Origin of the sequence: Mycobacterium sp. pV006, assembly GCF_041287115.1 — a bacterium.
Lineage (GTDB): Bacteria > Actinomycetota > Actinomycetes > Mycobacteriales > Mycobacteriaceae > Mycobacterium.
In genome coordinates this window covers 1-57,671 of the sequence record NZ_JBGGKT010000004.1, presented here as the reverse complement: position 1 = coordinate 57,671, position 57,671 = coordinate 1, and the positions used below count along the sequence as shown (strand labels likewise).

At 65.3% G+C, this 57,671-nt stretch carries 46 protein-coding genes, 4 pseudogenes and 1 riboswitch (1 of these 51 running past the window's edge); of the genes and pseudogenes, 26 read left to right on the top strand and 24 right to left on the bottom strand.

What is annotated here, in order from left to right; all coding sequences use genetic code 11:
- Window positions 1-589: the 3' portion of a TetR/AcrR family transcriptional regulator gene (locus tag ACAG25_RS07970; RefSeq protein WP_370488083.1), read on the top strand. The gene continues 23 nt to the left of window position 1, outside the view; the window shows 589 of its 612 coding nt (coding positions 24-612); its start codon lies beyond the left edge, outside the window; its stop codon occupies window positions 587-589.
- 1 nt (window position 590) lies between these two features.
- On the opposite strand, the gene ACAG25_RS07965 is transcribed toward ACAG25_RS07970, so the two are convergent.
- The gene (locus tag ACAG25_RS07965) at window positions 591-2,765 is read right to left on the bottom strand and encodes a molybdopterin-dependent oxidoreductase (RefSeq protein ID WP_370487820.1); all 2,175 of its coding nucleotides are present in this window, start codon (window positions 2,763-2,765) and stop codon (window positions 591-593) included.
- 187 nt (window positions 2,766-2,952) lie between these two features.
- Here ACAG25_RS07965 and ACAG25_RS07960 point away from each other — a divergent pair, with 187 nt between their 5' ends.
- The 5 genes from ACAG25_RS07960 to ACAG25_RS07940 all read left to right on the top strand — a co-directional run bounded on the left by ACAG25_RS07960 (window position 2,953) and on the right by ACAG25_RS07940 (window position 8,804).
- Window positions 2,953-3,969, top strand: coding sequence for a TIGR03617 family F420-dependent LLM class oxidoreductase (locus ACAG25_RS07960; RefSeq protein WP_370487819.1), 1,017 nt, complete (start codon window positions 2,953-2,955; stop codon window positions 3,967-3,969).
- A gap of 45 nt (window positions 3,970-4,014) precedes the next feature.
- On the top strand, window positions 4,015-4,980 hold the full coding sequence (locus ACAG25_RS07955; RefSeq protein ID WP_370487818.1) for a hypothetical protein: 966 nt from the start codon (window positions 4,015-4,017) through the stop codon (window positions 4,978-4,980).
- Window positions 4,981-5,150: 170 nt separating this feature from the next.
- Window positions 5,151-6,734 carry a serine/threonine-protein kinase gene (locus ACAG25_RS07950; RefSeq protein ID WP_370487817.1) on the top strand — a complete coding sequence of 528 codons (1,584 nt, stop codon included), beginning with the start codon at window positions 5,151-5,153 and terminating at the stop codon, window positions 6,732-6,734.
- A 49-nt stretch (window positions 6,735-6,783) separates the two neighbouring features.
- A complete protein-coding gene (locus ACAG25_RS07945; protein ID WP_370487816.1) occupies window positions 6,784-8,208 on the top strand; it encodes a peptidase in 1,425 nt (474 codons plus the stop codon).
- 266 nt (window positions 8,209-8,474) lie between these two features.
- Entirely contained in the window at window positions 8,475-8,804 is a 330-nt protein-coding gene (locus ACAG25_RS07940) for a DUF4333 domain-containing protein (protein ID WP_370487815.1), read from the top strand.
- A 3-nt stretch (window positions 8,805-8,807) separates the two neighbouring features.
- Here ACAG25_RS07940 and ACAG25_RS07935 read toward each other — a convergent pair whose 3' ends face one another.
- Window positions 8,808-9,551 carry an MBL fold metallo-hydrolase gene (locus tag ACAG25_RS07935; RefSeq protein WP_370487814.1) on the bottom strand — a complete coding sequence of 248 codons (744 nt, stop codon included), beginning with the start codon at window positions 9,549-9,551 and terminating at the stop codon, window positions 8,808-8,810.
- A 137-nt stretch (window positions 9,552-9,688) separates the two neighbouring features.
- Between ACAG25_RS07935 and ACAG25_RS07930 the strand changes: the two genes are divergently transcribed.
- Entirely contained in the window at window positions 9,689-11,281 is a 1,593-nt protein-coding gene (locus ACAG25_RS07930) for an MFS transporter (RefSeq protein ID WP_370487813.1), read from the top strand.
- Window positions 11,282-11,350: 69 nt separating this feature from the next.
- The gene (locus tag ACAG25_RS07925) at window positions 11,351-11,632 is read left to right on the top strand and encodes a hypothetical protein (protein WP_370487812.1); all 282 of its coding nucleotides are present in this window, start codon (window positions 11,351-11,353) and stop codon (window positions 11,630-11,632) included.
- Between the two features lies 1 nt (window position 11,633).
- Here the strand turns inward: ACAG25_RS07925 and ACAG25_RS07920 are convergent, their stop codons facing one another.
- From ACAG25_RS07920 to ACAG25_RS07885, 8 genes are all read right to left on the bottom strand, one after another.
- The gene (locus ACAG25_RS07920) at window positions 11,634-12,491 is read right to left on the bottom strand and encodes a hypothetical protein (RefSeq protein WP_370487810.1); all 858 of its coding nucleotides are present in this window, start codon (window positions 12,489-12,491) and stop codon (window positions 11,634-11,636) included.
- Between the two features lie 36 nt (window positions 12,492-12,527).
- Window positions 12,528-14,192: an ATP-binding domain-containing protein gene (locus ACAG25_RS07915; protein ID WP_370487809.1), complete on the bottom strand. Its 1,665-nt coding sequence runs from the start codon at window positions 14,190-14,192 to the stop codon at window positions 12,528-12,530.
- A gap of 63 nt (window positions 14,193-14,255) precedes the next feature.
- Window positions 14,256-15,212, bottom strand: a complete 957-nt coding sequence (locus tag ACAG25_RS07910; protein WP_370487808.1) for a mechanosensitive ion channel family protein — start codon at window positions 15,210-15,212, stop codon at window positions 14,256-14,258.
- A gap of 51 nt (window positions 15,213-15,263) precedes the next feature.
- The gene (locus ACAG25_RS07905; RefSeq protein ID WP_370487807.1) at window positions 15,264-17,420 is read right to left on the bottom strand and encodes an EAL domain-containing protein; all 2,157 of its coding nucleotides are present in this window, start codon (window positions 17,418-17,420) and stop codon (window positions 15,264-15,266) included.
- A gap of 444 nt (window positions 17,421-17,864) precedes the next feature.
- Window positions 17,865-19,340 (bottom strand): adenylate/guanylate cyclase domain-containing protein, encoded by a 1,476-nt coding sequence (locus ACAG25_RS07900; RefSeq protein ID WP_370487806.1) that lies wholly within the window; start codon window positions 19,338-19,340, stop codon window positions 17,865-17,867.
- Window positions 19,341-19,422: 82 nt separating this feature from the next.
- Entirely contained in the window at window positions 19,423-20,715 is a 1,293-nt protein-coding gene (locus ACAG25_RS07895; protein ID WP_370487805.1) for a sensor histidine kinase, read from the bottom strand.
- A complete protein-coding gene (locus ACAG25_RS07890; protein ID WP_370487804.1) occupies window positions 20,697-21,071 on the bottom strand; it encodes a response regulator transcription factor in 375 nt (124 codons plus the stop codon). Before ACAG25_RS07890 ends, ACAG25_RS07895 begins: the two co-directional genes overlap by 19 nt.
- Window positions 21,072-21,130: 59 nt before the next feature.
- On the bottom strand, window positions 21,131-21,802 hold the full coding sequence (locus ACAG25_RS07885; RefSeq protein ID WP_370487803.1) for a response regulator: 672 nt from the start codon (window positions 21,800-21,802) through the stop codon (window positions 21,131-21,133).
- A 173-nt stretch (window positions 21,803-21,975) separates the two neighbouring features.
- Between ACAG25_RS07885 and ACAG25_RS07880 the strand changes: the two genes are divergently transcribed.
- Both ACAG25_RS07880 and ACAG25_RS07875 read left to right on the top strand, forming a co-directional pair.
- Window positions 21,976-22,899, top strand: coding sequence for a ribonuclease HI (locus tag ACAG25_RS07880; RefSeq protein WP_370487802.1), 924 nt, complete (start codon window positions 21,976-21,978; stop codon window positions 22,897-22,899).
- Window positions 22,900-23,001: 102 nt separating this feature from the next.
- The gene (locus ACAG25_RS07875) at window positions 23,002-24,297 is read left to right on the top strand and encodes a plasmid pRiA4b ORF-3 family protein (RefSeq protein ID WP_370487801.1); all 1,296 of its coding nucleotides are present in this window, start codon (window positions 23,002-23,004) and stop codon (window positions 24,295-24,297) included.
- 36 nt (window positions 24,298-24,333) lie between these two features.
- On the opposite strand, the gene ACAG25_RS07870 is transcribed toward ACAG25_RS07875, so the two are convergent.
- On the bottom strand, window positions 24,334-25,419 hold the full coding sequence (locus tag ACAG25_RS07870) for a hypothetical protein (protein WP_370487800.1): 1,086 nt from the start codon (window positions 25,417-25,419) through the stop codon (window positions 24,334-24,336).
- A 42-nt stretch (window positions 25,420-25,461) separates the two neighbouring features.
- A complete protein-coding gene (locus ACAG25_RS07865) occupies window positions 25,462-27,030 on the bottom strand; it encodes a VanW family protein (protein WP_370487799.1) in 1,569 nt (522 codons plus the stop codon).
- Between the two features lie 522 nt (window positions 27,031-27,552).
- Here ACAG25_RS07865 and ACAG25_RS07860 point away from each other — a divergent pair.
- From ACAG25_RS07860 to ACAG25_RS07840, 5 genes are all read left to right on the top strand, one after another.
- Complete coding sequence (locus ACAG25_RS07860) at window positions 27,553-27,813, top strand: hypothetical protein (protein WP_370487798.1); 261 nt, start codon at window positions 27,553-27,555, stop codon at window positions 27,811-27,813.
- Complete coding sequence (locus tag ACAG25_RS07855; protein ID WP_370487797.1) at window positions 27,804-28,190, top strand: DUF6188 family protein; 387 nt, start codon at window positions 27,804-27,806, stop codon at window positions 28,188-28,190. The genes ACAG25_RS07860 and ACAG25_RS07855 overlap by 10 nt, the downstream gene beginning before the upstream one ends.
- Window positions 28,190-28,567, top strand: a complete 378-nt coding sequence (locus ACAG25_RS07850) for a hypothetical protein (RefSeq protein ID WP_370487796.1) — start codon at window positions 28,190-28,192, stop codon at window positions 28,565-28,567. The genes ACAG25_RS07855 and ACAG25_RS07850 overlap by 1 nt, the downstream gene beginning before the upstream one ends.
- Window positions 28,568-28,617: 50 nt before the next feature.
- Window positions 28,618-28,935 carry a hypothetical protein gene (locus ACAG25_RS07845; protein ID WP_370488082.1) on the top strand — a complete coding sequence of 106 codons (318 nt, stop codon included), beginning with the start codon at window positions 28,618-28,620 and terminating at the stop codon, window positions 28,933-28,935.
- 84 nt (window positions 28,936-29,019) lie between these two features.
- Window positions 29,020-29,271: a colicin immunity domain-containing protein gene (locus ACAG25_RS07840; RefSeq protein ID WP_370487795.1), complete on the top strand. Its 252-nt coding sequence runs from the start codon at window positions 29,020-29,022 to the stop codon at window positions 29,269-29,271.
- A gap of 13 nt (window positions 29,272-29,284) precedes the next feature.
- On the opposite strand, the gene ACAG25_RS07835 is transcribed toward ACAG25_RS07840, so the two are convergent.
- From ACAG25_RS07835 to ACAG25_RS07820, 4 genes are read right to left on the bottom strand one after another with little or no spacing between them, the layout of a single operon-like run.
- Window positions 29,285-29,587, bottom strand: coding sequence for a hypothetical protein (locus ACAG25_RS07835; RefSeq protein WP_370487794.1), 303 nt, complete (start codon window positions 29,585-29,587; stop codon window positions 29,285-29,287).
- On the bottom strand, window positions 29,584-29,904 hold the full coding sequence (locus ACAG25_RS07830) for a hypothetical protein (protein ID WP_370487793.1): 321 nt from the start codon (window positions 29,902-29,904) through the stop codon (window positions 29,584-29,586). The genes ACAG25_RS07835 and ACAG25_RS07830 overlap by 4 nt, the downstream gene beginning before the upstream one ends.
- A gap of 12 nt (window positions 29,905-29,916) precedes the next feature.
- A complete protein-coding gene (locus ACAG25_RS07825; RefSeq protein WP_370487792.1) occupies window positions 29,917-31,341 on the bottom strand; it encodes an EspA/EspE family type VII secretion system effector in 1,425 nt (474 codons plus the stop codon).
- A 35-nt stretch (window positions 31,342-31,376) separates the two neighbouring features.
- On the bottom strand, window positions 31,377-32,399 hold the full coding sequence (locus tag ACAG25_RS07820) for a metallophosphoesterase (protein ID WP_370487791.1): 1,023 nt from the start codon (window positions 32,397-32,399) through the stop codon (window positions 31,377-31,379).
- A gap of 155 nt (window positions 32,400-32,554) precedes the next feature.
- Window positions 32,555-32,667: riboswitch (SAM riboswitch) on the top strand.
- Window positions 32,668-32,699: 32 nt separating this feature from the next.
- Here ACAG25_RS07820 and ACAG25_RS07815 point away from each other — a divergent pair.
- A complete protein-coding gene (locus ACAG25_RS07815; protein WP_370487790.1) occupies window positions 32,700-33,287 on the top strand; it encodes a hypothetical protein in 588 nt (195 codons plus the stop codon).
- Between the two features lie 4 nt (window positions 33,288-33,291).
- On the opposite strand, the gene ACAG25_RS07810 is transcribed toward ACAG25_RS07815, so the two are convergent.
- Entirely contained in the window at window positions 33,292-33,945 is a 654-nt protein-coding gene (locus tag ACAG25_RS07810) for an NUDIX domain-containing protein (protein ID WP_370487789.1), read from the bottom strand.
- A gap of 68 nt (window positions 33,946-34,013) precedes the next feature.
- On the opposite strand from ACAG25_RS07810, the gene ACAG25_RS07805 reads away from it, so the two are divergent.
- Together ACAG25_RS07805 and ACAG25_RS07800 are read left to right on the top strand one after the other, a co-directional pair.
- Complete coding sequence (locus ACAG25_RS07805) at window positions 34,014-35,462, top strand: ADP-ribosylglycohydrolase family protein (protein ID WP_370487788.1); 1,449 nt, start codon at window positions 34,014-34,016, stop codon at window positions 35,460-35,462.
- A gap of 125 nt (window positions 35,463-35,587) precedes the next feature.
- The gene (locus ACAG25_RS07800) at window positions 35,588-36,070 is read left to right on the top strand and encodes a hypothetical protein (protein WP_370487787.1); all 483 of its coding nucleotides are present in this window, start codon (window positions 35,588-35,590) and stop codon (window positions 36,068-36,070) included.
- Between the two features lie 188 nt (window positions 36,071-36,258).
- Here the strand turns inward: ACAG25_RS07800 and ACAG25_RS07795 are convergent, their stop codons facing one another.
- The 3 genes from ACAG25_RS07795 to ACAG25_RS07785 form a co-directional block, all read right to left on the bottom strand.
- Window positions 36,259-39,342 (bottom strand): DUF3427 domain-containing protein, encoded by a 3,084-nt coding sequence (locus tag ACAG25_RS07795; protein WP_370488081.1) that lies wholly within the window; start codon window positions 39,340-39,342, stop codon window positions 36,259-36,261.
- A gap of 426 nt (window positions 39,343-39,768) precedes the next feature.
- Entirely contained in the window at window positions 39,769-40,296 is a 528-nt protein-coding gene (locus ACAG25_RS07790) for a hypothetical protein (RefSeq protein ID WP_370487786.1), read from the bottom strand.
- 365 nt (window positions 40,297-40,661) lie between these two features.
- Window positions 40,662-41,932, bottom strand: a protein-coding gene (locus ACAG25_RS07785; RefSeq protein ID WP_370487785.1) for an IS3 family transposase whose coding sequence is annotated in 2 segments (ribosomal slippage) — window positions 40,662-41,659 and window positions 41,659-41,932 — 1,272 coding nt in all. Because the reading frame shifts where the segments join, the coding sequence is not laid out codon by codon here.
- A gap of 110 nt (window positions 41,933-42,042) precedes the next feature.
- Here ACAG25_RS07785 and ACAG25_RS07780 point away from each other — a divergent pair.
- Window positions 42,043-43,209, top strand: a complete 1,167-nt coding sequence (locus tag ACAG25_RS07780; RefSeq protein WP_370487784.1) for a hypothetical protein — start codon at window positions 42,043-42,045, stop codon at window positions 43,207-43,209.
- 79 nt (window positions 43,210-43,288) lie between these two features.
- On the opposite strand, the pseudogene istB reads toward ACAG25_RS07780, so the two are convergent.
- Together istB and istA are read right to left on the bottom strand one after the other, a co-directional pair.
- Window positions 43,289-43,986 (bottom strand): annotated as a pseudogene (gene istB / locus ACAG25_RS07775) (IS21-like element helper ATPase IstB).
- Window positions 43,987-44,106: 120 nt separating this feature from the next.
- Entirely contained in the window at window positions 44,107-45,645 is a 1,539-nt protein-coding gene (gene istA, locus ACAG25_RS07770) for an IS21 family transposase (RefSeq protein WP_370487783.1), read from the bottom strand.
- 495 nt (window positions 45,646-46,140) lie between these two features.
- On the opposite strand from istA, the pseudogene ACAG25_RS07765 reads away from it, so the two are divergent.
- From ACAG25_RS07765 to ACAG25_RS07740, 6 genes and pseudogenes are all read left to right on the top strand, one after another.
- Window positions 46,141-46,676 (top strand): annotated as a pseudogene (locus tag ACAG25_RS07765) (transposase); the annotation flags it as partial.
- 230 nt (window positions 46,677-46,906) lie between these two features.
- A complete protein-coding gene (locus tag ACAG25_RS07760; protein ID WP_099962891.1) occupies window positions 46,907-47,497 on the top strand; it encodes a hypothetical protein in 591 nt (196 codons plus the stop codon).
- Window positions 47,498-47,615: 118 nt separating this feature from the next.
- A complete protein-coding gene (locus ACAG25_RS07755; protein ID WP_370487782.1) occupies window positions 47,616-49,079 on the top strand; it encodes a DDE-type integrase/transposase/recombinase in 1,464 nt (487 codons plus the stop codon).
- Window positions 49,080-49,117: 38 nt separating this feature from the next.
- Window positions 49,118-49,891: an ExeA family protein gene (locus ACAG25_RS07750; protein WP_226522213.1), complete on the top strand. Its 774-nt coding sequence runs from the start codon at window positions 49,118-49,120 to the stop codon at window positions 49,889-49,891.
- Window positions 49,892-50,040: 149 nt separating this feature from the next.
- Window positions 50,041-50,778: pseudogene (locus tag ACAG25_RS07745) on the top strand (IS3 family transposase); the annotation flags it as partial.
- Between the two features lie 41 nt (window positions 50,779-50,819).
- The gene (locus ACAG25_RS07740) at window positions 50,820-51,089 is read left to right on the top strand and encodes a hypothetical protein (RefSeq protein ID WP_370487781.1); all 270 of its coding nucleotides are present in this window, start codon (window positions 50,820-50,822) and stop codon (window positions 51,087-51,089) included.
- Window positions 51,090-51,284: 195 nt separating this feature from the next.
- On the opposite strand, the gene ACAG25_RS07735 is transcribed toward ACAG25_RS07740, so the two are convergent.
- Window positions 51,285-52,919 carry a hypothetical protein gene (locus ACAG25_RS07735; protein WP_370487780.1) on the bottom strand — a complete coding sequence of 545 codons (1,635 nt, stop codon included), beginning with the start codon at window positions 52,917-52,919 and terminating at the stop codon, window positions 51,285-51,287.
- 73 nt (window positions 52,920-52,992) lie between these two features.
- Window positions 52,993-56,253, bottom strand: a complete 3,261-nt coding sequence (locus ACAG25_RS07730) for a TM0106 family RecB-like putative nuclease (RefSeq protein WP_370487779.1) — start codon at window positions 56,251-56,253, stop codon at window positions 52,993-52,995.
- 219 nt (window positions 56,254-56,472) lie between these two features.
- On the opposite strand from ACAG25_RS07730, the pseudogene ACAG25_RS07725 reads away from it, so the two are divergent.
- A pseudogene (locus tag ACAG25_RS07725) lies at window positions 56,473-57,582 on the top strand (IS3 family transposase).
- Window positions 57,583-57,671: the final 89 nt, after the last annotated feature.

The window sequence follows — 57,671 nt, the reverse complement described above, 5'->3', positions numbered from 1 at the left end:
GGATGTGATCGTGCCCGAGGGTCACCCCGGCGGCCTGCGCGCGCGCAAGAAGGCGCAGACGCGCTTGGCGATCCGCCGGGAGGCGTTCCGCCTGTTCGAGGACCAGGGTTACGCGACCACCACGATCGAGCAGATCGCCGAAGCGGCGCAGGTCTCGCCACGCACCTTCTACCGGTATTTCGGGAACAAGGAAGCTCTGCTGATCTCCGACGACCACAGCTCTCCGATCGTGGAGGCGTTCGTCGACGCTCCCGCCGACCTGCCGATCGCTGCGGCCTACCGGCACGCAGTCCAGACGGTGTTCGGCAGCCTCTCCCCCGAGGAACGCGAGAACGCCATCGTCGGACAGCGGATCCTGTACCAGGTGCCCGAGGCGCGCGGGTTGATCTACGCCGAGTACGTCCGGTTGATCGATCTGCTCACCGACGCGCTGCGACACCGTTTGCCCGACGACACCGACGAGTCCTCCCAGCGGCGGGTCATCGCCGGCGCGATCGTCGGTGTCCTGATCGCCACGTCGCACGACAACCCGCTTCCGCAGGATGATCTGACCGTGGCGTTGACGTACCTGGATGAGCTTCTGTCGTAGGTCAGCTCGCCACCGCCTCGTCGGCCATCTTCTCGACCTCGACAAGGTTGTCCCCGTAGACACCGGCGTTGCCGAGTCCGCAGTGCCGGTCGGCGGTGATCGCGTTGACGGTGGTCGCCGACGTCTTTCCTTGCCAGTGACCGACATTGGCCATCACCAGCCCGGGCATCAGCCCGTCGTCGTAGGCGGCCGGACCCTCGAACGAGCCGCGGTCGTTGAACACCCGAACCGGATCGCCTTCGGCGATCCCGCGTTCGGCGGCGTCGACCGGGTGGATGAACACCCGTTGTCCGCCCTGAACCTTCTGCTTGTCCGCGGCGTTGCCGTACTGACTGTTGAGGAACGCGTGGGGCTTGGGTGAGATGATCGACAGCGGATACCGCTGCGCCAGTTCCGGATTGGAATGCGGGGATTCGAACGGCGGGACGTAGTCGGGTACCGGGTCGACGTGTCCGCCGGGCTGCATGGCCTCGTACATCGAGCGCCAGACAGGGACGACGAAGTTACCTCCTTCCGCGAGACTGGATTTGAACTCGCACTTACCCGACGGGGTCGGGAAGTTGCCTTCCGCGTGCGGCGCTCGGGTGTCGGGGGTGCCGACGTTCAGCCGCATCCAGCCGACCTCCTCGAGCTTCTCGTAGGTGATACCCGCCAGCGCGGGAGCGTCCCAGTCGTGGAAGTCGATGAGCATCTCGCGGTCGGTACGGTTCCAGTAGGCCATCGACTCATCGTCGAACTCCATGGTTGCGGCCAACCGGCGGAACAGTTCGACGTTGGGGACACACTCACCGGGCGGCTCGATCGCGGGCTGATTCAGCGTGATGTACAGGTGCCCCCAGGTCACCATGATGTCGAGCTGCTCGGCCTGCATCGTCGCGGGCAGCAACAGATCGGCGAATTTCGCTGTGTCGGTGATGAAGTGCTCGCTGACGACGGTGAACAGGTCCTCGCGCAGCAGACCCCGCATCGTCTTCTGCTGCGCGGGACCCTGCGACACCGGGTTGGAGTTGTACACGAACAGCGACATGATCGGCGGGTCCAGGTCGAGTTCACCGGTCAAGGCCATCCCGAGGTCGAGTTCGTTGACCACGCGGGTGCCCTCGGGGATCCACTCGGGTTTGCAGATCGCGTCGAACTTCGTGGGGAACTCCCAGATCGGCATCTCCATGGTGCCGCCGCCGACGTGGCGCCAGGCGCCGACGAGTGCCGGCAGGCAGGTGATGGCGCGGATGGCCTGGCCGCCGCCGCGGCTGCGTTCCAGCGCGACGCCTTGCCGGATCGCGGCGGGCTGGCTGGTGGCGTACTCGTAAGCCAGGGTGCGCACGTCTTCGGCGGGGATCCCGGTGATCTCCTCGACACGTTCGGGTGGGTATGCCGCTGCGCGACCGGCGAGTTCGTCGTAGCCGACGGTGTAGCGCCCCACGTAGTCGGTGTCGACCAGGCCCTGTTCGATGATCTGCTGGATCATGCCCATCGCCAGAGCGCCGTCGGTACCGGGACGGATCGGAATGTGCCAATCCGCCTGTCGCGCGGTGCGATTGCGCACCGGGTCGATGACGACGATCTTGGCGCCGTTGTTCTTGCGCGCTTCGAGCAGGAACGGCCAGCCGTGCAGGTTCGTGCTGGTCATGTTCATGCCCCAGACGATGATGTATTTCGAGTGCGCCATCGATTCGACGTCGAGGCCGCCGGATCCGCCGACGGTCATGTGCCAGGCCGTTGAGGACCCCGATTCGCAGTAGGTCTTCTCGGCCACCGTCGAGCCCAGCCGGTTGAAGAACGCGTCGCCGGAGGTCAGCCCGTTAAGCACGCCCTGGTGGCCGAGGTAGGCGTGCGGCATGATCGCCTGGCTGCCGTAGGTGTCGATGATCGCCGTCCAGCGGGCTTTAATCTCGGCGAGCGCCTCGTCCCAGGTGATGCGCTCGAACTCCCCACTGCCCTTCACCCCGGTCCGGCGCATCGGGTACAGCAGCCGGTCGGGCTGGTAGTGGTGTTCGTGGAAGTTCTTGACCTTCACGCACAACGCCCCGCGCGTCATCGGGTGGTCCGGATCTCCCTTGACATCAACGAGTTTGCCGTCGTCGACGTGGTAGAGCATGGCGCAGGTATCGGGACAGTCGTGCGGGCAGGCACCCCGGACGATGGTCAGCTGTTTGGATGTGGCGTCGATGGTCATGGGGCGGTCCTTGAGACGGCGACGAAGATGCGCCCAGTCAACGACGCACGTGTGGCAGGGCAATTTCACCGCGATTAACAGGCTGTGACGTTCCGGCCGGCCGAGGCTGCCGCTACAAAGAGGAACTGCGAGAAGAGACCTGCCGGAATGCGATTCCGGTAGGACTCGAGGGGCTAGGGTGCGACTCGTGCACGTCGATGTGATGACCCTCCCCCAGCCCCTGCAGACCATCGGCGAACTGGCGCGCCGCACCCAGCACGCCGGCTTCGACGGGGTGTTGTTCACCGAGGCCGGCCGCACGCCGTACATGAACGCCGCGCTGGCCGCCCAGGCCGCGCCGGGCCTGCAGCTCTCGACCGGCGTGGCCGTCGCGTTTCCGCGCAGCCCGTTCGTCACCGCTGCCACGGCGTGGGAGCTGCAGGAGGCGACCGGCGGTAATTTCCGGTTGGGCCTGGGCACGCAGGTGCGCACCCACGTGGTGCGCCGCTACGGCGTGGAGTTCGAGCGCCCGGGCCCGCGGTTGCGTGACTACGTGCTGGCGGTGAAGGCGTGTTTCGCGGCGTTCCGCTCGGGCAGGCTCGACCACCACGGCGATTTCTACAGCCTGGACTTCATCACGCCGCAGTGGAGCGCAGGGCCCATCGACGCGCCGGACCCCAAGGTCGACATCGCCGCGGTGAACCCGTGGATGCTGCGCATGGCCGGTGAGGTCGCCGACGGTGTCCATGTCCATCCGCTCGGTGAACCCGGCTACATCGCGCGTCATGTGCTGCCCAATGTCGCTGCCGGAGTCCAGAAGTCGGGACGTTCCATGGACGACGTCTCACTCATCGTTCCGGTGATGACCGTCGTCGGTGACTCCGACGAGGAACGCCACCGGGAACGCGAACTGGTCCGCGCCAGCTTGAGTTTCTACGGCAGCACCCCGAACTACGCGTTCATCTGGGACGAAGCCGGGTTCGAGGGCACCACCGCACGCATCCGGGAGAAGCAGAAAGCCGGTGACATCGCCGGCATGGCCGCGCAGATCAGCGACGACCATCTCGCGACGTTCGTCACCGAGGCGACGTGGGACGGGCTGGCCGACGCGCTGTCTGCCCGGTACGGCCAGACCGCGGCCCGGCTGGTGCTCTACAACGCGTTGTCGGACCCGGACCGGTTCGAGCGCTACGGTGCTGTGGCACAGCAGCTCTCTGCCGGCTGATCCGCCCGGCGACCACATGTCGGTGGCCGTGGCTATCGTGCGCCCATGGGGGGACGTTCGAGCTCGGGCGGTGGCATGGCCGCCGCGTTCGGGTTGGTGTTGTTGCTCGGTTTCGTGATCGAGTACTTCTGGTGGATCCTGGGCGCCATCGCTGTGACCGCTGCGCTCTATGGGCTCGCCCAATGGTTGCAGCGGCTGGAACGCGAGCGCGACGAGGCGCAGCAGCTGGCCCGCCAGCGGGAGAAGGATCTGCGGATCCGGGCGGATCGGCAGCTGCGCTGGGAACTCATCGGGGACGATCGCGGGGTCTATGGCGCCGACGGTGCGGCCCCCATGCGTCGGGTCGCCGCAGACTCCCGCCTCGAAGGCGGCGACGACCGCCCGATCGCGACGCTGGCCCGGACTCCGGAGGAGATCGTCGCGCTGCGCACCGAGAAGCCTCGGGAGTGGCATTGGGCGTTGTTCGCCTCGATCCTGGTGCAGCGCAGGCAGTCGGTAGCCTCGCGGTTGCGGGACAGCGCGTTGGGCTACGTTCCGCCGGATGCGATTCGGGTGCGTAACGGCGACCTTCTGGTCGATCGGCTCTACAGCGTGGTGGACCGGATGCTCGAGACGCTGCGCCAGATCGACGCGTTCCTCTCCGCACCCGAGTTCATGGGCGCGTTCGGCGACACCACCACCGACGCCGACGCCGACGCGGTCGAGCACGTCGCGAATCGCCTGATGGATTACCACCTGCGGCTGCTCGAACTGTCCGAGGAATGCCGCAGCCTGTCCACGCTGTCGGCGTACTCCGTTGCGGTGCGCGACTGCGCCCGGCTGGTGCATCAACCGTTGGACGGCTTCAAAACCTTCATCGACGAGTTCGTGGCCTTGGTCGAGGCGTTCCCCCGGATCCTGGAGCACGCCACGGGCAACGTCGATCTCGGCGGCATCGCACTGGAACTCGATGTCGACTACCAGTTGCTCTCCCGGTTGACCGACCGAATGCTCGAGATCAGCCCGCGGTGACGAGCAACCATCGATTCCCGGTTCAGCAGCCCAATCAGCGGGTATCTTCGACACGATCAGGCAAATTCCGGGGGACCTGTCATGCGCCACAGAAAGCGATCTAGCTGCAGCGACTGCACGAACATCAACAGGCAGCAACTTGGCGCTGCGGCTCAACCGGGGTGGTTGCGGTGAGCGCGTCGGCCACCGAACCAGGCTCCGGCTTCGGCCACTACGAGCTTCGCGAGCTCCTCGGTCGCGGCGGGATGGGAGAGGTGTACCGCGCCTTCGACACCGTCAAGGGCCGGATGGTCGCCTTGAAGATTCTCCGGGAGGAGTTCGCGCAAGACGAACGGTTTCGGATGCGCTTCCTTCGGGAGTCGCACGCTGCCGCGATGCTGCAGGAGCCTCACGTCATCCCGATCCACGACTGGGGCGAGATCGACGGCAACCTGTACATCGACATGCGACTGGTGCAGGGACAGACGCTCCATGACCTCGCGAAGAACTCGCCACTGGAACCTGCCCGCGCGGTAGGCATCGTCCAGCAGGTCGCAGCGGCACTGGACGCCGCCCATGCTCAGGGCCTCATCCACCGCGATGTGAAGCCGCAGAACATCATCGTCACCGACGCCGACTTCGCTTACCTCGTCGACTTCGGTATCGCCGAGGCCGAAGGCGACGCACGGTTGACGATGGCCGGAACTCAGATCGGTTCGTTTGCGTATATGGCACCTGAGCGCTTCAGCGACGACCCGTGCTCACCGGCGACGGACACCTACGCGTTGGCCTGTGTCCTCTACGAGGCACTGACCGGAAGTAGCCCGTTCCCGGGCAACAGCTATGAAAGCCAGATCGCCGGGCACATCTCGTCCCCGCCTCCGAGCGCAACCGCGAAGAATCCGAGGGTGCCGGCCGCGCTGGATGCCGTGATCGCACGCGGAATGGCGAAGGAACCGGATGACCGATACGGCAGCGCAGGAGCGCTGGCGCGGGCAGCCGTTCGAGCTATCTCCACCGACGGGCACGTCGACCAGTCCGCCAGCACACAGGCCGCGCCGATCCACGTCCCCGTCAGGTCTCCGTCGGTGACCCATGAGGGCGTGGCCCACACCACCGGTCCCACGGTGGTTCTGGACTCCACCGAGGGACGCGGTCGCAATTGGATGATCGTGACCACGCTCATCGGCATTGCGCTGCTCTTGGGCGCGATCGGAGTGGTGATCGGGCTACTGATCTCGCAGAGCGACCGTTCCACGGAGCCCACGCCGACCGCCGCACCCCCGGTACCGACCCACACCGTCTCCGGACCCACGGTGATCCAGACCGTTCCCGCGCCATCGTCTTCCCCAACCTCCGCGTCGCCGTCTCCGACCCAGATGCGCCCCGATCCTGAGGCGGTCAGCTTGGAGAGGTTGCGGGCCATCGCCGCCGACGACCGCGCATTCGTCGCTTACCGGCTCACCGACGTGTGGGTGCCGCAGCTGAGTTCGAAACGGCCCGGGGTGGTAGATGACGGGGTGGAGTGGGACAACGCGCTGACCCTTCAAGAGCACCTGGCGTTGCGTGAGCGTTACAACGCCAAGCTGCTGTGGTCGGGTGACTGGTCGACGTTCGACGCCTCCAACTTCTGGGTCACCGTCGCGCCGGTCACCTTCACGACCGCCGACGGTGCGCTGGCCTGGTGTACGTATGAGGGATTCGACCGTAATCATTGTTTCGCCAAGCTGGTGAGCACAACCCACCCCGTCCGTGGCAGTACGAAGCTCAATTGAGCCAGGAGCACCCTTGAGGCACCGCCGGTTCGCATCATGCACCGGGCTGGTGGCGTTCGTCGTCCTGATGTTCGTTTCCGCGTGCGCGCAGCCGACGTCGGCACCGTTGCCGATTGCCGGCAACGCAATATCGATGCGCTATGACCCCTTCCGCGTTGCGGGCTTACCGACATCGGACTTTCCGAGCGGCCCCAAGGTCGCGCTGCCGACAGACCTCCAACGCGTCGACGGCAGTGACGCAGGTGAAATCGATCGTCTCGCGCTATTGGCGATCGAGGACATCGAGGATTACTGGTCGCAGCATCATCGAGGACCGTTGTCCGGGCGCTTCTCTCCGGTCTCCGGACTGGTGTCGATCGACCCCACGAATCCCCTAGGCCCGAGCATTTGCGGCGCCGAGCCGAGTGTCTTCGAACTGAACGCCGCCTACTGCCGAACGCGTGACACCATTGCGTGGGATCGAGTACGGCTGTTGCCGATTGCGCGAGGTTACTTCGGTGATATGTCAGTCACCGCCATCATGGCCCACGAGTACGGCCACGCCGTGCAGTGGCAGGCGCAGCTGGTGGACGACGACACGCCGACGCTGGTGCAAGAACAACAGGCTGATTGCCTGACCGGTGTGTACCTGCGCTGGGTAGCAGAGGGACAGTCTCCCCGGTTTTCCCTCAACACCACTGATGCACTCGACCGGGTCATCGCCGGCGCGATCGCGATGCGTGATCCGCTCTCCACATTCTCATTGTTCAGTGACGCTGAGGATGGTCACGGCACCGCGTTGGACAGAGTCAGCGCGTTCCAGCAAGGTTTCGATGTGGGTGCAGAAGCATGCGCGGCGATGACCATGGGCGAGATCGAGTCTCGACGCGGGGAACTTCCCGCCGAACTGTTCGACCCGGCCAGCCCTCAGAGCGACATGGTCGTCACCGAAGCCACGCTCGGGACCGTCTTCGACGAACTGCAACAGATTCTCGAACCGGATGATCCCCCGGCGTTTTCCACGCGAGCAGCGGAATGCCAGACGACCGAAGCCCAACCTGTCGTGTACTGCGCCGAGACGAACACCGTGGTCGTAGATGTCGCGACCTTGGCGCGCATCGGCACCCCGGCTGATGAGAATCAGCAGGTGCTGTTGCAGGGCGACAACACCGCGATATCGATGGTTACTTCTCGCTATGTTCTTGCAGTGCAACGCGAAAAGGGTGTCTCGCTGAACTCACCCACAGCGGCCATGCGCACCGCGTGCCTCACCGGCGCCGTGCAGCGTGAGATGGCACTGGCCGACGGGACTGCGGGGCGTTTGGTCTTGGGCGCGGGAGATCTCGATGAAGCCATCTCCGGTTTACTCACCAGTGGGCTTGCCGCCAGTGATATCGACGGGTCCGTGGTCCCCTCGGGGTTCACGCGGATCACCGCTTTCCGTGCAGGTCTGCTCGGCGACCCGGACAGCTGCTTCCGGAAGTTTCCGTCATGACTGACGGGCCGTCGGATCCGCGTCCCTACCGTCGGCCTCGTCGGCCGGATTCGACTGAACCGGTCCGCAGAAGCGCTCCGCTTCCTCCGGGGACGCCACGAGGCGGGCCAGAACCATGGTGGCGCAACGTCAATCGCCAACCCGCACCATTACCGCGCATCACACGTCAACCACCTCCGCCTCCACCGACGCGGCTCATTCCACAGCCCCCGGCCCCAGCCGCCAAACGCACACCCTCTCCGAGCCCACGCCCACCGAGAAGACGGATGGCACCGCTCCTGATCGGGTTGTCGATACCGATAGTTCTTGCGCTGGGTGTTGCTGTCGGGCTGGTTATTTCAGACGTCGAACCGGTACCGACGCGGGTCCTGGATCTCGACCACGTGGAACGGGAAGTCACCCGGATACTGATCGACCCGGTGGATGGCTATGGCGTCAACGAGGTGGCAGACATTGTCTGCAACGGGGACGAGCCGCCCGTCGTCCAGCCGGGGACCGAACTGACGTGCCAGACAAACGTCGACGGCACCCGGAAGACCGTATTGGTCGTGATCCTGGATGACGCCGGCACGTATTCGGTCGACAGGCCGCGGTGACGATCAGCGCGTCCCCGCCCACACGTCAGCAGCATGCACCGGCAGGCCGTGGCCGGGCAGAAGGTGCTCGACCGGCAGGGCGCGCAGACGCCGTTCGCTGCGTGCGGCGGCCTCGTCATCGACGGTCTCAGGGGTGAACCATGCCTGCCCGCCCGCGCTGAGCACTGCGTCCCCGGAGATCAGGGTCTTGCTGCCGGCATGCCAGAACGCGGTCGAGTCGTCGGTGTGGCCGGGTACGTGCAGCACCTCCCAGCCGGCCAGGCCGGGCAGCGGCGCGCCGTCGGCGAGGGGCCGGGCGGTGCCGAGCTTGTCGCCGACCATGCCGCGGCGCCCGCCGTAGCCGGCGATGCGGGCGCCGTCGCCGAAGCCCCGCACACCCGTCAGGTCGAGCGGCTGGCTGAGCAGCGTCGGCCAGATCCGGGCGACCTTGCTCAGCGCCGGCGTGCGGGGCCGGCGCGTCCCGTCGAGGTAGCCCAGCGTGACTTCCGGGAGGTGCAACGGCGCGCGGTGCTCGGCGGCCAGGCGGGGCGCGCCGGCGACATGGTCGTGGTGGCCGTGGGTCGCGACCACCGCGTCGACGGCGCCGCCGAAGACCGCCAGCACACCGGCGACGTCGTCGGCGCTGCCGGGCATACCGGCGTCCACGGCGACATAGGAGCCGGCGCCGCGGATCAGGTAGCAGTTGAAGATCCACCGCGAGACACGGATGACTCCGATGTCGTCGAGACGTTCCACGACCAACGCCATCGCGCTCTCCCCTCCCGGCGGAACTCTGGCAGCAGTGTGCGGCCGGGAGCTCGGGTTCGGCAACCTTTGCACCTTCAAGCGTCAGGCGGGGTACCCACGCCTACTGTGACGACAGGCACCGAGCCCGGGAGCAGCGGATGACAGCGACAGACATCACGCAATCGACATCCACGTGGGCTCCGCTGCGCTCTCCGGTCTACCGGGCGCTGTGGATCGCGCAGCTGGTGTCCAACCTGGGCACCTGGATGCAGACGGTCGGCGCGCAGTGGATGCTCGTCGAGGACCCCGGCGCCGCGGTGCTGGTTCCGCTGGTGCAGACGGCGACCACGCTGCCGGTGATGCTCCTGGCGCTGCCGTCGGGCGTGCTGGCCGATCTGATCGACCGGCGCCGGCTGCTGATCGCCACCCAGGGCGCGATGGCCGCCGGCGTCGGGTTGCTGGCGACGCTGACCGGATTCGGGTTGACCACCCCGGCGCTGTTGCTGATGTTGTTGTTCCTGATCGGTTGCGGCCAGGCCCTCACCGCACCGGCGTGGCAGGCGATTCAACCCGAACTGGTTCCGGCACATCAGATTCCGGCCGCCGCCGCGCTGGGCAGCATGAGTATGAACGGCGCGCGGGCGATCGGTCCCGCGATCGCCGGGGTGCTGGTCGCGCTGGCCGGCCCGACCCTGGTGTTCGGGCTGAATGCGATCTCCTTCATCGGCATCGTGTTCGTGCTGATCTGGTGGCGCCGCCCGGTGGTGGAGAACAACGCCCCGCCCGAGCGCGCGCTGGCGGCGCTGACCGCGGGTGGCCGCTACATCCGCAGTTCGCCGGTGGTGCGGCGCATCCTGCTGCGCACCGCGTTGTTCATCGCGCCCGCGAGCGCGCTGTGGGGGTTGCTGCCGGTGATCGCGGCCAACCAGCTCGGTCTGTCGTCGGCGGGATACGGGGTGCTGCTCGGCTCACTCGGCGCCGGCGCCGTCACCGGAGCCTTCCTGTTGGGGCGGCTGAGAATGTGGTTCGACCAGAACACCCTGCTGCTCGTCGGGGCGGCGGGGTTCGCGGCCGCCACCGCGGTACTGGCGCTGGTGCCCGTGGTCGGGGCGGTGATCGCGGGTCTGGTGCTGGGCGGCGCGTCCTGGCTGTTGTCGCTCTCGACGCTCAACGCATCGATGCAGCTGAGCCGGCCCGCCTGGGTGCGAGCGCGCGGGTTGTCGATGTACATGCTGATCTTCATGGGCGGCCAGGCGCTCGGATCTCTGGCGTGGGGTCTACTCGCGGGCGCCACCAGCGCTGTGGTGAGCCTGCTGACGAGTGTGGCGCTGCTGCTGGCGTGTGCGTTGTCGGCGCTGTGGTGGCCGCTGCACGCCAAGACCGGCAACCTGGACCTGACACCGTCGGCGCATTGGCCCGAGCCGACGCTGGTGTTCGAACCCGAGCCGCTCGACGGGCCGGTGATGGTGCTGATCTCCTACCGGGTGTCGCCCGACAACGAGCCGGGTTTCCTGGCCGCGATGCAGGTCCAGGGCCGCTCCCGGCAGCGGACGGGGGCGTCCCAGTGGCAGCTCTACCGCGACGTTGAGCGCGACGGCATGTTCGTCGAGACGTTCGTGGTGCGGTCGTGGGGTGAGCACATGCATCAGCACTACACGCGGTTGACCGGACAAGATCTACTGACCGAGCAGGCGGTCCGTCGATACGTCGACGGGGAACCCGAATCGCATCACTATCTGGCGGTGCGGTAAACCTTATGCAGCTCCCACTCACTGCGACGTAGGCGAGCGCAGTCGCACCAAGTGATCGAGAATGGGGACATGGACCGTACCGAGTTGGGCGATGTGGCGTGGGAGTTGGTCGAACACTGCCGCGATGCGCTCCCCGAAGCCGAGCGGAACAGGGTGTTCATCCTGCTCGGTATCGGAGACTACGGCGACGCGATGGTCGTCGCGCTCAGAGCGGTTGCGCGCGAACCGAACCCGGCCCTTCCGGACAAACTGCTGCGACGACTGACGCTGCTGCCGAACACGCACTTCGTCGACGCCGAGTTCGTCGCGCTGCTGTCGCAACTGAGCGGAGACTATTCGCAAGCGGGGTGACTCAGACCCATTCGTGGTCGCACACCCCGCAGTGCCATTGCTGTTCACGCACACAGCACCCCGCCGCATACACGAAAGGCGGAATCGATTCGGGATCGTTCGGCATGCCGTACATGATGCGATGACTGCGCCGACTGCCACACCGCGGACACACGGGGTGTTCGCGGAAGCGAAAGTCCATGAACGAGGCGAACTCTCCGAGCCGGATCCGGTCCCGACAGTCCCGACAGACCACGGCGGGCCAGTCACCCGTCGTGGAGCGCACCGCCGCCCACCCCCGTGACACAGCGGCCTCGCGGGTGGTGACCGGCGACGGCGGCGCCGGCCGCGGGAGCGGGTCGACGGTGTGGACGAAGATGTTGTCGCGGGCATCGCTGCCCCGAAGATCGATGAGGTCGTCACAGCCGTCACACCGACCGGAGAACCGCAGCAGGTTCCGGGCGGCCACCATCGTCGAGTGGCCGAACCGGCCGAACGGTTCACCGGGTAGCCGACAATCGGTCAGCCGCAACACGATCGACTCGGCGTCCTCCCCGTCGATGCGCCAATCGGTGAACACGTCGTCGCCGAGGTCGAGCAGCCCGGCCAGCGTCGCGAGGTCCACGACGTCGGCGCCGCGCCAGCCCATGCTGAACTTCGCGCCGTGCGGCCGGACGTCGTCACCGATGTCGGCCAACCGCGTCACCACCGACACCGGGTCGGTGCCGAGCACCAGCAGCACCCGGTCACGCTCGTGGGCTTCGCCGAAGCCGTAGCGCCACGGCTGGTACGGCGACTCCGGTTCGAGCAGCGTGATGATCGCGTCTTTCCAGTCAGGTGCTTCGACGATGTGGAGACGGTGCTGAACAGGTTGCTGCATGGGTCCATTGTCCCAGCAGGGTATGACAATTCCTGCTTACGAGCTGTTGCTGTCGATGTTGAGACGACGCGCCAGATCCGGGCCGCCGACCGCGCGGATGAAGTCCGGGTCCCCGCACACGACGAGTTGGTCGCGCGCCCGGGACAGCCCGACGTAGAGGCGTTCACGGGAGCGCTCGAACGCCGAGGCCTCGTTGACGACGAGCACCACCGCGCGCCGTTCGAGGCCTTTGAAACCCAGGACGTGGCCGTAGAACACCTGCTCGGCGTCCCAAAAGCTGTCCCAGTAGGCCGCGTTGCCGGCCTCCTGGCGTTCACGTTGCTCGGGGTGGCGGGTGCCGGTGGTCAACAGGGCGACGTCTTCGGGGCGCCAGCCCTGTTCCAGCAGCGCCTCGACTTCGTCGTCGCCGGCTTCCATCGCCTCGGCGGCCGAGCAGGCCACGTACTTCACGGCCGGACCCTCGCCGCCGAGGAACCGCATCGGATGGTCGACCAGCGGCTGGAACGCGTTGGCGATCTGGCGGGTGTTGCGCAGGTTGTGGTCGAGTACCAGCGGGACCAGCGGCACCGGCGGGGAGCCGAATCGGTTGAACACCCGCTGGCCTTCGTCGGTGAACACGTAGAGCCCGCCGGTCTCCTCGTCTTTGAGGGCGGCCAGCAGCGGGTCCCACCACGCGTCGGCGAAGTCCTGTGCCTCGTCGACGACGATCGCGTCGAACCGCTGCCCGGGGTCCAGTTGTGCTGCCAGGTCGGTCATCTGGGCGGGTAGGTCGTGTTCCCAGAACTGCACGGTCTGCTCGGTGCGAAGCGCCTCGTCGGGGCCCTCGGGGGCGCCCCACTTCTTGCCGAGGTCGTGAAATTCGCCGACGTAGGCCGGACGTTGACGCCGGTTCCACGCCTCGGTGATCCGTTCCAGGTAGGACGCCAGGCCGTGCGAGTAGCACACCAGCGCAACGCGTTTCCCATCGCGGGCCAGGCGGCGGGCCTGCTCCATGGCGAGGAAGGTCTTGCCGCTGCCGGCCCCGCCGCGCACCTCCACGCGGTGCAGCAGCCGGATCGCGTCGAGGATCACCGACTGGTGTTCGGTAAGGATGTCGGCGGCGTCCTCGTTCTCCAGGGCGCGGGCGACGACGCTGCGTTGCGGCAGGCCGCGACCGGACAGCGCCTCACCGAGTTCGGCGAGACCGTCTTTGGTCAGGAAGGGCCGCTCGAGTTCCTGGCTGTGCAGGATGTGGCGCAACTTCGCGGCGATGTCGGGCAGGTCGGTGCGGTCGATGACCTTCCAGCGCGGACAGTCGGGCAGGGCGAAGCCCTCAGGCAGGTCGGTGTTGGGCAGCACCACCACGTGGTCCCAGCGCAGCCGGCCCTGGGTCCAGGCCGGGTCGGTCTCGATGAAGTTGCGGATCGCGTAGCAGGCTTCGCGGGCCTGCCGGACCGGTTCGATCCGGCGTTCGGTCCCGCGCCCGCGTTGCCACCAGGAGTCGCCGTCGTGCCAGACCTCACCACCCTTGACCTCGACGCAGACGATGCCCGCGCCCTCGATGGCCACGAAGAAGTCGATCTCGTGGTCTTTGAGGTGATCGGTGACCCGCTTGCCGGGGATCACCAGGTCTCCCGGTTCGAGTTGGTCGATCAAGGCCTGCCACACCCGGCGTTCGGCGCCGTTGGCCAGCCGTGGTGTCTCGGCGACGGTGATGGTCACTGCTGTTCTCCCCCTCTGTCAGGGGGATGGTAACCAGGGGCACCGACGCGGCGCGGGACCTCGCTACACGTCGATTCCGCCGACGAGCGTCGGAATCCGGTTGGGCGGGTAGGGCAGCTCGATGCCGTTCTGGTCGTAGGCCTTGAGGATCTCGCGGCGCAGTCGGCGCTGCACCGACCATTGCGCGCTGGGCTTGGTCTTGACCAGCATGCGCAGCGTGACCTGATCAGCCAGGAGTTCCTGCACGCCCAGCATTTCGGGTTCGCCGATGACCTTCGCGGCCAGGGTGGCGTCGGCGGCGATGGCCTGTTCGGCGGCTTCGACGGCGACTTCCTCGGCCTGGGCGACGTCGGCGCTCAAGGCGACGGGCACCTCGATGCGGGCGACGGCGTAGTCCTGGCTCATGTTGCCGACGCGGGCGATCTCGCCGTTGCGGACATACCAGAGGGTGCCGTCGATGTCGCGCACGGTGGTGACGCGCAGCCCGACGGTTTCAACCTCGCCGATCGCTTCGCCGAGGTCGACGATGTCGCCGACGCCGTACTGGTCTTCGAGCAACATGAACACTCCGGTGACGAAGTCGCGCACCAGGTTCTGCGCGCCGAAGCCGATGGCCAGGCCGACCACACCCGCGGACGCGATGAACGGGGCGATGTTCACGCCGAGCACGTTGAGGATGGCCAGCACCACCCAGACCAGCAGCACGATCGACACCGTGGATTTGAGCACCGAGGCGATGGTCTGTGCGCGCTGCTGGCGCCGTTCGGCGGTCTTGACGCCGCCGGCACCCGACGGGGTGCGGTCGCGCAGGTGCCGCAGGAGCGGCGGTCGTTTCGCGGGCTGATCGCCGTCCTTGCGACGTTTACGGGTCCTGCCGGTGGCGGCCCGGTCGATCATCCGGTGCAGCACATACCGCGCCAGGAGCACGACGAGGATGTACGCAACGATCCGGATGGGAACTTCGATCAGCCAGTGGCGGTTTGTCGCTGTCCATTCGAAAGCCAAGTTGTAAACATCCATGATCGCCCGTTTATGTACCCACTTCGCTGAGGGGCAATCGGCGCGGAACGTCTACTGCCGGGTCGTGGGCACGTCGGTCTCGGGGTCGGAATCCCAGGCGGCGCTGCCGTGTTTGCGTCGTTGCTCGTACATCGACTGGTCAGCGTGGTCGAGGACGGCGTCGATGCCGCGTCCGTCGCCGGGTCGATGGGCGCCACATCCGATGGTCAGTGTGACGGAGATCGTCGTCTCGTCCGGCAGCGTCACCGGCGAGTGGTCGAACCGGCCGACGATCCGCTCGGCCAGCTGCGCCAGGTCGTCGTCGTCGACGGTGTCGGTGATCACCAGGAATTCGTCGCCTCCCCACCGCACGACGAGGTCATCGTCGTCGACCGCGGAGCGCAACCGGGAGGCGACCTCGACGAGAAGTTGGTCACCGGCGTGGTGTCCGGACCGGTCGTTGATCGACTTGAATCGTTCGATGTCGCAGAACAACACGCCGTAGCCGGCGTTGTCGGCGTCGAGTTGTTCGAGACGGCTCCAGCCGGCCGATCGGTTGGCCAGCCCGGTGAGCGGATCGGTGGCGGCCTGGCGGGCCAGTTCGGCTTCCCGGATCCGTTCGGTGGTGACGTCGACGATCTGCGCGACGAAGCACAGCGGCCGCTCCCGCGGGGCGTGGACGAGGACCACGGTCAGGGCGCACCAGACCACGCGCCCGTCGGAGGCGACGTAGCGCTTGTCCATCCGGTACGAGCGACGCCGCCCCTCCAGGCATTCGGCGACCAGGTTCAGGTCGGCGTCGAGGTCGTCGGGGTGGGTGATCTCCTGGAACGTCATGCCCGACAGCACGCGCTGGTTGTAGCCGAGCATCGCGCGCAGGGCGCGGTTGGTGCGCAGGAACCGGCCGTCCAGCCCGACCACGGCCATGCCGATGGGCGAGTGCGCCAGCGCCAGCTCGAAGGGGCGTTCGCCGAGCAGGTCGACGGCCGGCGGCGCTTCCTCGGTCGACCGGGCGACCGGTGCGACCGGGAAGCCGTGGCCGTAGGGCCGCGGGCGGCCCAGGTGGTAGCCCTGTGCGATGGCGATCCCGACGGCGGCGACGGTGTCGAGTTCGCCCTGACTCTCGATGCCTTCGGCGATCACGGTGGCGCCGATCTGGCCGGCGAATTCCGCGATGGCCTGCGCGAGGCGGCGGCGGGCGTCGTCGGCGTCGATGTGCCGGGTGATGGACTGGTCGATCTTGACGAAGTCCGGACCCAGTTCCAGGACGTGGGAGAACGAGGCGAAACCGGCGCCGACGTCGTCGATGGCCAGCCGCATGCCCCGGGTCCGGCAGGGCTCGAGCACCTCGTCGAGCGCGGCGTAGTCGGGAACGGCGTCGTGCTCGGTGATCTCCAGCACGATGCGCGACGGGTCGATGTCGGCGAACATCTCCTCCCACGGCACCTCCAGCGCCGCGGCCGGGGAGATGTTCATCGTGACGAAGACGTCCTCGGGCAGGAACGGGATCAGCGACAGCACCCGCCGCACGATCGCGGTTTCCAGTTCGATGTCCAGTCCGAGCAGCGCGGCCTGTTCGAAGAACGCGTCGGGGCGGAACGGCTCACACGGGAACCGCGACAGCGCCTCGACGCCGACCACCTTGCCGGTGGCGACCTCGTGGATTCCTTGGAAGACCACCTCGAAGTTGCGTTCGGCGACGACGCGCCGAATCGCCTTGCGTTGGGCCAGAGTCGGGTCGGTGCCGGAGAGCGGGGAGTCGATCAGCGTGCCGATCAGGTCGGCGACCTGTTCGACGATGCGCAGGTCGTCGTCGTTCATGTTCGGCTTCGGGTCCTGGCTGACCACGCAAACCATGCCGAACATCGCGCCGTTCCGGCCCCGGACCGGGACGCCGACGTAGGCGCCGATGCCCGACTCCTCGGTGATCGGCAGCGCGGTGGCGATCTGGTTGGCCGAGATATTGGGGATGACGGCCGGCAGTCGGCCGTCGATCACCCGCACGCAGTAGGACTCCGAGAGCTGGGAACGTTGGCCGGAGGCGAGGCCGAAGGCCTCGCCGTCGCCGTCGAGGACCTCGATGATCTGCATGCCGTCGCGGAACGACGACAGCCACGCGGTCTCCAGCCCCAGGCGCTGCCGTAATACACCCAGCAGGGTGCGAGCCAGGTCCACGGGGAACTCCGGCTGGTCGGCGATTCGGTGCGCGAGCACCAGATCGGACGGCATGGCAAAAAATGATAAGCGCGACAAATAGCCGACATCGGGATTCCCTGAATTTCGGTACGGCCGCACCGTTGTGCGCAGATCCCCCAGCTAAACCGGCATATCGAGAACACCTTTGTTTGTGGAGTAAGCACTTGGGGCGGGTCCCGACTTCTACACCCGCAGCGTATGGAGGCAAACATAACTCGTCCTGGGCGGCAAAAATCGCTTCACGGGGTAGCGATACGGGTGGCTCCGGCGAACACATGGCAGAAACTGCGAGTTCCACAGGGCCCTGTCCGCAGGGGGCATCGCAAGGCCGCTCCGCCGAGGCCGAACGCACCCGTTTCCGCTGCGTGCAGCGGTGAAATGGGCTCTGAACCGGCCGGGCGAACACGACCTCCCCGCGCACGTCGCTGCAGTGCGTCGCGCTCGCCCGGCAATCGGCACGCGCCCGTCGGCGCGTTCTCACACCCCCGCGCTCTCCAACGCGTATTGGCGCACGGTTTCGCTGAGCCGGTACCGCGGCCGGCCGCTTCGGTGCTCGCAGATCACCAGAGATTTGTCGACCAGCGCGGCAACATCGTCGTCGGTCGCCGAAGCTCCGAGATCGAATTCGGCGTGTCGGGCCAGTCTGGCCAGTCTGGCTAGCAGAGCTTTCTCCGTGTCGTCGAGCAGCAGATAGGACCAGTCCATGCAGGCCCGCAGGGTCCGGTGCCGTGGCGCGACCGTCCGTCGCCCCGGGTTGGGCAGGTGCAGACGCGCGTGCAGGCTGTCGCGGATGTCGGCCAGTGACTGGGTCTGCGTGCGCGCGGCGGTGATCTCGATGGCCAGCGGCAGACCGTCGAGCCGTCGGCAGATCTCGTTCACCGCCGCGCCGTCCTGCGCGGTGAAGGTTGCGTTCGCGCGCGCGGCACATTCGGCGAACAGGGCGCTCGCGTCGTGCGGTGACAACGGCGGCACGCGGTAGATCTGCTCGCCGGCGACCGCGAGCGGTTCGCGGCTGGTGGCCAGCACGGTGACGTTCGGGCAGGCGGCGAGCACCGCGTCGATCAGGTGGGCGGCAGCGTCGAGCAGGTGTTCGCAGTTGTCGACGACCAGCAGTGCGCGGCGGTCGCTCAACTGCTGGGACAGCGCGACCGCATCCGGTAGCTGCGCCGGGTCGGTCAGCGGGGCCAGATCCAGGAACCGGGCACCGTCGTCGAACCGGGAGTGGACGCGGTCAGCGGTGGCCACGGCCAGTCGGGTCTTGCCGGCGCCGCCCGGTCCGCACAGGGTGATCACGCGGCGGTGATCGAGCAGCCGGCTCAGGTGGTCGAGTTCTTCGGCGCGCCCGATGAACTCGGTGCGGTAGGCGGGTCGCTGGTGGAACCGGCTCTCGGGTTGGGCGCGCAGGGGCGGGAACTCGTTGATCAGGTCCGGATGGCACAGCTGAGCGACGTGTTCGGGCCGGGCCAGTCCGCGAAGACGGTAGGTGCCGGCGTCTTGCAGCCAGCTCTGCGGGGGTAGCGCGTCGGCGACGAGCAGCGCGGTCGCCGAGGACAGCAGGGTCTGCCCGCCGTGGCCGAGGTCGCGCACCCGCGCGGTGCGGTTGATCAGCGGGCCCACATAGTTGTCCGGGTCCCGCAGACAGGCATCACCGGAGTGAATGCCGATACGTAACCGGATGGGCCACAGGTTGATTCGCTGCAGATCCAGGGCGCAGGCCACGGCGTCGGCGACGCGGGTGAACGCGACGACGAAGCTGTCGCCCTCGCCCTGCTGGACGGGGCAGAGCCCATGGTGGCGGTCGACGAGTTCGGCCACCACGCGGTCCAGATCGGTCAGCGCGAGCGCGATGGCGTCTGGTTGGGTGTCCCAGAGCCGGGTGGAGCCTTCGATGTCGGCCAGAAGCAGGGTCACCGTCCCGGTGGGGACGTGGGCGGAGGTAGCGGTGGCGGACATGGCATTCATCGTGTCGCAGAGGATGTTCGGCGGCGACCGTGTGGGCCACCCGATGTGCGGTGGTGTACGCACCACTGCAGTGTCAGGTCGGAACGGTGGCGGTGACGCGGGTGCCCCGTCCCGGTGCGCTGTCGACGACGAGATGCCCGCCGACCGCCGACAGACGGTCGGTCATGTTGGTCAGCCCGGCGCCGACCGTTCCCGGCCGGAAGCCGCGGCCGGTGTCGGCGATCGTGAGAGTCAGCGTGCCGCTGTCGAGGCGCGCGATGATGTGCACGGTGGTGTCGGGACCGCCGTGTTTGGTCGCGTTCTGGAGGGCTTCGCTGCAGCAGTAATACAGCGCCGCTTCGGTTGTCGGCGGGAAGCGGCCGACAGCGTCCAGGTCGAGGTGCACCGGCACTACCGAGCGGGCAGCCAGCGCGGGGAGTGCCTGGGCCAGGCCTCCGCTGACCAGCAGTGGCGGGTAGATGCCGTGGGCGAGGTTGCGGATTTCGGTGATGGCGCTGTCGACCAGTGTCGAGGCCTCGGCGAGGAGTTCGGCGCGTTTGTCGCCGTCGGTGTTGCGGGCCAGGCCGATCAGCACCGACAGCGCGACGAGGTGTTGTTGGGCGCCGTCGTGCAGGTCGCGTTCGAGCCGTCGCCGTTCTTCGTCGGCGGCGGTGATCAGGCGGGTGCGGGAGGCGGCGAGTTCGGCGGCGTGGTCGGCGAGTTGGGCTTCGGAGATACGCAGCGCTGCGGCGTTGTTCCACACGATGACCATCAGGTGCAGCGCGTTGAGCGGTAACGCGATCAGGACGAAAGCGGTCGCCATCCACGGCGGTGCCTGTTCGACGTGGGCGGTGAACGGGGTGAATTCTGCGATGGCCGCTGCGGCAAGCACGCAGACGGCGGTGACCACGGTGAAGATCAGGCCGCGCCGCAGGCTGATGTAGGGCTCAGCGAACACGACGGGCACCAGCGCCAGCAAGGCCATCACCGGAAGCAGCGGTGGGGACACGAAGGTGACGCCGAGCACCGCGACCCAGTTGCCGATGCACACGAGCGTGACCGACTGTTCGAACATGTTGTGACGGGCCAGGTTCAGCGCGATGGCCAGGACGACGCATTGCACGCCGGCGACCGCGACGAAACCGAGCATCCAGGGTGACCGGAAGACGAAGAGGTACTCCCAGAGCGGCAACACGATGCCGGCAGCGAGCCACAGACCGAAGTGTCCGGAGAGGAAGACCTCGAAGCGTTCGGAGCGGAAGCGGTGGATCAGGTTGTGGCCGAACCACGCCGACGAGCGGAAGGCCGATGTGAGAAGAACTTTCGGGATCCGCCAGTCGGGGACGGATCCGGGTGGGGCCAGCAGTTTCAGCTTGCCACTGCCCATATGCGGCTCAGCACTTCCGGGCACAGGCGTTGCTTGTGGATGTAGGTGGCGGCACCACAGGCGGTGGCGTCGCCGGGCAGTTCGTCGGCGTCGTAGGTGGACATCAGCACGATGACGAGGTGCGGGTGGCGGGCGTGGATGCGGCGTGCGGCTTCGATGCCGCCGATGCCGGGCATGTGGATGTCCATGAGGACGAGGTCGACGTCGGCCTGGTCGAGACTGTGCAGTGCGGCTTCTCCGCTGGCGCTCTGCCCGGCGAGGACGAATCCGGCGGTGGCGTCCAGGGTCGCGGCGCTGGCCATCCGGAAGCTGGCCTGGTCGTCGACGACCCATACCCGGACCTGCTTGCTCGCCACCGTCACAGCGTGGTCGGTTCGGGGTGGGCGCACGAGGGTGTACACACCACTGTTTGCGGTCACGAGGGCCCGCCGCCGTCGAGGAACATCAGCACGGCTTTGACCCGCCGGTCTACGGAGTCGTCGACGGTGAGGTCGAGCTTGGCGAAGATCGAGTTGATGTGCTTCTCCACCGCGCGCTGCGTCAGCACCAGGCGCTGGGCGACGGTGCGGTTGCTGAAGCCGGTGGCCAGCTCGCTGAGTACCTCGCGTTCGCGGGGTGTCAGGCGGCTCAGCGCCGCGGCTTGCCGAGGCTGGGCCAGCAGGGCCTCGACGACGAGCGGATCGAGCACGGTGCCGCCCGCGGCGACCTGGCGGACGGCGTCGCCGAGCTCGTCGAAGTGCGCGACCCGTTCCTTGAGCAAGTATCCGCGGCCGGCCGATCCGCCCTCCAGCAACGCCGAAGCGTAGGACTGGTCAACGTACTGCGAGAGCACGATCACGCCCACCTCCGGGTGCGCGGTGCGCAGCCAGTTGGCCAGCCGGATGCCCTCGTCGGTGGACGTCGGGGGCATCCGCACATCGGTGACCAGCATGGTCGGCCGGTGGGCGGCGACGAGCTCAGCGGCGGAGTCGTAGTCCTCGGCGACCCCGACGACGGTGGTGTCCGGCGCGGTCGACAGTGCGCGAGCAACGCTGTCGCGCACCAGCAGGCAATCCTCGGCGACGACGATCGAGATCTGCTCGGCCATCCGGACGGCACCCCCTCTCGCGTACCGGTCGATTATCCGCTCACGGAAGGGTTTTGGGAGGTAAAGGTGGGTTTGGTGCGGTATTCGCTGCCGGGACGCCTCGCGCGCAGCCGGAGATGTCAGACCCTCGCCATACAGTGCCGTCATCGCTATCCACCTGGGGAGGAGACGGAATGGCACCGAAGCCCGCGGCCGTGAAGCGGCCCGTCGATATTGTTCCGGCGCGGCCGCGTCCGATGCTGTCGATCGCGATCGCGCTGGCCCAGCGCGGATCGCTGTTCCGGTATTCGGCGCAATCCGACCAGAACCGCTGGACGGGATCAGTGGAGGCCGATTGCGCCGACACCGCGGCCCTCGATGTCATTCGTCGTATCCGCGACGAGGCCGACGTGGAGCGGATCCGGTTCCTGGTGAAGATGCCGCCGCGCAGCATGCTGTGGGCGCTGCGTGACGAGGTTGCCCTGCTCATGCCGGGTGTGTGGATCGAGCGGCCGAGATTGTCCGATGAGCAGCTGGTGCGTCAGGCGTTCGCGGGTCTGCGGGAGGCGACGCCGGCGCCGACGGGCCCGGTGTGGGTGGCCACGGACGGCTCGGTGCGCGGCAAGATCACCGGCTACGGATGGCTGGCATCGACCGGTGAGTATGGGCTGCAGGGCTTTCGGCATTCGACGAAGCTGATCGGCCCGCAGGTTGTGCTGGTCGCCGAGCTGCGCGCGATCGGGATGGCGGTGCAGAAGCTGCGGGGCCGCGACATCACGGTGCTCAGCGACAGCCGGCTCGCGGTGGCGATGGTGCAGCGCTGGATGGCCGGTGAGGACGTGCTGCCCGACGGCTACGCGGTCTACCGCGAGAGCGGTAAGACTCCGGGACTCGTTCGTGCACAACGGATGATCCACGAAGAACGGGATCGCATCAAAGCCGTCTGGGTCAAGGGTCATCGCGGTGAGCCGTTGAATGAGGGCGCCGATGCGCTGGCCCGCCTCGCGTCGCGCTATGCGGTGGGCGACAGCGGCCTCACTGGCGCCGAGTACCACCATCGGGCAGAGGACCTGGCGCGGACGTTCTCGCGGGAATTTGAACAGGCACGAACGGCGTAAGCGGGACCGCTGGCCAAGCGGTGCCCCACCTGGTAACGATGAAACCTCGACCGAAATGACGAGCGGGGGGCACGTGTGAAGACTCGGGGACACCTGCGGCTGGTGACCGACTTGGAACCGCGCCCCGACCTCCGCCACCCGCAACGCACCGAGCCCGTGGTGTATCGCATTCGGGTCGACCTCGATGATGCGCAACCCGCGATCTGGCGGCTGATCGATCTACGTTCTGATCTGACGCTCGACGTCGTTCATCAGGCATTGCAGGCCGCGTTCGACTGGACCGACTCGCATCTGCACTGTTTCTCGTTGGGCGGCAGCCCTTTTGATGCCGGGAGTCAGTCGTTTCTATGCTCTTTCGACCTCGAAGAGGAAGAAGGTGTGGCCGCCGAAGTGACGCGGCTGGACGAAACCCTGACCGAGCCGGGGGACGTCCTGCATTACGTCTACGACTACGGCGACAACTGGAAGCTGACGCTGCGCCTGGAGGAGGTGCTGCCGGCCGACGGCGGTGGCCGATCTGCGGTCGTCGTCGACGGAGAACGCGCCGCGCCCCCGGAAGACTGCGGCCACCGGGTCGACGCGGAGAGCCTCGCCGAGGTCCTGCCGAACCCTGCATTGTTCGAACTCGAACGGATCAACACCGCGCTGCGCGGCCCGTACTTCGTTCTGTGGGAAGCAGGTATCGATGCCCGTCTGATCGACCTGGTGTATCGGCTCACCTACAGTCCGCTCGGCGACGAGCTGTCCCAGACGGCGCTGTCACTCGCCTCGGAATCTGAACCGCCGGATACCGCAACCATGGCGTCCAATCTGCGCGCGTTCCAGTGGTATCTCGACCGGGCAGCCGACGGTGGCATCGCGCTGACGTCGGCCGGCTACCTCAAGCCCGCCGATGTGGAGGAGGCAGCCAAAGTCGTCCCCACGATGCGTGATTGGCTCAGCTATGGCAAGAACAACCGGGAGGCAAGCAGCCTGCCGCTTCTGGAGTTCCGCCAGCAGCTGCAGAGCCTCGGGCTCCTCCGCAAGTCCAAGGGCACCCTGCTGCTCACCAAAGCCGGTCAGGCCGCCCGGCGCGACATCACTGTGCTGTGGCGGCACCTGGCCAGTCGGCTCGTTCCCCAGTCCGGTGACGACTTCAACGTGCAGGCGATCCTGCTGACGCTGGCTTACGCAGCGGCGAACCCGAACGCGAACCTACCGTGGGACAAGGTGACGGGACTGCTGTACGAACTCGGCTGGCGCCATCCGGATGGCCGGTCCGTCGCCGCAGCAGAACTGCGTCACCTCCCGCTGTTCACCATTCTGGTCAATGTCACCGACCAGCCGGTCACGTGGCGCCGACGCGACGTGGTCAGCCCGGTCGCAGCCGCGCTGGCGCGTGCGGCGCTGCGCGGTTGAAGACGAACAGAGAACCATGTGAAGAACCGGCACCAGTCAGGCGAATTTACCAAGGCCGTCTCGCCAGTCGAGCGCGCTCAGTGTCTGTGCGGTCAATTCCTCGCGGATGCCGCTCCGCGCGTGGGCGAACGAGATGAATGCCCGTAACAGGTCGGGCACATTGAGAAGGACTATCAGCGGGTAGTCGCCCTCCTCCAGCCGTGAGTCGAGGATCCGTTCAACGCGCGCCGCACTCCACCGCGTGGGATCTCCGGTTCCCGATTCCATGAGTTCCCGCAGTAGGCAGCGGTGGTCGCGATCACCGAAGGCTGCGCCGGCCTTGGTCGCGAAGAACTCTTCGAGCAGCTCTTCGGTCCTCTCGTCACCCCAGGCGGCGGGCGCAGAGCTGTCACCGCCGCTGGGCAGCCGACGAATCAGCCACTGCATCAGCGGCCGACAACCTGGCCACGACGCGGTATCCCGAATGATGAAATTCTGCCGCAACCTGGGTTCCACCCACGCGCGCGTCTCCGCGAGACTCATCTCGACGACAGTGACATCGGGACCGGACAGGGTGTCCACGGCCTCGTCGAGTGAACCGACAAAGACTGCACCATCAGTGATCTCGGAGTCGTCGAGGTGGTCGATCAGCACGGCACACGTCGCCTCGTGCCCGTCGTGCGACCGGACGCCGATCAGGAGTTGATCGGAGTCCCCGAGTACATGCGGAATGCGTACAGCTCGATACACCTCGACGTCGGGTAACGCGGCGATCCACCGCGGCAGCGGTCCGTTGTATGCGGTGAGCGCGTCGCGATAACGCAGCTGCAAGTCGCCCTCCAACAGTTCGCCGAACAGGGCGACTATCGCAGCCCCTCCCGGGGAGGGGTCATCGACGAATCTGTCGAGGAAGTAATCGAGATCCATCGGATCGTGCTGGTGTGAACGGTATTTCGCCAGCGGATCATCCTTCACGGCTTCGACTTGCGCGCTGACGAACATCAGAAGGCTCCAAGGGTCCAGGAGGTTCTGCACATCCTCAGCTACCGGTTCGACGGCGCCGGCACCGGCGCTGCGCTTCCTTGCTCGCCGTTGGTTTCGCCGCGCCTGCTTGGCCTTACGTCGTTGTCGCCCGTGGGTCATAGCGCGGACGCTACTCGCGAGCGGGGACATTTCAGATGCGCGTCAGCCGCCGCACACCACTTTCGGAATCGGGTCGTAGCGCACGGTGTGCGACTCGGTGCGCGTCTCCCCGGTGGTGATGTCGCGCAGGGTGCGGGTGTCGGTGATGGTGAATCCCGGTGCGCCACCGCTGGCACTGCATGACTCCCCGGCGGGGATGGTGATGGTGCGTGGGCTGGTCGGTTTCGAGCGCGGGCTCTGGGCCGACGTCACCTCGTAACGCTTGATCCCGACCAACCGCACGGAGATCGTCGATGACGTCCAGGTCGTCTGGACCTGCACCGGTGTCGGGCCGTCGTTGCGGAACTTGACGTCGATCTGGTCGCCGAACACGGTGGCCTCGCGGCCCGCCGGGTATCGGCTGATGTAGTAGCTGTGCTCCTGGTGCTCGACGAGCTCCACACCGGCGAAATAGGCGGCGTTGAACAACGTCGTGGCCACCTGGGAGACGCCGCCGCCCACCCCGCTGTCGGGGCGGCCGTTGAGAATGATGCCCGCTTCGACATAGCCGTTGGCGGCGTTGCGCGGGTTGGTGGCGCCGTTGAGGCTGAAAACCTCGCCGGGTGCCACCACGATGCCGTCGATCGCCTGGGCGGCACGCCGAATGTTCCGGCCGGAGTCACTGGAGAAGCCGGACGTCTGGAATTCACCAATCACTTCGACCGGACCCAGCGCATCGATGTCTGCGGTGGTGAACGTCGCCGGATCGTCGACGTAGATCGCCGAGATCTCGCGGTCAGAGCTCGTGAGTACGTCGAGCAGGTCGGTCAGGGTTTCGTCGTAGTCGATGCGGCGACCGTCCTGCGACGGCACCTTGGCAGGCGGGGACGCCGCGAAGTCGATGGTCGCATCGCGGCGGGGCGTCTCGGATTCGGCGAGCTGGGGCCGGGCCGCCTCGGCGATGACGTTCTCGTCGACGCTCGCCACCAGGTCGCCGTCTTCGACATCGAAACTCAGTGCGGCGGCGATGATGTCCTCGTCGATGCGGGCGCGCGCAGTGTCGTCACCGGTGATCACCAATGGCGCGGAGACCGCCGGTGCGGCGATGTCGTCGATGGCTGCCTGGACGTCGGAAGCGGTTGTGCTGGGCTGGAGTTCGATGACTGGAAGGTCGATGACCGCGCCGTCGGCCCAGTTGCGTTTGACCAGATTGGCGGACGCGTCGACGTCGAGTCGGCGGCCGTTCTCCGGATCGACAGCGACGGGTTCGGCACCCTCGAAGCGGACGGCGCCCTCGACGGGCTCCTGGGCGACGGCTGCGTCGAGTTGTTCGAGGGCTGCGGTGAGGGCGTCGTCGTCGGCGGTGGAGACCACGCCGATCTCGCGGGCGGTGAACAGCGACGCGATGCGGGTGACCGGGTTCAGCGGCTGGGCGCCGGCCTGCGCCACCGTGGCAGGCCAGTCGACGGCGAGCCCCGCCGCCGTCGGGTCGATCTCCCTGCGTTCGGGTCCGGCGGCGACGGGGATCGGCCGAGTTGCGCGCGGGGTGATCTCGGCGCGCAGCCGGGCCTCGGCATCGGTCAGGGTCAGTCCGCCGATCGGGACGCCGGCAGCCGTGACGCCTCGCGGCACCCTGTCCGAGCTGAGGATCAGATCACCGAGGTAGATCGCCAGAAGTGCGAGCGGGGCCGCGAGGAGGACCCATAGGCCTACGCGACGCGAAGGTCTTGCGGGTGGCGCTCCGGGGATGGCTCGCGGTTGGGCCCTGCCGCCCGGCATCCCGGGGGTGCGGCTTTCGACCGGCATTGACTTCGTTCCTCGCACATCACGGGCTCATTGCCCAGAATTTTCTCGCGCGTCAGCAAACACGCCGCGATCCAGCGTATCGATTGGTCGGCAGTGTCGCGCGTCACGGTTTGCCAGTCCACCGTGAATACGCCCACCGTAGCATTTCAGTCGAGTGTCTGGCCGGCCGTCTAATTAGCGGAGCGGCTCGTGACCCCTGGGACCGCGCCCGGTCATCAACACTGGTGGCTCAGAGCACAGCCTCCATGAACAACGGCAGATTACTGACACTCGGGTGCCCGATCCACAAATATGCTCGGCCTACTGCGGCCAGGACACCCTTGGGGGCGCCGAGGAGAGGGGGAACGCGTGGATCCGAACTTCGGGTTTCTCGGCGACAGCCAGTTACCCCTCCTCCTCGACATACTGTCGCGGCGCAATCCTCGTCTATACGAGCACCTACGGCATGGGGGCACGGTGTCGCGGTCGGACGCGGACGAACTCGTCAATGCGCTCGGCGACGAATTGGCCACCAACATGGATGATGACTGGGAGCCCACCGAGGGCGGCCAGACGGTGAGCGCGCTTCCCGCGCATCTGAACGCGGTCAAGGTTGCCGAATGGCCGTGACGGAGCTGGGAATCAACGGCCGGCAGGTGGAGTCGGTGCTCGTCGAGTACACGGTGAGGTTCAAGCTGTCGGACGGCTACGTCCTCCTGATCGAGTCACCGTTCACCTTCAGCAGCCATGACCGGACTACGACATTGTCACCTGATGAAGATCCCGAGCAGTCCTTCCTGCCGCTGCGGCGACTGGCAGGGTTGACCATCGACGAGGCCTCCGTGGCCAGTACGGGATCGCTGCTCGTTCGGTTTCGTGACGGCACGCGGATTGAGATGCCGCCCGACGAGGCGTACGAGGCGTGGAACGTGTCGGGCCCGGATGGAGCGCTCGTGGTGTGCACGCCGGGAGGCGAATTGGCGATCTGGAGCGCAGGTTCCAGGTAATGATCGACTACGCGAAGTTCCCCGGTCTCGCCGGCGTCTACCTCGAAGACAGCTATGTTCTCGAGATCTCCGAGGCTCCCGGGCGGGTTGTCTTCTCTCTCGACGCAGTTCTGACACCTGAGAGTCCGGCGTACCGGGCGCCACGGCTGGGCGAGCAGTACTGCTATGCGGGTGCTCGTCTGGTCTTTCCGGACGTCGATCGGGTCGAATGGATCGACAGAACCGAGAACCATCTCAGCGACGCCGCAGGCGACAAGGATCTCGGCAATATCGATGTGCTGAACTTCGCCGGCGATTCGATTGTTGTGGAGGGTGATTGGGGTCGTGTCCGCATCCACGGGTCGACGCCGTACGTTGAACTGGAGGGTGGACGGTGACGTCCCGGCAGTGGCGACTGATACGCGCAGACGAGGCTGACCTGGTGCGAATGATCGTCGGTGCGTCCAACGTTCCCGACGGACATGCGCTACTCGAAGATATCGACGGTGCGCTCGTCTCTTCGTCGACGCCTTGGGTTCTCGACGTGAAGCGCTCACACGGCACCCCTGCTGCAACTCTCCCCGACGGCCCGTTTCCCGCGCGCGCCTTTGTATCGGTTGGTGCCGACTACCGGGGCGAAGTCCTCCTCTGGGTCACCGAAGGTCGAATCTCCGGCCTGGAATTCGCGTGGGTCAGTGACGATCCGCCAACCAGATGGCCGCGACGCGACGGGGTGGATGTGGTGCCGCATGAGGGCGAGAAGTGACTGCGGTCCAACGAGAATCGACAGGGAAGCACTCCGATTGGATCCGAAGATCAACGTCTACCCGACATCGCGGTGTACCTCGACTTGATCGACCGCTTCATCGGGCAAGCGATATCCGCTGAGACTTTCGCTGAGCGCTATCTCAAGGCCTTCAAGGCCGAACGACGAATACTCGGCGAACCCGTGTATCCCATCCTGCAGGAGTTGTTCGAGGATGCTGATGCGTATGTCGCTGACCCGAGCCTTCGGACCGACCCCGAAGATATCGACGACGAGCGGCTACTTGAATGCGCACAACGCACCAGAAGTACGCTGAGCGACTTGGGCTTTGGCTGAGTACACGCTGCCATCAAATGAGACCGAAGGCCTGCGCGAGCCACAGGCCGGGAACGAACACCACAAGAGTCAACGGGGCGGCGATCAGGCCGATCAGCATGCCGCGTCCGATTTGTCCCGGTGCGCCAGGTCGCGAATTCAATAGGGCGGCTATGGCGAGATCGATCACGAGCAGTGGCAGGACATAGATCGTCAGCAGAAACCACGGCAGAGTCAGCCAGACGGCGAACTCGACGACAAGGATGTTGATGAGCGCGGCCAGGAACGTGACGGCGCCGTATCTGGGCTTGAGCGTCGGTGCCGCAGGGTTATTCATCGCAGGACCCAAACTGCGTAGACGGCAACACCGACCACAACAATCGCGAATGCCCCAACGATGCTCACCGCTGCTCCCTGCGTGCGGGCCGTCGCTGATTGAGCGAGGATGAAGGCGGTAATGGCGCAGACGGAGAAGGTGGCGGCGAGGCCGACGAGCAGCAGAGGCACCGCACCTGTGCCAGGGAACCACCTGCCAAGCAACCAGGCAATGACGATGACGAACGCCAGGATCAGTTGCGTGATCAAGGGTGCCAGCCAGGTCGCGGTGGACCAGGCGCGAGAGTCCAAGCCGCACAGCCGCTCGATGATTGTCATGATGTCTGACTTTCAAATGTACGTGACGCCCGAAGGGAGCGGTGTCGGCGGGACACTCGGTGGACTCGTCGTGGGACCGAAGGCCGTCCACGGCAGCGGAGTTCGTACGTCGTACTCCGGGTTCCATCTCCCAGTATCAAAGGGAGCGAACGCATCACCTCCGACACCGACGTCGTGGTGCTGCGGAAGGTTGACCATAGGTCCCGTCGAGTTCCCCGCGACGGCGGGGTCGATAAGGGCGGTACGTGAGGAGCCGTCGGCGAAGTCCTGGTACACCTCCAGGGAGGGATAGTTGGTGCGCGTCCCGTCCACGCGGACCCCGTCATCGGTCGGGGTGAAGACGAGGTCACCGTTGACAGTCCACGGGTTGTTCTCCAGCGGCCAGGGCGGGTCTTTCGCGATACCCGGAGCGAACGGATTGGCTGCCTCGTACTGGATGCGGACGGCGCCGTCGTCGTTCTGCTGCACCACGGCATCGGGGACACTCACTTTGACCTGCCCCGGCCCACCGTCAGCAGTGAGTTCGACAGACGGATTCTGTCGCATCACCACTAGACCGTTCTCGTAATCGATGTAGGTGGTCACCTTGGTGTCAGCCGGATTGAAATGACGGTCGGACACGCGTCCATTGCCGAAATCTCGCTTCCATGGGCCGCTGATCACGTCGCGCTGCTCTATCCATTGCCCCGCACGGACCAGCCCCTGACCGGGCACCGGTTCGATTCGAACCACACGAATCTCAGCTGCGACATCATCGGTCTCCGGGTCATAACTGTGCGGATCGAGCACGGCTGCTGTCTGCCAGTCGATGGTCGACGACGGTTCCCGGCCAAAGACTTCCCGGAATGCGGCGGCTTCGTTAGCTCGGCGATCAGCGAAGTCCTCGGTTGTCCCGGGAGGCGACTGCACGAAGTCGACAGCTTGGATGTGGTGCCACGTCGCGTCCTCCTCGAGGTGGGCGTACTCAGCGCTGAGTGCGCGCACCCTGGCGCCGACAAACTCGAACCGGGTCCGGAACTCCTCGACGGTCTCGTTGACCGATTCCACGCCGGTCCTGGCAATCGCCACCAGCATCCGCTCCCGACTGGGTCCCGTCGGCACAGCCTCCGCGGCCGCCAGCGTCCACCACTTGATGTTGTCGAGCGCGCGGCGCCCTTCCGCGACCAATTGCGCTGCATGGGTAACACACGCGCCCACTTGCCGGTCGAGTTCGGCGAAGCGACCAATCGCGCGAGCGTGTCTATCGCTTGACTGGTCATACGCCGCTGCGGCGGGCCCCGACCACTGATCGCCGGCGCGGGCCGCCAGTACCGCGACCTGCACCTCCCGCAGCTGCGTGCTGCTCCGTTCGAACTGCTGTCCAGATTCGGGGTCGCCAGACCCGAAAGCGTCGCGTGCCGCGGACCACGCCGCCAGGAAACCGTCGAGCGCACTCACCGACCCAGTTTATGGTCGGAATCGGGGACCACTCTTCACCAATTCGGGCGGCTACGCCGGACTGCGCTGACGTAGTTCTCCGGATCGATCTGCTTCTCCCCCGACCAGCGGTAGGCAGTCAAGGCGCCACCCTTCACCGCGCTGAAGTCGACGCAGGCGGTGTAGTCGGTCCAGTCGTGCAGATACTTCGGTTCACCGGAGCGCCAGTAGTGGCCGTAGAACACCGGGACGGTATCGACGTACACGTGCGAACGGTGCGTCCCGGACACCTCGGTCTCAGGCAGCGGTGGGTAGGCGTTGCCGTCCGCGGTGGTGAACTTGCCGCCCATCTCGGCCAGGTCGCGCAGAGTGGCGGCCTCGGCGTTCCACCAGCGCACCCGCGCCGCGCCGCGAGGGTGGCCGTCCTTGTCGTGATAGGGATCCTGGCCGTGGTCGACGAGGCTGATCTCCGGCCCCTTCAGCAGCGTCTCGATTGCGACGTAGACGGGGTCGTCGGGAGTTGAGGCGCGCACCAGATGCTCGGTGGAGACGATCCGGTCACCGCCGAGCTCGCGTTGCAGCAGCGTGATGGACTCCTCGTGCCAGCAGGCGTGCACGACGCGGATGTCCCCCAGGTCGAGCCACAACGGCTGGGTCATGAACCAGGCCAGATAGTAGGCGCGCTGCTCGTCGGTCAGTTGCTCGAGGAAGGCTGCGTGCTGCTTCTCGTTCTTCGCGGCCCGCTCGTCGGTCGGGTCATCATGCGGTCGCAGGAACTTCCCCGGCTTGTCCGGCCACTCGACGGCGTACGCCATGGCGTTGAACTCGTGGTTCCCCAACACCATTCGCGCACTACCGCTGTCGACCATCGCCTTGACCGTCTGCAGCACCTGCAGCTGCTGCGGCCCCCGGTCGATCAGGTCACCGACGAAGATCGCTGAGCGCGTTGCGTGCCGGTAGGCACCGCCGGGCCCGGTCGGCGTGTAGCCGAGCGCATCGAGCAGGGCGATGAGTTCGGTACCGCAGCCGTGGACGTCACCGATGACGTCGTAGCCGGCAGTCTCGAGATATGCGGACATGGGGTCCCCCTTTCTGTCGCCTTTGGGCGCGTCGAAGCTTTGGGTCGGCGGGGCGTCCGCCGGAAGTCGAAGAGGGTGATTCCCGTCGCGCGGGAGACATCTTCAAGATAGCAACGCCCACCGACATGTCGCCGCGTCGGGTTATGCTGGCAGCAGCTCACGAGCGGACGGCTGTTCGGGTACCTGGCCCGCCGTCCCGGCAACCGCGCGACCACCGCACGGTGCCCCAGGAGAAGAGCGGGCACGCATCGGCGTGCAAGCGGTGGACACCCGAGGGTGGTGTCGCCAGAACGGCGAACAATGATCGAGACCCCATACAGCGCAACGGATGCTGCACTTCGTCAACGCATCACCGAGCTGTCGGTGCACATCCCGTGCGGCGGGATCCGTGGCCCGGTGCGCCGGGCGACCTCAGTGACCCCGATGCTGTGGCAGTCATGCGGCTGCGAGGACTTCCCGGTGAGGTGGGATCGGGAGTGGGCCGATGTGTCCCGCGACCACGACCTGTGCATCATCTGCTTCCGAGCGACGGCGGGCGGACCGTCCCGGTGGTCCTGGCTCGCCTGCGAGGACTGCCGGGCGGTCCACACCGCGGCCGCCAGGAGATGGGGGTTCGCGCCGTTCAAGCTGGGCCGCCACAGCATCATGAACGGCGTGAGCGTCCGGCTGAACGCCAGCCCGGACGTCCAGGCGCAGCAACTCGATCGACTCAAGGAGTTCGCACGCGGCGATGAGCATCTCCGCGAATGGCCGCAGCTCGAATATCGCAGACTGGCTGCGAGTTTCGACCCGCTGGCGGATGTTCCGTTACGTGTGTGGCAGGAGGTGCACCCGCCGGGACGAGACGCGTCCTTAGATGCGTTCGCTCGTCTGATCGGTCGTCAGTGACCGGTCAGGCCGGTCGCCGAAACACCTCGGCGGGTCGCCCGCGTCCCTTGCTGGCGAGGGTGCCGGTCGCGACGAGCTGGGGTTCCATGATGCGGCGGAACCAGTCCCGTTGCAGAGGATGCCCGGCGACTTGTTCGTGCGCGTAGCGCAGTTCGCGGATCGTGAAGTGGTCGCCGAGAAGGCCGTACGGGTCGGGTTTGTCGGCGTACTGGGCGCGGAGGTGGTCGAGGGCCCGGGCGATGATGTCGGCGTGGTCGTAGATGAGCCGGCCCGGCGAGTGCACCGGTACCAGACGCGTAACCTCCGGGAAGCGGGACTGCAGTCGGTCAGGGCGGACGACGTCGAGATGGGCGACCGACAAGACCCAGCCGCGGTCGTCACGGGTGGGGTCATCGAAGACGTGGAGCTGCCGCGGATGTAGGCCGCCGACATTGGCTTTCACGCGCAGCGACCGGTCGACCGCGTCGGCCAGAGTCTCGCCCTCGTGCAGGAACGTGCCGGGAAGTGCCCATCCCCTACCCGCCGCGCGGCGGACCTGCAGGACGAGGAGTCCGTCGTCCTCGTCGAGGGTGAACACGGCGGTGTCCACCGCGACCGACGGCCGCGGATAGTCGCCGAGCGACCGCCCCCTGCTGTCCCGGTATCCTGCCTCGTCCATGGTGCCAGCAGCCTACCTTGACACATTTAGCGCATTTCTGCTCTTATTGTTGTTCGGGAGGAGGCGGGATGACGGCACAAGAAGATCGGATCGAAGGGGTGCTGCTGGCGACGGCAGCGGGGGACGCGCTCGGGGCGCCCTACGAGTTCCAGCCGCCGCGCGCGCCGGAGCTCGAGGTGGCGATGGTCGGTGGCGGGGTGTGGGAGCCCGGTGAGTGGACCGATGACACCGCGATGGCGATCGCCATCGCGGAGGTGGCAGCGACGGGGGCCGATCTGCGAGACGAAGCCGCGCAGGACGCGATCGTCGAACGCTGGTTGGAGTGGTCGCACGACACCAAGGACATCGGTATTCAGACGCGGTCGGTACTTCGGGCTGCGGCGATCGGTGGGACAATTACCGCGCGGCGCGCGCGAACAGCGTCGAAAGACTTGCACAAGCAGTCCGGCCGCACCGCGGGGAATGGGTCGTTGATGCGCACCGCCCCCGTTGCGTTGGCCTACCTCGACGACGAGGACGCCATGGCGGAGGCCGCGCGGTCCATCAGCCAGTTGACGCACTTCGATCCGGATGCCGGCGACGCATGCGTGTTGTGGTGCAGCGCGATTCGTCATGCAGTTCTGACCGGTGAGCTCGACGTTCGGGTCGGGTTCCGCAATCTGGATTCTGAGCGGCGTGTGTTGTGGTCCGAGCGGATCGACGTGGCCGAGCGTTCGCGGCCGGCAGACTTCCCGAAGAACGGTTGGGTGGTGGCGGCTCTGCAGGCGGCCTGGTCAGCGATCGCGACCACACCTATCCCGGACGACGATCCCACAGCCGGCGTGTTCCGCGCCGACCACCTGCGCCTGGCGCTGGATGCCGCGGTGCGGGCCGGCTTCGACACTGACACCGTCGCCGCGATTGCGGGCGGTCTGCTCGGCGCGGCGTATGGTGCGTCAGCGGTTCCGCTGGAGTGGCGCACGATGTTGCATGGCTGGCCCGGGATCAGTGGACGCGGATTGGTGAAACTGGCCGGCGCGACTCCTCGTGCGGGTGTGCCGGATCGCTTCGACCCCAGCTACCACGGCTACCGCACCGATGCGCTCGTCCGACATCCCTACGACGACGGGGTGCTCCTGGGCGGGATCGGTGCGCTGCGCGCACTTCCCGACGATGTCGACGCGGTCGTTTCGCTGTGCCGCGTGGGCGACGACGTCGTGCCCCACGAGATCCCGCACGCCGAGGTTCGGTTGATCGATCGCGACGGCGTTGATGCGAACCCGCATCTCGACTACGTGTTGGTTGAGTCAGTGCGGGCGGTCGAGCGCTTCCGCTCCGAGGGGAAGACGGTGCTGCTGCACTGTGTCGAGGCTCAAAGCCGGACACCATCGGTCGCAGCGTTGTACGGGGCGCGCCTACGGGGAGTAAGCGCGGACGAAGCACTGGGCGCGGTCATGGGGGTACTTCCATGCGCTCGGCCGAATCGGGTCTTCCGCGAGGCATTGGCGCGGTTGGCTCCACCAGGTGCTCGGGTATAGACGTCGGCGTGGAAATGAGCACAACGGCGACAATTGCTTCTGGGTCGGAGACTCGCGGGCACTTGTCGACGAAGCTAAGGGGACCCGCTGGCACGTGGCGCGCCAGAAGAAGATAGGTGGATAGGGTGGCAGATTTCTCACGCCTATCAAATGACTGGACTAAATGGTCGCGCAGAATCGGACTGGCGAACATCTCGGTTTCCCCAACCGAAGACGGCAGCGCAATCGGATTCACCTCGGAGGACCAATCCTTTTATCTCAGAAATGACGGCGACTGGTGGACCATCGACGTCGTGAACGACCGGGGTCAGAGATATGAGGACACCGCGAAACTCTCCACATTCGACCTCGCCAAAAAATTTCTGATTTGGCGGTGGGGGTCCACCATGCGTGATGTACTCGGCGCCAGCGTATTTGGTCCTGAGATGTATAAGTTGGGCCGCAGTGCAGACGATGTGGTCGTGCCCACCGAAAACGAGTGGCTATTCGAACTACAGTCAGAGGCTGGCAGGGCTCGTCTCTCGGAGCCGCATGCGACGATTTTTAGTCATGTGATGTCGAAATCGCTTGATGAAATTGAGAAGATGATCGAGGTAGGCATCCAATAGTTCTCTCGGCTGAGTGTTTGGGCGGATTGCGGGCTAGTTGGTGGGGTTCCTGAAACCCGAGGGCTTTGCGACGTAGCGCCTCGAGCAGCAACGCACGCAGTCGGCTGGCAGCCAACGAGTTCGAGCAACGACGCCTGCGCGGGATCGTGGACAGCGGAACTACCATCCCAGACAGCGAGCGGGGACTCCTACGCCACTGCGGCGGCAAATGACTGGTACAGATCACCCGAGAGCGGCGTATCCAGCTCCCAGGTGATGGCCATGGGTTTCTCGCCGACGTGGCCGCGGTAGGTGGCGGGTCCGAGGAACCAGAAGGCGCGGTCATCGGCGCGTAGTCGGCAGAACAGCATGATCGACCGGCCGTCGCGTTCGTGCTGTCGGTAGCGCAGACCGGTGTCGCTGTCGGCGCGCGTGATCGACTGGCTTTCCCAATGGATCAACGTGGGGCTGATGGCGTAATCGCGGTAGCGGGTCGTCGGCGAAAACGCGCCGCTGCTCTTGTCGAGGGTGAAGGCCAACAGTTCAGCGATGGAGTCTCTGGCCTCGTACACGCCGGTCTGCCAGGGAGCGACCTTGGCGCCATCACCGATACCGAAGGCCGCCAGGATCTCGAGCCGGGAGTAGCGGGCATGCACCTGCAGCGGCACCTCGGGGTGATTATCGAGTGCACCGTGCAGATGGTCGATCCGATTATCGAGTTCCCGCAGCAGTTGGGATAGCTCAACACGTACCTGCGGATGGGCCCAAAGAAGGTTGACCGCGTCCTGTAGCGACATCTCCCTCGTCAGAACCTGGTCACCCAGACTTGCAACGAGCATCCGGATCAGGCGCCGTTGGCGCTCTGGGAGTCCGGAAACATCGACCGGAGTGGGCGATTCGAGGAGTGCCCGGTAGGTAGCGATCCGTTCGTCGTCGTCGATATGCAGGAGCCGGCCGAGCGCCTTGCGCAGCGGCTTCTCATGCTCCCCCGCCCGTTCCGTCGGTACACCGGCCGCCTCACACAAGTCCGACCATCCGCGCGAACCGTCATAGACATCGGGCAGGTCGAGGCCGGATTCGACGAGATACGTCGAGAGGGTGACGTCGGGATACTCTGCGTGAATCACCCGAAGTTCCTCGACGCGGGCGGGCCATCGCGTCGGAATCGCTTCCCTCAGACTGCGGAGCACGATCTCGGAGGCCTTGGCGTCAAGCTGCATGTAGCACCCTGCCGGCAGGAAGGGGAATCCTTGCTGGACTGCGCGTTCGATGTCGCGACGGGTGCCCCCGAGCAGTGCGCGGTAGCGCCGGTCGAAGCGGAACTCGCGGCGATGGGTGCCGACGAAGTCCAAGACCGTGCAGAAGGCCTTGCCCGTCGAACGCCGCAACCCGCGCCCGAGCTGCTGCAGAAACAGCGTGGGGCTCTCGGTGGGTCGCATCATGAGCACGGTGTCCACGGCGGGAACATCGACGCCTTCGTTGAAGAGGTCCACCGAAAAGACGACGCGAACATCGCCGGCGGCAAGGCTTTGCAGCGCCGCCTTGCGCTCTGTCGTCGGACTATCACCCCATACCGCTATGGCGGGCACCCCTGCCTTGTTGAAGTGCTTGGCCATGAATTTCGCGTGGTCGATGCTGACGCAGAAACCCAAAGCACGCATGGCGTTGTGATCGTCGGCGAGGCGGACCACCTCCTGGAGGACGGTGCGGGCCCAGGCGTCGGTGCTGGTGTAGAGACTGCTCAGGGCGTCGAGGTCATAGCCTTGACCGCGACGCCACGGAATCTCGGTGAGGTCCAGGCCGTCGTGGATGCCGAAGTACATGAACGGCGAAAGGCGCTGCTGGTCAATCGCATCCCACAATCGCAGCTCTGCGGCAATGCGGTCGTCGAACCAGTGCAGGATCGAAAGGTCGTCGCTGCGTTCGGGCGTGGCGGTAAGACCGAGCAGCTCGACGGGCTCGAGGTGGTCGAGGAGTTTGCGGTACGAGGGCGCTGCCGCGTGATGGAACTCGTCGACGATTACCACGTCGAAATGATCGGGTGCCAGGTCCTTGAGGTCGGCAGCGTTGAGGCTCTGCACCGAGGCAAAGACATGGTCGAAAAGTTGGGGGCGCGATCCGCCAATCCACTTCTCGCCGAATGAGGCGTCGCGCAGCGCATAACGGAACGTGGCTAGGCTCTGATCGAGGATTTCGTTCCGATGGGCGACGAACAACAGGCGTGCGCGTGGCAGCCTTTCCCGTAACCGCGCATAGTCAACGGCGGCCATGACGGTCTTGCCGGTGCCCGTGGCCGCGACGAGCAAGTTGCGGTGGTGGCCGCGCTCGCGTGAAAGTTCGATCTGCTCGAGGAGGCGTTCCTGGAATGGTTCGGGACGCAGCTCGATGGGGCTGAGGATGACGGTGGGGCCGGTATCGGTGCGCCCGGCGCGCTTCAGCGCTTCGTCGAACTGGGTTGGATCGTAGGGGACGAAGTCAACGCTCTGCCAGTAACTTTCGAATACTGCCTCAAACTTGGAGAGGATGTCAGGGTTACGGGCCGACGAGGCACGAACGTTCCATTCCAGGCCGGTCACCTGGGCGGAGTGGGTCAGGTTCGATGAGCCGACGTAGGCCGTGGAGAAACCGGATCGGCGATGAAAAATCCAGGACTTGGCGTGCAACCGAGTGGTGCTGAGGTCGTAGGAGATTTGAACGTCGGCGCCGAGGCCGACGAGTTGGTCGAGGGCAGCGCGTTCGGTGGAGCCGGTATAGGTCGTGGTGAGGACGCGAAACGGTCTACCGCGCTCACAGTGCCGGCGCAGTGACCCAAGGAGCGGGTTGATGCCGCTGCGGCGGATAAAGGCCATAACCACGTCGATCGCGTCAGCGGAGTCGATCTCCGCATCAAGCTGATTCAGCAGTCCCGGCTCACCGGGGGCATTGGTCAGCAGCGTGGTGTCCAGCAGTGGGATCAGCGGTTCCGCGATGGGTCGCGCCGTTCCATCCGGTCGCCGCTCGAGGATCGCGTGCAGGACTTCACCCGGGTCGATGGGCGTCTCCGCTGTGTCGACGGTGATGGTCTCGGCGAGCCGTGCGATGAGGGCCCTCGCGACTTCGATGCCGACCTCCACACGGCTGTCGTCACTGACCGCGGCCAGGGATTGCTCGATCTGCCGACTCAGATGCAGGGCGATCCGGTCCGCCGCTTCGGCTTTACGTAGTGGGCGCGTATTGCGAGCTGAGTTTTCGAGCGGAACGAGTTGTGTGCGCAGCGCCTCGGTGAGGAGCACCTCGTAGATTCCCGGGGCCATTTCTGTCACAGCTTCACCTTAGGAGGCGGTGGCGCCATCAGGAGCGCATCGGCGAGGAGCTACTAAGGAACTCAAACAAAAAGAACGTCCGCTGCCTCTTGCGAGAGGATAGCTGCAGGTGCAAGTCCACCAAGGAGAGCACGGGTGGCCACGGTGGCTCCCACTTCGCGGACGTGCGATAGCCTATTCGTCACCGTCGTCGCCGACCATGTCCTAAGTCAGGTCCGAATTGACCACCGCGAAACCGTGGCAAGCTCGGGCTGCTCGTAAACCATGTCCCGATGACGAACGGTCAAGCATGTCCTGAACCGATACGAATCAGCACCCGCCCGAAAGAGCCGAATGCGGTGTCTCATACTTCTGCAACCCATGCTTGACGCGTTGATACGGAAACTTGATAAACCTGCAATCGTGCGGGACTCCGCGCTATGGCCTATTCAATTCGAACCGGACGCGATACAGGAACCAATCGGTTCTCACACCCGTCTTCTCGGCTTGTATCTGGACAGCGTCCTCGAGTTCCTCGTCTGGTTGCCCGGTTACGATTATCAGTCTGGCTGCCCTGCCCTCCGATTCTGCCCGCGTTTTCAGTGCCCTCATGTACTTCGCGGCTTGTGCCACGATCCCCTGGTCGGGCTCTTCCGCTTTCAGCTCGATACCGACCAACTCTCGCGACTTCGTGTCGACAGCCAGCAGGTCGATTTTCGACCCCGGCGCGATCTGTTCCTCGTGCCCAATGATTCGAAGATTTTTCGTCGCTTGATTGAGAAAATTGTGGTTGAGCCACAAGAATCTGGACAGCTGACTTTCGATCTTGAACAGCTGCCGGGTGGGCTGCAAACCCTTGATCGAACGCTTAGCGTCAAAGAAATGGATGAGCGTTTCGGGTGTGTTAGCCGGGTCTAGCAGTTCGGGGCTGAAGTCAACACCCTCCTCTCGAAGTCGTTCGCTCAACTTCTCAAGAAAGTTTGTTGACGTTCGTGCGTACCCCGCTTCACGAACAAGCACACGAAGTTAGCTCTTCGGCATGTGCCTCAGTAACCGCGTCGTGGGCGGTACGGCCTCGACGCGTTGACAGGTTTTTCTCACGAGGCGTTCGAGCCGATCCTCCCGAGTCAGTCGCTTTGCCAACGCTCGCCTCCATCAACGACATATTCAACCGCCGTACCTTCGTTCACCACGCGGCCGCTGAGCCGAGTTCTATCACGAGCTCGCTGCGCAGAATCAGATAAGCGCAGATATACCTCTACTGGAAAACTCAACTAGTACGGTAAGTCCTCAGTGTCGAATTGAATCGCCCCGGGTTTGATGCACACCGGTTATTGGTGCGCAGCCTCTGAGTGGGCTGCGTTCGTAGCGTAATGGACGGTCTCGTAGTCGATGGGTGGGATGCGGCCCAGGCGGTGCATGAGCCGGTCGGTGTTGTACCAGTGCACCCACTCGGCGGTGAGCAGTTCGACGTCGGTCAGGCGGTGCAGAGGGCCTCGCCGAAACGGTGAGTCCTCCCGGACGGCTTCGGTCTTGTACAGCCCTATCGTCGTCTCCGCCAAGGCGTTGTCGAAAGCATCCCCGACCGTGCCGATCGAGGCCACCAGGCCGGACAGGGCCAGGGTTTCCCCGAACCGCACAGACGTGTACTGGGACCCGGCATCGCTATGGTGAATGGTATTTCCCAACAGCGGATTACCTTCATTGACGCGGAGTTGTGCGGCGTGGCGGATCGCTTGGCGGACAAACCTGTCCTCTTTGCTGGCCGAGCAGGTCCACCCGACGATCCGGCCCGCGTAGGCATCGACGGCGAACGCGGTGTAGACGAACGCTCCGCTGGACAGTCGGACGTAGGTGAAGTCCGCCACCAGCAGCACGTTGGGCGCCGGCACCCGGAACTGGCGTTTCACCAGATCAGCGGCCCGCGCCGCCGCCGGATCAACAATGGTGGTGCGGACCTTCTTGCGCCGGCGCACACCTTGCCAACCCTGGGACCGCATCAACCGCTCCACGGTGCAGCGAGCCACCGTGATGCCCCGGCGCTGCAGGTGAGCCCACATCTTCGTGGCGCCGTAGAGCGACTCGGGCTTGCGTCGTCCGTGCTCGCCGGGCTCGTAGTAGCCGGCCAGCACCTCGGTGATGACCGTGTCCCACAGTGCCCGCGCTGACGGGGGACGAGCCAGCCACGCATAGAAGGTTCTCGGGGCAATCTGGCAGCCGTGCTCGGTGAGCACCCGGCAGATCGAAGCGACCCCGAACCGAGCACGATGCTCGGCAATGAACGCACAGATCAGCGGTGTCGCGGGTCGCTCTCCCGCACGAAGAAACTTGTTGCTGCCTTGAGGATTTCGATGGTTTCTTCAAGCTCGCGGTTCTTGCGCTTGAGTTCACGTAACTCACGGGCGGCGTCGGTCGGCAACCCGTCACGGACCCCGGTGTCGACCTCGGACTGGTTGACCCACCGGCGCATCGTTTCGTAGGACACTCCCAGCCGCTTGGCGACTGCGGTGATGCACGCCGTGCGGGTGTCGTACTCCTCGGCATGGTCGATGACCAACCGCACCGCTCGGGCCTTGAACTCGTCGTCGTACTTCTTCGGCATGATGCGGACAACCTTCCCTCGAAAGAAGGTGTGCATCAAACCCGGGGTGGTTCAAATGGCGGTGAGCATCGGTCAATCACGCGGCGGGCGCAGCCAACGGGAGGGAATCCATGAAGATCGTCTTCTTGCACGGAATTGGTGACGGTGATCCCAAGTACTCATGGCTGGACGGACTGAACCGGGGACTTGCCCAAGCCGGCCATGACCCGATCGAGCGCGAACAAGTCATCGCACCGCGCTACTCCTCGTACCTCAGGACGGAAGGCCGCTCTGGCAAGCTTCCGCCTGTAACCTACAGAGCGAAGGACGACCATTCTTCGCGCCAGGAATTCGAGCGTAGGCAAGCTCATGTGCAGCGACTGCTCCGGATTCAGCACGGGGTCAGGACGTTCGGGTTCAATCTGATACCCACCCCTGTTTGGGAATTCGCGCCTGAGTTCATCTTTGGTCACGCGCCATTCATGGATCTCGACCAGGTACGGCGATACGTCCGCGATGACAAGGTTCGGGCGGACGTTATGAACCACATCATCGACCACCTGCCGTCCTACGGCGACGTCATCCTCATCGCCCACAGCCTCGGGTCCGTCATCGCAATTGACCTACTCGACCACCTTCCAGAGAACCTCCATGTACGTCGATTCATCACGATCGGAAGCCCAGCGAATATTCGCGCTCTCCACGAAGGCGGTGAGCGGCTGCTAAAGAAATTCCCCTACTCGCGCGTTGATGACTGGTCGAACTTCCTCAATGTCCGTGACATCGTCACCGGCGGGCGCGGTCTCGCTAGTACATTCCCTGGAGCACAGGACTTCCTACTCACGACGATCAGCGGCCACGATGCCGCCACCTATTTAGGTGAATCGTCCGTCTCAGCACTTGTCGCTGACGTTCTCTATCCCACTAAGGATGTGGCACGGGCACCGGCTGAAATTGCTGTACGTATGGGGGACGGTGAGGCCTCGATGCTTCTGCTCCAACATTTTGCGGAAGCTGTCGCCAACAACATCAAGGATGAAGGGGTTAGGTCTCGCTATCGCGCTGCGCTGCGCATCCTCCGCGATGACGTAGCGGCCCAGCTGCTGCAGGATGGCGGTCAACTCCTCTCTCCCGAGATGCTGGAGCTAGCCAACGGCGGCCTCCCGCGTCTGCCCCATCGCTGGGAGATCCATGAGGCCGTCGGCGAACTAGTTGTTCTCGCTCTGACCAATCCGGTCACGCCTTATGACATCGACCCCGGTGCGGCTGTACCACTTGCACTGCCGACGGTCACGTAATTCCTCAGGGGTTGCCGTCACGTAATTCCTCATGTTCGGGCCCTGCTGTGGTGAGGGTAGCGGGCGGTGCGGAGGGTTGTCAGGTGGTGGCGGGTCCGGGTCGTTTCCGGGGTCGGTAGGACGGTCCGTCCATTAGGACTTGGTGGCTGGTGTTGATCAGTCGGTCGAGTAGCGATTCAGCGACGACCGGGTTCGGGAACAGCGGATACCAGTCCTTCGGGGCCCGGTTGCTGGTCAAAATCAACGGTTTGCCGGCGATGGCCCGATCAGAAACGAGGTCGTAGAGATCGTCGCTCTGGGTAGGGGTGTGCTCGCGCATCGCGAAATCATCGACAATCAGCACGAGTGGGCGGGTGTATTCGCGCATGCGTTGGCCGATGGTGCGGTCGGCGTGGCCACCGGCCAGATCGGCGAGCATGCGGGAGCATTTGACGAAGCGGATGTCGCCGCCTCGGCGGGCGACTTGATGTCCAAGCGCTTGTGCCACATGGGTTTTGCCGACCCCGACCGGCCCGAGAGGATCACCGACTCCCCGGCGTCGAGCCAGCGCAGCGCGGCCAGGTCCCGCAGCATCGCCGCCGGCAGTTTCGGGCTGACGGTGAAGTCGAAGTCGTCGAAGGTGTTGGGTTGCTCGAAGCGGGCGCGGCGGACTCGCCGCGCCAGCGCGGCTGATTCGCGGCGGCCGATCTCGTCTTCGCAGAGCACCTGCAGAAACTCCAGGTGCCCCAGTTTGCCGTCACGGGTTTGGGCCAGACGGGCGTCGAGGGTGTCGAGCATGCCGGTCAATTTCAGGGTCTTCAACGCAGCCCGCAGGCTCGGGTCATGAACAGTCACAACAGTCTCTTCCGTATGAATGTGGTTGCAGCAGAATAGGAACGCGGCGTCCCGCCGCAGCGGCTATGCGGTGCGCTCGGTGTCGAAGGCTTGCGGTCCGCGCAGCAGCGCCGGCGGCATGGGTGCGCCAGCCGCAGGGGTGTCGCCGGCCTCGGTGCCGGCGGCCAGGATGCCTTTGACGGTGCGATACCGCGGATCGCCCACCTCCAGGGCCCGGGCGCAGGCGGCATCCAGGCGCGGGGCGCCGTAGCGGTCACGTAGGGCGATGATGCCCTGGATGGCGCGCAGTCGATGGATGGCGTTGACCTCCGACAGCTCCGCCACGATGGCCACCGCGCTGGGTCCGATCCGCTCGGCCTGGGTGCGGCACCACGTGACGGTGCGCAGGGTGTGGGCGACCTTGTGCGGCGGGTAGTGCTCGAAGTTCGTCGAGCGCCCAGACAGATGTAGGACGTGGGTGGCCACCACCGCGTCGTGGTGGAAGATCTGCACCACGTCCCCGGCGGCGCGGACGGTGACTTTCTGGCCCAGCAGCCGCCAGGGCACCGAGTAGAACGCTTTCCCGGATTTGACGTGACAGTCCGGGGCCACCGTGCCCACGGTGTAGACGACAGGTTCAAACGGTCTGCGCGGCAACGACATCAACGAATCCCGCTCAACAGAGTTGAATACCGATGCCGGGGTGGCACCGTCGAGGCCGCGGTGCTTGTGGGTACCGTAGACCTCGGTCGACCAGCGCAGTCCCTCACGCTGCATCTGCGTGATCGACTCGAACTGGCGGCCGGCCCAGAACGAGTCGCGAATGTAGGGCATGGGTCGCTCGACACGTGGTTTGTCTTTGGGTTTGTTGGCCCGCGCGGGGTCGATCAGCGCGCCGTAGAACGCCGCCAGCTCCCCGTAGGCCAGGTTGATCAGCGGGTCATACAGATCGGGGCGGATCACTCCGGTCTTGAGGTTGTCACAGACCAGCCGGGCCGGGACGCCTCCGAAGAACTCGAACGCCGCGACATGAGAGGCATTCCACGAGCGTTGATCCATCCGCAGCACCGGCTGGATGAACAACGACCTCGAGCAGGACAGGATCATCGCGAACACCCACACCGCCACGCGGCGGCCCGTCGCCGGGTCGAGCCACATCCCCAACTTGCCGTAATCGATCTGGGCTTCGCTGCCCGGGTCGACCGCACCGCGGGGCACGGTCACCTTCTCTTCGAGGTGCTGTTCGGCGAATCTCGTTGCGATGTAACGCCGCACCGTCGACTCAGAAACATCCACACGCCGATCATCGCGCAGGCGTTGGGCGATGGTGGCCACCGTGACCGGCACGTCGAGCTGCTCGGCGATCCACTCGTGGTGCACCGCGATCTGATCCCAGGTCAGCGCCCGCACGCTCGGATCGATCAGCTCCGGGAACCACCGCCCGATCCGATCCCGCCACACCTGCTCATCGAAGGGCTCCTCCGGCGCGGGCTCCAGGCCTTCCGCGATGGCCGGTGCCACATACTTGCGGATGGTTTTGCGGTCGATACCCAACGCGTCATAGATCTGCACCTGGGATCGGCCGGCATGCCAGTGCCGGAACATCTCCACAAAGTCGGTCACGTTCCACGATCTCCTCGCCAACTCAAGGCCCCTTCCAAGGCCCCGGGCGGGGCTCTTGAACGGAGCGAACCTGAGCAGCACCCCAACCCCGACCGGACACGCCCCAAGGGGTGGGGAATTACGTGACGGCGGGTGAGGAAATACGTGACGGACAACCCCTCACACCTGGGGAATTACGTGACCGCTGACAGCACTTGAGGACATCGCGGTCGAACTCGGATTCACGCGTCGCATCGGTAAAGCAGCGGGCACAGCAATCAAAGAGGTACAGGAGTGCGTGTCGCCGAAGGGTGGAGTTCCCTGGGGACGCGTACTCACCGCCGCCGCTGGGGTAGCCCTGCTAGCAGCCGGCCCGGTCGGACTAGCTGTAGCCGCGCCGGCGGGGGTGTTCGGGGCGGCAGCTGTCACCAGTAGTCTCGCTGCATTCGGACCCGGTGGGATGATTGACCCCTCCCGGCGTTTCCGGAGGCTCCCGATCTTGGGAGGATCTGAGTTATGGGACGTGTCAGCAAGTACCCCGAGGAACTGCGTGAGCGTGCGGTGCGCATGGTCGCCGAGGTGCGCCCGCAGTACCCGTCGCAGTGGGCGGCGATCACCGCGGTCGCGGGCATGTTGGGGATCGGCACACCCGAGACCCTGAGGACCTGGATCCGGCGCTCGGAGATCGACACCGGCCAACGTCCCGGTGTCACGACGCAGATGTCCGAGGAGAACAAGGCGTTGCGCAAGGAGATCGCCGAGCTGCGTCGGGCCAATGAAATCTTGAAAGCAGCGGCGATTTTCTTCGGGGCCGAGCTCGACCGGCCCGGGAGACGGTGATCCGGTTCATCGCCGAACACAAGGACCACCAGGTGGTCGGCCCCGACGGCGGGGCCGGGCTGCGCTGGGGTGTCGAGCCCATGTGTGCCGTGCTCTCCGAACATGGCATCCCGATCAGCCCGTCGACCTTCTACGAGTGGATCGTTAAGACCCCGACGCGGCGCCAACTGCGTGACGCCGAGATGGTCGAGATCATCACCGCGGCAAGGGAAGACAAGAAGAAGGGCCGGTTCGTTCAGACGTTTGTTGACCGTCTCTCTGGATGGCTATCACGGGGTGGCCATTCGTCATTGGTCTTGCCGATGTGATCGGTGGCGTGGCCCGCTGGCTTGAGCTTGGTGGTGTGCACCATCAGTGTGATGAGAAACTGATGGGTGCGCGGCACCCCGCCGAAGTCTTGGCGGGCTCGCAGGGTGCCGCGCTGTAGTGCACGGAGGCACTGATGGTGACGGTAGAGGCTGATCTGGTCTGCGTCGAGTCCCGGTTGGCAGCTGGCCAGATCAGCTGCCCGGCGTGCTCGCAGGGTGTTCTTGGCGGCTGGGGATTCGCCCGCACTCGCCGTGTCGTCGGTCTGGCCGGTGCGGTTCGGCCGCGGCGGGCGCGGTGCCGGTCGTGTCTGGTGACCCATGTGTTGTTGCCGGTCACGGTGTTGCTGCGTAGGGCTTATGCGGCACAGGTGATTTGGGAGTCTTTGTCGCTGCGCGGCCACGGGCGGGGGTATCGGCAGATCGCTGAGCAGTTGCGGGTTCCGGCGGCCACGGTCCGCGGCTGGCTACGTCGGGCCGGCGGGCGACTTGAGGCGGTTCGGGCGCGGTTCCTCATGGTGGCGGTTCGAGTCGGGATCGATGTGACGATTCCCGACGAGCGGAGCAGTCCCTGGGGTGACGTGGTGGCGGCGGTCAACGCCGCGGCGGCGGCGATCCGGCAGCGGTTCGGACCGGCCGGCTTGGTGGGCGCGGTGACGCCGGCACAGGTGCTGGTCGCGGTCAGCGGCGGCCGGCTGCTCTCACCGGGCTGGTCCTGGATGCGGTAGGTCCGGTACGCAACACCAGTTGCCTCTGACGCGGCGCGGCGTGATCGGTGATCCTCGCGAAGGCACCTGCCCGGCATTGGTTTCGGGCAGGGCCTTCGACTGCGAGGAGGGCACTGCGGTGTCATTGGAGGAGCACAAGCGTCGGGAGCGGGCCCAGGCGATCGGACTGTTCCGGTATCAGCTGATCTGCCCGGCGCTGGACGAGGGGTTATCGACCCGCCAACGGGGTCGGCTGGTCCGCGAGATCGCCGAACGTCGCCATATCGACCCGTTCGGCACCCAGGTCCAGATCGCGCGAGCCACCCTGGACCGTTGGATCCGTCGCTACCGGGCCGGCGGGTTCGAAGCGTTGGTGCCCGAGCCGCGCCGGCTGGCCACCCGCACCGATGTGGGGGTGCTGGAGCTGGCCGCCTCGTTGAAGCGGGAGAATCCGTCACGCACCACCGCCCAGGTGGCCCGCATCCTGCGCACCGCGACCGGATGGGCACCCTCGGAATCGACCCTGCTGCGCCATTTCCATCGCTGCGAGCTGATGGGCTCGGCCGCCGGTGGCGCCAGGGAGGTGTTCGGCCGGTTCGAAGCCGCCGACCCCAACGAACTGTGGGTCGGGGATGCTCTGCACGGTCCGCGGGTCGGTGACCGCAAGACCTACCTGTTCGCCTTCCTCGACGACCATTCTCGGTTGGTGGTCGGTCACCGGTTCGGGTTCGCCGAGGACACCGTGCGTCTGGCGGCCGCGCTCAAACCCGCGCTGGCCGCCCGCGGCGTGCCAGCCTCGATTTATGTCGACAATGGTTCGGCGTTCGTCGATGCCTGGCTGCTGCGGGCGTGCGCGAAACTCGGTATCCGACTGGTACATTCGGCGCCCGGGCGCCCGCAGGGACGGGGCAAGATCGAACGGTTCTTCCGCACCGTGCGTGGGCAGTTCCTCGTTGAGGTCACCGACACCACCACCGAGGACCTCGCCGCCGCCGGGGTCGATCATGCCGGTGCGCTGTTGGAGCTCAACCGGCTGTTCATGGCCTGGGTCGAGACCGAATACCACCGCCGCACCCATACCGAGACCGGGCAATCCCCACTGGAGCGCTGGGACACCGGCTGGGACCGCCTTGGTCACACTCCGGAGTTGCCGACGGCGGCGGATCTGACCGAGGCGTTCTTGTGGTCGGAATTTCGGGTGGTGACCAAGACCGCCACCGTCTCCCTGCATTCCAACACCTACCAGGTCGACCCCGCCCTGGCCGGGCGCCGCGTGGAGCTGGTGTTCTCCCCGTTCGACCTGCAGACCGTCGAGGTCCGCCACCGCGACCAGAGTTTCGGTGCCGCGACACCGCACACCATCAGCCGCCATGCCCACCCGAAAGCCCGACCCGAGACCGTCGAGACCCCGCCGGCAACGACGGGGATCGATTACCTGGCGTTGACCGCTGCCGCCCATCACGAGCAGCTGCGTGAGGATGAACGTATCGGCTATCACGCCCTCTACGGAACCGACTCCGACGACGACCAGGTCGCCGCTCAGCTCTCGATCACCGACCTCGCCCCCACCGAGGACGAGTTCGAGGACGGGGTGTCGGCGTGAGTATTCAACGGCTGCAATCACATTGGGGCTTCACACGGATGCCGTTCGGGCGGGATCTGGCGCCGTCGATGCTGCACCGCCACCCCGGCCACAGCGAAGCGATCGCCCGCATCGGCTGGTGTGTGGACCAATGCGCCATCGGCGTCATCACCGGCGAAGTCGGCGCTGGCAAAACCGTCGCGATCCGCGCGGCAGCCACCTCCTTGGATCCGGCGCGCCACGTAATCATCTACCTCGCCAACCCCACCATCGGGGTGCGCGGCATGCTCACCCACATCGTGGCCACCCTCGGGCACACCCCGGCGTTTCACACCGCCCGGCTGGCTCCCCAAGCCGCAGACGCCTTGGCCGCCGAGCACGCTGAACGTGGCCGCAACCCCGTGTTAGTCGTCGATGAAGCCCACCTGCTCGACAACCATCAACTCGAAGCGATCCGGCTGCTGACCAACCACGACATGGACAGTGGTTCACCGTTCGCCGTGGTCCTGGTCGGGCAACCCACCCTGCGGCACCGACTGCGTCTGGGTGTTCTGGCCGCGTTGGATCAGCGCATCGCCGTGCGCTACACCCTGCCCGGCATGACAGCGGCCGACACCGCCGACTACATCGGGCATCACACCAAGATCGCCGGCCGCTCCGATGCGCTGTTCGCCGACGACGCGATGACCCTGATCCACAACGCCTCCCGTGGACATCCGCGTGCGGTCAACAATCTCGCCCTGCACGCGCTCACGGCCGCGTTCGCCGCCGGGCACTCCATCGTCGGGGAGAAAGCCGCCCGCATCGCCATCAGCGAAACAGCAACCGACTGAACCCGACCCGCTTCACCACGGCTACAACCACATCACCGCGACAAGGATCCCGTCACCGAGACCACCAACGCCCCGCTCGCCACAGTCGAGCGGGGCGTTCTCATCAGTGCACCGTCATCAACACCGATGACGCCGACATCGTCGTCTTCAACGACGGCCAACAGACGTTGGGATCGCGCAAGTTGTGGATCTGGCTACGCGGCCAGGGCCACGACGTGGCGCGTTGCACGGTGGAGCGGATCATGCGTGAACGGGGTTGGGAGGGTGCCCGGTACGGGTCCAAGCACAAGACCACCGTCGCCGACGACACGCACCAGCGTTACCCAGACTTGGTGGACCGCCGGTTCTACGCCTGTGCGCCAAATCGCTTGTGGGTAGCCGACTTTACCTATGTGGCGACGTGGACGGGGTTCGTCTACGTGGCCTTCGTCATCGACGCCTACAGCCGCCGTATTGTCGGCTGGCGGGCCGCCCGGTCCATGACCACCGACCTTGTCCTTGACGCCGTCGAGCATGCGTTCTTCACCCGTACCCAGGACGGCACCACCAGCCTGCGCGGGTTGATTGCGCACAGCGACGCGGGCAGCCAGTACACCTCGGTGGCGTTCACCCAGCGCCTCATCGACGAAGGAGTGGATCCCTCCGTCGGCTCGGTCGGCGATGCCCTGGACAACGCGTTGGCCGAGACGACGGTCGGGTCGTTCAAGAACGAAGTGATCCGCCGGCAAGGCCCGTGGCGGGACGTCAACCAGGTCGAGCTGGCCACCGCCGAATGGGTGGTCTGGTTCAACACTGAGCGGCCGCACGAGTACCTCGACGACTTCACCCCCGAGGCCGTCGAGAAGCTCCACTACGATCACAAACGCACCCCACCGAAGGCGGGGTGATTCAAACGAATGCAGCCTCCGGACTCGCCGGGAGGGGTCAGATGGGCGGGCTTGCGATGCTTGGCGGGCTCGCAAGTACAGGCGCCGCAGCGGCGGCCGCAGCAGCTGTCTCGGGACCAGGCAGTCAAGTAACCGGTCCCAATCTGGAGAGCCTGATGATGCGCGTCGCGGTCGAGCACGCCCGCAAAACGCTCGATCTACCGCATGATACGACTCTTTGGTACCAGCTGACGGATTTCGAGAGTCAAGTATCAGCGGCTCTTAACCGGTTGCAGGCCTTCAATGACCCGAAGTCGCAGAAGCTCCTTTAGCTCTCTGCGGCGCAATCAGCGATTAACCTCCTGCTGCGGTTCATGATCGAGAAAGGCCTGTCACCGACGGCTATTACCGACGGCGAGCCACGACGACTGGAGCAATAGCGCCGGCACGATTCTTGCCGCACGCAGATGCGATATGCGTCCGTGGCGGGAGGCGACCCTCCGAACCTGACCAAACAGGCGATCGATTCAATCGAACGGGCCGTCCTCAAGCTGATAAGTGCCGACCTTAATCGACTCGGCCAACCAGCCCGGAAACTCTCGGCGAGAATCCTCCGGTGGTCCCGATGCAAGATACTGACGGAACAGCTCGTGTACATCGACTTCCGAGCCATCCCGCGTATCGATGTACCACTCAGCCAGAACATCGTTGCGCTCGCGACTTGAGCCCAGATCGGTCATGACGAACTCAACAAGCCTCTCAGCCCAATGAACCCAATGCCGTGGATCCGCTGCCCCCCGCGAAACAGCTCCCTTGTCCGCGGCTCCCACAGACATTGTGGTGTAACCGCACAAGTCAAACTCTGGCCAGGAATAGGTCAGCACCACCTCGTGGTCGTTGGACCAACTTAGGACACCGCGCGCCGGTGAACCCGAAGCGAAAGACAGGTTGTTAAGGATGCTGATGTCTTCCGTCCAGCCCGCCGTGTGGTCGCCGTCCCAGTCGAATGACACGTCGTACGCGACTGGAGGCTCTTCGCCGAATACAGACAACCATACGGTGACATCGATCCGTCCAGGCTCGATTACTTCAGGCATGTGATCGGCGGGATCGACTTGCCACGGATCAAGATCCAGCGTGAACCCACCGTCTACTGGATTGAGTTGGTGAGCATCAATACCGCGCTTGCTGAGGTTGATAGCTTGTTCCAACGACGCACCATTCTCCATATAGTCCACTGCGTCCCTCGCATTGAGGCCACCCGCAACGGCCTCACACGCAACGTCCAACGACACCCCGTTCGCAAGGAAGTAGAGTGCATCCGAGGCCGATACACCGCGCGTGAGCCACTCACGAGCAGTCTCGATAGAGACGCTCAATCCGCTAAAGCCAGCGACTTCCGCACCTGATATACCGAGGGACAGCCAGTTGCGCACTGTCTGCAGCGACATTCCGAGGCTGACGAGTTCCACAGCGGCCGACGCCTGCACTCCTGCTTGGTGCCATTCTTTAGCCGAACCGGCAGGAATATCACCCCGCCAGTAGATTTCGGCCGCGGCTCTGCTTATTCCGCGATCGATCCATTCTTTCCACGCTTCGTGCGGGATAGGAGTTCCGTACCACGCGTAAACGTCATGACCGCGAACACCGCTGGCTAGCAACACACGCAACTCATCGATTGCCAAGCCCTGCTTCAAGAGCGCGGCCAATTCCGAGGTTGAATCAGTAGCCCCTTCGGCACCCGGCTGTTCCCACATATCGAGCAGCGCCAGAGCATCTGCAATGGAGAACTGTGTATTCAGATGAGGGAGGAGTTGCTCAATCGATTCGAGGCCAGCCGCCGTCCAAGACACGTAGTCTTCGGCAAGAATCCCTTTAGCCTTGAGTCGCCGCGCGAGCCGAAGGCCGGCGAGTCCGTCCACGCCAGCATCCCGCCACTGTTCATACTCCTCGAGACTTAGCTTCGACGTTGAGATTTCGTGAAAATATTCCGACCTGAGGGCGTAAGGCCCGAAGACCTCGATCCACCGTTGCGCCTGGTCTGCCGTCTTGTATGCGGCGATGGCCTGAGCCACAATCTTGTCGTCGAAGCCTAAGCGCTTGAACTGTGATCTAACAGCATCCCGGTCTCCGCTCTCGCTATGTGTCGTTGCGTCCGCCACTATCGCGACTCCTTTCTACGGATTCCTAACCGAGTCGCGCATCGGTTTACTCTCCCGCGGCCCGTTTCGGAACTTACGACGTGATCCGTTGTCCGCAGTCCGCCTGTTCCACGAACGCATTCAAGCTCGATATCAACCGCATGTCCTCCACGGAACGGGCGCGCGTGCGCAGCAATTGTTCAGTGGATACCACGTGCGCGAGGCACCGAGCGCGGCTGATCGCAACGTTCAACCGCTTTCGCGAGAACAAGAAGTCCGAACCGCGGGTCATGTCCGCAGAGCTGGACGTCGTCATGCTGTAGAAGACGACGGCAGCCTCCCGTCCCTGGAACTTGTCGACAGTGCCGACCGGCACAGCACGCAACCGGTCATCTTGACTGAGTCGCTCGCGGATTATGCGCACTTGGTCGTTGTATGGAGCGACGACCATGAAGTCACTTGGCTCGAGCGGCGCAGTGTTGCCACCTTGGTTGGTCCACGGCGTACCCATCAGGTCAACGATTCGCTCGACGATAAGATTCGCTTCCTGCTCCGACGATGTCCTACACCCCACATGATCACTGCGGATCCAACGCAGACCGGTGCCGTGAACGGTCGACTGCGTTGTGCAGGAGGCATGGCTGGCGAGACGGCCATCGTAGAACTGTTGCGAGATAAAGGCAGTCACGTCGGGATGCATGCGTCTGGTCTCAGGGAGAAACACGCCACGGTCAGCACTCAGTGTCGCGCGCTCCCCGATTGCATGATCGAGAACACTGACGCCTGAGCCGTTCGGATGCGCGGCCTGCGCTACCTGCGGTAGCTGTTGCGGATCACCGAGCAGGATCAAGTTCCTTGCAGCGGTCGATGCCGCGAGCGCATCAGCTAGCGCCATCTGGCCGGCTTCATCTATCAACAGAACATCGACTGGCGCAGCACGCATGTGAGGTGAGGAGAATAGCCATGTTGTACCGGCGACGAGGTTGTAGTCACCGCTTGCACAATTGGCATTATCACGACAGTAGGTGACGTGCGGAAGCTGAGCCGCGCCCTCGCTCGGCTTCCGGGCGGCGCGAAGCGCTCCGATGTCACCATGCTCGTCGAACGTCGCAAGGATGGCCTCCAGCAGATTGCCAATTGCATGATGGCTCGTGGCGGTGATCCCGACACGCGCGCCGGAGGCGATGAGCGTATAGACGAGTTGTGCTGCGGTGTAGGTCTTTCCGGCTCCCGGCGGACCTTGTATCGCGACGTAAGACCTATCAAGTCGCGTGGCCCATTGCCGCATATCGGCGAGGTCGGCGGAGAAGCCACCACCGACGAGGCCGTCGCCAACGAACTTCGGCAAATCACGCCGAAGTAGAGCCATCGTCACTTCGTTAAGGTGTTGACGATCAAGGATGTCATCGGTAAATGACTGCAGCGCCAGCGCTTTTGGTGTCCCATCGACCCACTCGTACAACACGACCGATCGAGGAACGACGTTCGCCTCTTGCATCTTCTCGCCCCAGACGAGTTCGACGGCGTGTTCTTCACGGTCCAATTTGGAGACGGTGAGCGTCCATGTCTTCTCTTCGGCACCGAGCATCGCAACTGTCCCGCCTTCACGGGGGAAGCGGTCAAGGTTCTGCTGGGGAAATTCGAACCGCATTGCGGGTGTGATCGGCTTGTCTTTAGCGCCGAGCCGCTCGACGAGACCTATCGGCTGGAGTACGGCGATGGTATCTGGGTCGTCGATCAGCTCATCGGTCTCCTGCTGCAATCTCGCTTTGATCGGAGCGTGGTAGGCCATGTACTCGCGCCACCAATAGCCCAGGAGGTCCCCGAGGAAGTGTTCAACGCTGCCCGCGGGGTAGGCATGCAGCTTGGGTACACGCTCGTCGAGCGCCGGAATACCGGGTGGTGGCTCGATTTGCGCCGCACGCCATTCGAGGTCTGAGGGTCTCTGGTCGATCAACCAGTCACGAAGTGCCATCGTCGCGCGCACGTCGTCTTCGTTGTAGGCAGCGATGGGGACGAGGGACGAAGCGTCACCATCGCGCATAAACTGCTCATATTGGACGACAGCTCCCGCCCCTTTGTCGATGTCGTGACTGCGGCGGAAGTCGGTGAGTCGCTCCAAGTGCTTCAGCCCATACGATTCGGTGCCGACCTGCAGACTGTTGCGTGCCACGAGATACAGGTCGATGAACGCACCCGTCCTGACGAGTTCCGCCAGATCCTGTTCGCCGACGCCGTAGGTCTCGGCCAATGCCGTAAGCGCTGTACGTTCGGTGTGGTTGTAGTGGTAGACGTGCATATTCGGGAATCGCGCCCGCCGCTGAGCCAGGTAGTCGATCAACTGCTGCGCCGCTACCGCCTCCTGCGGCGCGTCGTGTGCCCACCAGCTGCGATAGACCCAATCCCCCTGGCCGTCCTGCTCGATCAGCCCGAATAAAAAGAACAGCCCTGTATCCGCACGCCAGAACGGGTGACCTTCGAAGTCGAGGAAGACATCCCCATCGTCGGGAGCGGGCATCTCGTCAAAACCGTGGCCCCACACCGGATCGGCAGCCGGGGTGACGACGTCGTACGGCGGAGCATCCTGTAAACGGGCCAGCACTTGCAGTTCAGCTTGACGCATCAGGCGGTTCAATCGCTCGGCCCGAAGAGCGCCAGGCACTGGCGGCCGCGCTGCGAGGTCGGTCAGCGTTGTGATGCCCGACTCGACGAGAGTGTCGACCTCGGTCTGCAGGATGCCGGCGATGTAGATGAGCGAGTCCTCGGCTCGCCACTGCTGTTCACAGATGGCGTTGAACTCGCAGAAGGCGCAATGGTTGCACCGCCGGGGCGTGGTGTCGACTGACGGGCTGGCCGTCATCGCCTCAAATAGTTGGCTGCGCAATCGTCGCCAGTATGGTTGGAACTCGTTAACCCGCAATGATTCCCGACGCGCCGATCCGAGCCAAACGTGCACCTTCTCCGGGACAGCGCCGGTGAGATGAGCGATCGCTTCTGCGTAAAAACATAACTGTAGGACGTGACCGGGCTTTGCTTCGGTACGAGTCAGCTTCGCATCGACAGGCTCGAAGGATGTGCGGCCGTCGGGCGTGGTAACCCGTTCGACGAAGTCGGCGATGCCGCGGACGCCATCGTGCACGAATGGCATCTGATAGACGACGTCGTGGTCCATCTCAAGCGGATTGCCTATCCGCTCAACCCAGGCGGTGAAGGTCTCGCGCTCACGACGAGGCGGTACCTCGAACACAGTCTTACCTCGCTGGCGATACTCTTCGAGGCACTGCTGCTCGTGAGCGATACCCTTGTCTGCGAGGAGCCGCGCGAAGCTGCCGAATGTCGGAGTCGGGCGCTCCATCGAGCCCTCATCGACTCGACTCGTGAGTGTCAAGTAGTGCGGGCACTCCAGCCACGCGCTCACCTTGGATGGCGTCACCACTCGCTCGTAAACTGACGGCGGCGTTGTACGCCCCTCCGTGGCTTCTCCCCCTTGCATTAGCACCACTGTAGGTGCAGGCTGACACCGGCTGCAGCTTTGACATGTTCCTGGGGGTGGAGACCCTGAGGGGATCAGAGCATCCGCAAGCTCGCCGAGCGTAACAAGCTGCTGGCGGCGGGCCACGAGCTCGACGAGGTATGCCGGCACCCGGAGATCGCCGAGTCGACCTGGCACCGCTGGGTAACCCAATACGGCGGTGTGAAGGCCAACGACGCCAAGCGGCTCAAAGAGCTCGAAGCCGAAACGCCCGGCTCAACAAAGTGGTCGCCAACCAGGTCCTCGACATCGACATGCTCAAGGAGATCTCAGCGGGAAACTCCTAACCCCGAATCGCAAGCGCAGCGCCGTGACGATGCTGGGCGACCGGTTCCGGGTATCGCCACGCCAAGCCTGCACCGTGGTGGGCCTGCACTGTTTGCGATGTGCCTGACCCAACCGCCAATCAGCACCGAGGAGGTCGAGCTGCGTGTCTGGCTGCGCAAGATCTCCACCGACGGCCCCGGTGGGGATGGCGGCGAGCAGTTAAGATGGCTCGCCGAGCGGGGCTGGCAGGTCAACAACGAACGCAGCCGCCAGCTGTGGCGCGCTGAAGGCCTGCGGGTGCTCCAGCGTGGCGTTGACCGGCATCGGCGTCGTCGTCGGGGCGATGTCACCGCCCCGGCCCAACGTCATCTGGGCAATGGACTTCTAGTTCGACACCACCGCCGACGGTCGTACGCTCAAAATGGCCCGCGTGATCGACAAGGTCACCCGCGAAGCGCTCGCGATCGAGGTCGACCGATCCATCAACGCCGACGGCGTCGTGGCCGTCCTGGACCGCCTGGCCATCATTCACAGCACACCGACCTACGTGCGCTTCGACAACGGACCCGAGTTCGTGGCTCATGCCGTCAACGACTGGTGTCGATTTAACAGCGCGGCTTCGCTATTCATCGATCCCGGGTCGCCTGGCAGAACGCCTGGGTCGAATCGTTCAACGGCCGGCTGCGCGACGTACTGCTCAACGCGTGGCGATTCGATTCCTTGCTCAAAGCCTGCGTGATCATCGAAGACTGGCGCCGCGACTACAACGCCAACCGACCCCACAGCGCCCACGGCGAACTCACCCCCACCGAGTTCGCTCTACAGTGGACCACGGCCCACGGGTCTGCTGCACGCCCGGGTGACAGTCTCGGTCACGCGGCCTGACTGGCCAGTGTGTCGACGGACATGAAAAGCTGCCCACTGGCGGACATGAAAATGCCCATCCGCGGCCAATAAGTACTGCCCATCGGCGG

Bases quoted from the DNA above. Each gene is read 5' to 3' on its own strand.
- ACAG25_RS07965 (WP_370487820.1), bottom strand. From the start codon at position 2,765: ATGACCATCGACGCCACATCCAAACAGCTGACCATCGTCCGGGGTGCC.
- ACAG25_RS07955 (WP_370487818.1), top strand. From the start codon at position 4,015: ATGGGGGGACGTTCGAGCTCGGGCGGTGGCATGGCCGCCGCGTTCGGG.
- ACAG25_RS07940 (WP_370487815.1), top strand. From the start codon at position 8,475: ATGGCACCGCTCCTGATCGGGTTGTCGATACCGATAGTTCTTGCGCTG.
- ACAG25_RS07935 (WP_370487814.1), bottom strand. From the start codon at position 9,551: ATGGCGTTGGTCGTGGAACGTCTCGACGACATCGGAGTCATCCGTGTC.
- ACAG25_RS07930 (WP_370487813.1), top strand. From the start codon at position 9,689: ATGACAGCGACAGACATCACGCAATCGACATCCACGTGGGCTCCGCTG.
- ACAG25_RS07925 (WP_370487812.1), top strand. From the start codon at position 11,351: ATGGACCGTACCGAGTTGGGCGATGTGGCGTGGGAGTTGGTCGAACAC.
- ACAG25_RS07920 (WP_370487810.1), bottom strand. From the start codon at position 12,491: ATGCAGCAACCTGTTCAGCACCGTCTCCACATCGTCGAAGCACCTGAC.
- ACAG25_RS07910 (WP_370487808.1), bottom strand. From the start codon at position 15,212: ATGGATGTTTACAACTTGGCTTTCGAATGGACAGCGACAAACCGCCAC.
- ACAG25_RS07905 (WP_370487807.1), bottom strand. From the start codon at position 17,420: ATGCCGTCCGATCTGGTGCTCGCGCACCGAATCGCCGACCAGCCGGAG.
- ACAG25_RS07900 (WP_370487806.1), bottom strand. From the start codon at position 19,340: ATGTCCGCCACCGCTACCTCCGCCCACGTCCCCACCGGGACGGTGACC.
- ACAG25_RS07895 (WP_370487805.1), bottom strand. From the start codon at position 20,715: ATGGGCAGTGGCAAGCTGAAACTGCTGGCCCCACCCGGATCCGTCCCC.
- ACAG25_RS07885 (WP_370487803.1), bottom strand. From the start codon at position 21,802: ATGGCCGAGCAGATCTCGATCGTCGTCGCCGAGGATTGCCTGCTGGTG.
- ACAG25_RS07880 (WP_370487802.1), top strand. From the start codon at position 21,976: ATGGCACCGAAGCCCGCGGCCGTGAAGCGGCCCGTCGATATTGTTCCG.
- ACAG25_RS07870 (WP_370487800.1), bottom strand. From the start codon at position 25,419: ATGACCCACGGGCGACAACGACGTAAGGCCAAGCAGGCGCGGCGAAAC.
- ACAG25_RS07855 (WP_370487797.1), top strand. From the start codon at position 27,804: ATGGCCGTGACGGAGCTGGGAATCAACGGCCGGCAGGTGGAGTCGGTG.
- ACAG25_RS07850 (WP_370487796.1), top strand. From the start codon at position 28,190: ATGATCGACTACGCGAAGTTCCCCGGTCTCGCCGGCGTCTACCTCGAA.
- ACAG25_RS07845 (WP_370488082.1), top strand. From the start codon at position 28,618: ATGATCGTCGGTGCGTCCAACGTTCCCGACGGACATGCGCTACTCGAA.
- ACAG25_RS07835 (WP_370487794.1), bottom strand. From the start codon at position 29,587: ATGAATAACCCTGCGGCACCGACGCTCAAGCCCAGATACGGCGCCGTC.
- ACAG25_RS07830 (WP_370487793.1), bottom strand. From the start codon at position 29,904: ATGACAATCATCGAGCGGCTGTGCGGCTTGGACTCTCGCGCCTGGTCC.
- ACAG25_RS07820 (WP_370487791.1), bottom strand. From the start codon at position 32,399: ATGTCCGCATATCTCGAGACTGCCGGCTACGACGTCATCGGTGACGTC.
- ACAG25_RS07815 (WP_370487790.1), top strand. From the start codon at position 32,700: ATGATCGAGACCCCATACAGCGCAACGGATGCTGCACTTCGTCAACGC.
- ACAG25_RS07810 (WP_370487789.1), bottom strand. From the start codon at position 33,945: ATGGACGAGGCAGGATACCGGGACAGCAGGGGGCGGTCGCTCGGCGAC.
- ACAG25_RS07805 (WP_370487788.1), top strand. From the start codon at position 34,014: ATGACGGCACAAGAAGATCGGATCGAAGGGGTGCTGCTGGCGACGGCA.
- ACAG25_RS07795 (WP_370488081.1), bottom strand. From the start codon at position 39,342: ATGGCCCCGGGAATCTACGAGGTGCTCCTCACCGAGGCGCTGCGCACA.
- ACAG25_RS07780 (WP_370487784.1), top strand. From the start codon at position 42,043: ATGAAGATCGTCTTCTTGCACGGAATTGGTGACGGTGATCCCAAGTAC.
- ACAG25_RS07760 (WP_099962891.1), top strand. From the start codon at position 46,907: ATGGTGACGGTAGAGGCTGATCTGGTCTGCGTCGAGTCCCGGTTGGCA.
- ACAG25_RS07750 (WP_226522213.1), top strand. From the start codon at position 49,118: ATGCCGTTCGGGCGGGATCTGGCGCCGTCGATGCTGCACCGCCACCCC.
- ACAG25_RS07740 (WP_370487781.1), top strand. From the start codon at position 50,820: ATGGGCGGGCTTGCGATGCTTGGCGGGCTCGCAAGTACAGGCGCCGCA.
- ACAG25_RS07730 (WP_370487779.1), bottom strand. From the start codon at position 56,253: ATGGAGCGCCCGACTCCGACATTCGGCAGCTTCGCGCGGCTCCTCGCA.